General features: G+C 54.6%; 44 protein-coding genes (1 of these 44 only partly in view). 27 read left to right on the forward strand and 17 right to left on the reverse strand.

The features are described from left to right. Window positions 1–273, forward strand: partial view of a M24 family metallopeptidase gene (locus tag Poly59_RS28675; protein WP_146537474.1) — the 3' portion only. It extends 867 nt beyond the left edge of the window; only the last 273 of its 1,140 coding nucleotides appear in the window; the start codon falls outside the window, past its left edge; it ends in the stop codon at window positions 271–273. A gap of 80 nt (window positions 274–353) precedes the next feature. On the opposite strand, the gene Poly59_RS28680 is transcribed toward Poly59_RS28675, so the two are convergent. Beyond that, window positions 354–1,124, reverse strand: a complete 771-nt coding sequence (locus Poly59_RS28680) for a PIG-L deacetylase family protein (RefSeq protein ID WP_146537475.1) — start codon at window positions 1,122–1,124, stop codon at window positions 354–356. A 75-nt stretch (window positions 1,125–1,199) separates the two neighbouring features. On the opposite strand from Poly59_RS28680, the gene Poly59_RS28685 reads away from it, so the two are divergent. Next, the gene (locus Poly59_RS28685; protein WP_146537476.1) at window positions 1,200–1,544 is read left to right on the forward strand and encodes a hypothetical protein; all 345 of its coding nucleotides are present in this window, start codon (window positions 1,200–1,202) and stop codon (window positions 1,542–1,544) included. 80 nt (window positions 1,545–1,624) lie between these two features. Here the strand turns inward: Poly59_RS28685 and Poly59_RS28690 are convergent, their stop codons facing one another. From Poly59_RS28690 to Poly59_RS28700, 3 genes are all read right to left on the reverse strand, one after another. Continuing rightward, the gene (locus Poly59_RS28690; RefSeq protein ID WP_146537477.1) at window positions 1,625–2,593 is read right to left on the reverse strand and encodes a leucine-rich repeat domain-containing protein; all 969 of its coding nucleotides are present in this window, start codon (window positions 2,591–2,593) and stop codon (window positions 1,625–1,627) included. Between the two features lie 465 nt (window positions 2,594–3,058). Continuing rightward, window positions 3,059–3,787, reverse strand: a complete 729-nt coding sequence (locus tag Poly59_RS28695; protein ID WP_146537478.1) for a methyltransferase domain-containing protein — start codon at window positions 3,785–3,787, stop codon at window positions 3,059–3,061. A 9-nt stretch (window positions 3,788–3,796) separates the two neighbouring features. Next, a complete protein-coding gene (locus Poly59_RS28700; protein ID WP_246152011.1) occupies window positions 3,797–5,071 on the reverse strand; it encodes a prolipoprotein diacylglyceryl transferase in 1,275 nt (424 codons plus the stop codon). A gap of 274 nt (window positions 5,072–5,345) precedes the next feature. On the opposite strand from Poly59_RS28700, the gene Poly59_RS28705 reads away from it, so the two are divergent. The 3 genes from Poly59_RS28705 (at window position 5,346) to queA (ending at window position 9,443) form a co-directional block, all read left to right on the forward strand. Continuing rightward, the gene (locus Poly59_RS28705; protein ID WP_146537480.1) at window positions 5,346–6,107 is read left to right on the forward strand and encodes a hypothetical protein; all 762 of its coding nucleotides are present in this window, start codon (window positions 5,346–5,348) and stop codon (window positions 6,105–6,107) included. A gap of 191 nt (window positions 6,108–6,298) precedes the next feature. Next, window positions 6,299–8,257: an acetate--CoA ligase gene (gene acs, locus Poly59_RS28710; protein WP_146537481.1), complete on the forward strand. Its 1,959-nt coding sequence runs from the start codon at window positions 6,299–6,301 to the stop codon at window positions 8,255–8,257. Window positions 8,258–8,357: 100 nt separating this feature from the next. Then, window positions 8,358–9,443 carry a tRNA preQ1(34) S-adenosylmethionine ribosyltransferase-isomerase QueA gene (queA, locus tag Poly59_RS28715; protein WP_146537482.1) on the forward strand — a complete coding sequence of 362 codons (1,086 nt, stop codon included), beginning with the start codon at window positions 8,358–8,360 and terminating at the stop codon, window positions 9,441–9,443. Here the strand turns inward: queA and Poly59_RS30500 are convergent. Continuing rightward, on the reverse strand, window positions 9,416–9,550 hold the full coding sequence (locus Poly59_RS30500; protein WP_261343570.1) for a hypothetical protein: 135 nt from the start codon (window positions 9,548–9,550) through the stop codon (window positions 9,416–9,418). The genes queA and Poly59_RS30500 overlap by 28 nt on opposite strands. Window positions 9,551–9,857: 307 nt before the next feature. Between Poly59_RS30500 and Poly59_RS28720 the strand changes: the two genes are divergently transcribed. The 7 genes from Poly59_RS28720 (at window position 9,858) to Poly59_RS28750 (ending at window position 22,334) form a co-directional block, all read left to right on the forward strand. Further along, the gene (locus Poly59_RS28720) at window positions 9,858–11,648 is read left to right on the forward strand and encodes a flagellin N-terminal helical domain-containing protein (protein WP_146537483.1); all 1,791 of its coding nucleotides are present in this window, start codon (window positions 9,858–9,860) and stop codon (window positions 11,646–11,648) included. A 317-nt stretch (window positions 11,649–11,965) separates the two neighbouring features. Next, window positions 11,966–13,756 carry a flagellin N-terminal helical domain-containing protein gene (locus Poly59_RS28725; protein WP_146537484.1) on the forward strand — a complete coding sequence of 597 codons (1,791 nt, stop codon included), beginning with the start codon at window positions 11,966–11,968 and terminating at the stop codon, window positions 13,754–13,756. Window positions 13,757–14,017: 261 nt separating this feature from the next. Continuing rightward, window positions 14,018–16,780 carry a flagellar filament capping protein FliD gene (gene fliD, locus Poly59_RS28730; protein ID WP_146537485.1) on the forward strand — a complete coding sequence of 921 codons (2,763 nt, stop codon included), beginning with the start codon at window positions 14,018–14,020 and terminating at the stop codon, window positions 16,778–16,780. Window positions 16,781–16,868: 88 nt separating this feature from the next. Beyond that, window positions 16,869–17,372: a flagellar protein FliS gene (locus Poly59_RS28735; protein WP_146537486.1), complete on the forward strand. Its 504-nt coding sequence runs from the start codon at window positions 16,869–16,871 to the stop codon at window positions 17,370–17,372. A gap of 191 nt (window positions 17,373–17,563) precedes the next feature. Beyond that, on the forward strand, window positions 17,564–18,511 hold the full coding sequence (locus Poly59_RS28740; RefSeq protein ID WP_146537487.1) for a TraB/GumN family protein: 948 nt from the start codon (window positions 17,564–17,566) through the stop codon (window positions 18,509–18,511). A gap of 80 nt (window positions 18,512–18,591) precedes the next feature. Then, complete coding sequence (locus tag Poly59_RS28745) at window positions 18,592–19,863, forward strand: DUF1552 domain-containing protein (protein ID WP_246152012.1); 1,272 nt, start codon at window positions 18,592–18,594, stop codon at window positions 19,861–19,863. After that, window positions 19,860–22,334 (forward strand): DUF1592 domain-containing protein, encoded by a 2,475-nt coding sequence (locus Poly59_RS28750; RefSeq protein ID WP_146537488.1) that lies wholly within the window; start codon window positions 19,860–19,862, stop codon window positions 22,332–22,334. Before Poly59_RS28745 ends, Poly59_RS28750 begins: the two co-directional genes overlap by 4 nt. Before the next feature lie 59 nt (window positions 22,335–22,393). Here the strand turns inward: Poly59_RS28750 and Poly59_RS28755 are convergent, their stop codons facing one another. Together Poly59_RS28755 and dnaG are read right to left on the reverse strand one after the other, a co-directional pair. Beyond that, the gene (locus Poly59_RS28755) at window positions 22,394–24,157 is read right to left on the reverse strand and encodes a sigma-70 family RNA polymerase sigma factor (RefSeq protein WP_146537489.1); all 1,764 of its coding nucleotides are present in this window, start codon (window positions 24,155–24,157) and stop codon (window positions 22,394–22,396) included. A gap of 211 nt (window positions 24,158–24,368) precedes the next feature. Next, window positions 24,369–26,450 carry a DNA primase gene (gene dnaG / locus Poly59_RS28760; protein ID WP_246152013.1) on the reverse strand — a complete coding sequence of 694 codons (2,082 nt, stop codon included), beginning with the start codon at window positions 26,448–26,450 and terminating at the stop codon, window positions 24,369–24,371. A 606-nt stretch (window positions 26,451–27,056) separates the two neighbouring features. On the opposite strand from dnaG, the gene Poly59_RS30565 reads away from it, so the two are divergent. The 4 genes from Poly59_RS30565 (at window position 27,057) to Poly59_RS28780 (ending at window position 32,020) form a co-directional block, all read left to right on the forward strand. Then, complete coding sequence (locus Poly59_RS30565; RefSeq protein WP_146537490.1) at window positions 27,057–27,527, forward strand: carbon storage regulator; 471 nt, start codon at window positions 27,057–27,059, stop codon at window positions 27,525–27,527. 596 nt (window positions 27,528–28,123) lie between these two features. Next, window positions 28,124–28,546, forward strand: a complete 423-nt coding sequence (locus Poly59_RS28770; RefSeq protein ID WP_146537491.1) for a response regulator — start codon at window positions 28,124–28,126, stop codon at window positions 28,544–28,546. Window positions 28,547–28,571: 25 nt separating this feature from the next. Continuing rightward, window positions 28,572–29,459: a GGDEF domain-containing response regulator gene (locus Poly59_RS28775; RefSeq protein ID WP_146537492.1), complete on the forward strand. Its 888-nt coding sequence runs from the start codon at window positions 28,572–28,574 to the stop codon at window positions 29,457–29,459. Beyond that, a complete protein-coding gene (locus Poly59_RS28780; protein ID WP_146537493.1) occupies window positions 29,456–32,020 on the forward strand; it encodes a CHASE domain-containing protein in 2,565 nt (854 codons plus the stop codon). Before Poly59_RS28775 ends, Poly59_RS28780 begins: the two co-directional genes overlap by 4 nt. Before the next feature lie 45 nt (window positions 32,021–32,065). On the opposite strand, the gene Poly59_RS28785 is transcribed toward Poly59_RS28780, so the two are convergent. From Poly59_RS28785 to Poly59_RS28795, 3 genes are all read right to left on the reverse strand, one after another. Next, a complete protein-coding gene (locus tag Poly59_RS28785; RefSeq protein ID WP_246152025.1) occupies window positions 32,066–34,042 on the reverse strand; it encodes an esterase/lipase family protein in 1,977 nt (658 codons plus the stop codon). 345 nt (window positions 34,043–34,387) lie between these two features. Continuing rightward, a complete protein-coding gene (locus tag Poly59_RS28790; protein WP_146537494.1) occupies window positions 34,388–34,765 on the reverse strand; it encodes a hypothetical protein in 378 nt (125 codons plus the stop codon). A gap of 43 nt (window positions 34,766–34,808) precedes the next feature. Continuing rightward, window positions 34,809–35,900, reverse strand: a complete 1,092-nt coding sequence (locus Poly59_RS28795) for a M28 family peptidase (protein ID WP_146537495.1) — start codon at window positions 35,898–35,900, stop codon at window positions 34,809–34,811. Window positions 35,901–36,100: 200 nt separating this feature from the next. On the opposite strand from Poly59_RS28795, the gene Poly59_RS28800 reads away from it, so the two are divergent. After that, window positions 36,101–37,702, forward strand: a complete 1,602-nt coding sequence (locus Poly59_RS28800; protein ID WP_146537496.1) for a phytoene desaturase family protein — start codon at window positions 36,101–36,103, stop codon at window positions 37,700–37,702. Here Poly59_RS28800 and Poly59_RS28805 read toward each other — a convergent pair. Next, complete coding sequence (locus tag Poly59_RS28805) at window positions 37,665–38,324, reverse strand: RsmD family RNA methyltransferase (protein WP_146537497.1); 660 nt, start codon at window positions 38,322–38,324, stop codon at window positions 37,665–37,667. The two genes, Poly59_RS28800 and Poly59_RS28805, sit on opposite strands and share 38 nt — an antisense overlap. A 135-nt stretch (window positions 38,325–38,459) precedes the next feature. Between Poly59_RS28805 and Poly59_RS28810 the strand changes: the two genes are divergently transcribed. Further along, on the forward strand, window positions 38,460–39,818 hold the full coding sequence (locus Poly59_RS28810; RefSeq protein WP_146537498.1) for a peptidylprolyl isomerase: 1,359 nt from the start codon (window positions 38,460–38,462) through the stop codon (window positions 39,816–39,818). Between the two features lie 290 nt (window positions 39,819–40,108). Then, window positions 40,109–41,389, forward strand: coding sequence for a Gfo/Idh/MocA family protein (locus Poly59_RS28815; protein ID WP_390621540.1), 1,281 nt, complete (start codon window positions 40,109–40,111; stop codon window positions 41,387–41,389). 89 nt (window positions 41,390–41,478) lie between these two features. On the opposite strand, the gene Poly59_RS28820 is transcribed toward Poly59_RS28815, so the two are convergent. The 3 genes from Poly59_RS28820 to Poly59_RS28830 form a co-directional block, all read right to left on the reverse strand. Next, window positions 41,479–42,654, reverse strand: coding sequence for a hypothetical protein (locus tag Poly59_RS28820; protein WP_146537500.1), 1,176 nt, complete (start codon window positions 42,652–42,654; stop codon window positions 41,479–41,481). Between the two features lie 223 nt (window positions 42,655–42,877). After that, a complete protein-coding gene (locus Poly59_RS28825; protein ID WP_146537501.1) occupies window positions 42,878–44,392 on the reverse strand; it encodes a YhjD/YihY/BrkB family envelope integrity protein in 1,515 nt (504 codons plus the stop codon). Window positions 44,393–44,610: 218 nt separating this feature from the next. Then, window positions 44,611–44,967, reverse strand: a complete 357-nt coding sequence (locus tag Poly59_RS28830) for a hypothetical protein (RefSeq protein ID WP_146537502.1) — start codon at window positions 44,965–44,967, stop codon at window positions 44,611–44,613. 329 nt (window positions 44,968–45,296) lie between these two features. Between Poly59_RS28830 and hpt the strand changes: the two genes are divergently transcribed. The 3 genes from hpt to Poly59_RS28845 are packed head-to-tail and all read left to right on the forward strand — an operon-like array spanning window position 45,297 to window position 48,168. Next, on the forward strand, window positions 45,297–45,839 hold the full coding sequence (hpt, locus tag Poly59_RS28835) for a hypoxanthine phosphoribosyltransferase (RefSeq protein WP_146537503.1): 543 nt from the start codon (window positions 45,297–45,299) through the stop codon (window positions 45,837–45,839). Beyond that, complete coding sequence (locus tag Poly59_RS28840) at window positions 45,836–47,080, forward strand: glycosyltransferase (protein WP_146537504.1); 1,245 nt, start codon at window positions 45,836–45,838, stop codon at window positions 47,078–47,080. The genes hpt and Poly59_RS28840 overlap by 4 nt, the downstream gene beginning before the upstream one ends. Further along, window positions 47,077–48,168 carry a glycosyltransferase family 4 protein gene (locus Poly59_RS28845; protein WP_146537505.1) on the forward strand — a complete coding sequence of 364 codons (1,092 nt, stop codon included), beginning with the start codon at window positions 47,077–47,079 and terminating at the stop codon, window positions 48,166–48,168. The genes Poly59_RS28840 and Poly59_RS28845 overlap by 4 nt, the downstream gene beginning before the upstream one ends. Before the next feature lie 39 nt (window positions 48,169–48,207). Here Poly59_RS28845 and Poly59_RS28850 read toward each other — a convergent pair whose 3' ends face one another. After that, window positions 48,208–48,546 carry a DUF952 domain-containing protein gene (locus Poly59_RS28850; protein ID WP_146537506.1) on the reverse strand — a complete coding sequence of 113 codons (339 nt, stop codon included), beginning with the start codon at window positions 48,544–48,546 and terminating at the stop codon, window positions 48,208–48,210. 137 nt (window positions 48,547–48,683) lie between these two features. Here Poly59_RS28850 and Poly59_RS28855 point away from each other — a divergent pair, with 137 nt between their 5' ends. From Poly59_RS28855 to Poly59_RS30505, 5 genes are all read left to right on the forward strand, one after another. Further along, window positions 48,684–49,199, forward strand: coding sequence for an RNA polymerase sigma factor (locus tag Poly59_RS28855; protein ID WP_186776583.1), 516 nt, complete (start codon window positions 48,684–48,686; stop codon window positions 49,197–49,199). Then, window positions 49,192–49,743: a hypothetical protein gene (locus Poly59_RS28860; protein ID WP_146537508.1), complete on the forward strand. Its 552-nt coding sequence runs from the start codon at window positions 49,192–49,194 to the stop codon at window positions 49,741–49,743. Before Poly59_RS28855 ends, Poly59_RS28860 begins: the two co-directional genes overlap by 8 nt. Beyond that, complete coding sequence (locus tag Poly59_RS28865) at window positions 49,743–51,188, forward strand: hypothetical protein (RefSeq protein WP_146537509.1); 1,446 nt, start codon at window positions 49,743–49,745, stop codon at window positions 51,186–51,188. The genes Poly59_RS28860 and Poly59_RS28865 overlap by 1 nt, the downstream gene beginning before the upstream one ends. Continuing rightward, complete coding sequence (locus Poly59_RS28870; protein ID WP_146537510.1) at window positions 51,185–52,129, forward strand: hypothetical protein; 945 nt, start codon at window positions 51,185–51,187, stop codon at window positions 52,127–52,129. The genes Poly59_RS28865 and Poly59_RS28870 overlap by 4 nt, the downstream gene beginning before the upstream one ends. 610 nt (window positions 52,130–52,739) lie before the next feature. Further along, window positions 52,740–55,595, forward strand: a complete 2,856-nt coding sequence (locus Poly59_RS30505) for a beta strand repeat-containing protein (protein WP_146537511.1) — start codon at window positions 52,740–52,742, stop codon at window positions 55,593–55,595. A 208-nt stretch (window positions 55,596–55,803) separates the two neighbouring features. On the opposite strand, the gene Poly59_RS28880 is transcribed toward Poly59_RS30505, so the two are convergent. Together Poly59_RS28880 and Poly59_RS28885 are read right to left on the reverse strand one after the other, a co-directional pair. After that, entirely contained in the window at window positions 55,804–56,214 is a 411-nt protein-coding gene (locus Poly59_RS28880) for a DUF4259 domain-containing protein (RefSeq protein WP_146537512.1), read from the reverse strand. Between the two features lie 37 nt (window positions 56,215–56,251). Beyond that, a complete protein-coding gene (locus Poly59_RS28885) occupies window positions 56,252–57,607 on the reverse strand; it encodes a DUF1598 domain-containing protein (protein WP_186776584.1) in 1,356 nt (451 codons plus the stop codon). Window positions 57,608–57,671 lie beyond the last annotated feature (64 nt).

The following is a 57,671-nucleotide window of genomic DNA, read 5'->3' on the forward strand; positions in this document are numbered from 1 at the left end:
CTGATCAAACATGGTTACAAAGTCTCGCGTGGCAAGCTGACCGACGGCCCCAGCATCCAGCACGGAACCGGCCACGGCATCGGCTTGGATCTGCACGAACCCATTTTGCTGGATCACGGCGGCGGCGAAGTTTTGGAAAACGAAGTGTTCACAATCGAACCAGGTCTGTACGGACGCGAATGCGGCGGCGTCCGAATCGAAGACATGCTTGTCGTCACTCACGATGGTCCCAAGAATCTAAATTCGTTGCCCGATGCGCTGACTTGGGACTGATCTTGCGCGAACACGGTACACGACCGTAATAGCACAATGTTCAGACACCAGCCCCCAGCCCCCAGCCAAAAATGTTGCAACTACTTTCGCGTGTCGACGATGATGTCGGCAAGTGCATCGGCGAGTGGGTCGTCGGTTTCGCCACAAAATCCCCAATGTTCGCGGCGGCGCCATCCTTCGGCGTATTCGAAATCACCGCTCAAGGTTCCGACCTCGGCACTAACTTTTCGCGTGGTTTCCAGATAGCTGTCCTGACCTTGGCTTTTGTCGAGCCACAGCTTTTGGCTTTCGTGACAGGCAAGTGAATCCAGTTTTTGGTCAATTACATTCGTGATGTCGACGTACAGATGCGGCACCACAAGTTCGCCGGTGGGCAAACGATTGTGAATCGGTTGCCCGTGATAGACCGTTACCGGATCGTTATAAACGGGAATCGCAGGATCACTTTCCAGGTTTGGCATGGCGTGCGAGAACGCGGCACTGACTGCTAGGCGGCAAGCGATTTCGTGATCTTCCATATAATCGATGGGCGAGTGAGTTAGCACAATCGAAGGCTTCGCCATACGAACGATCGCCGCGACCTTTGCCAGGTTCGCGGTTGTGTAACAAGCTTCCATATCGTGATAGATTGGATGATGAAAGGTTGCCCCAAGGACTTTGCAGGCAGCCTGGGCTTCGGCCAAACGTTTCGCCGCACAGTCGACCATGTTCATGGTCGTCGAACCACGCGATCCGTCGCAAAGATTGACGTAGTGCAAATCCCAACCACGGGCGGCGAGTTGCAGCATGGTTCCGGCAAACAAAATCTCGATGTCGTCGGGATGAGCGGCGATGGCAAGCGCGGTTGGCATAGCGAAAACCTGAATGGGTAACGGGGTCGAAGGAATGGGCAAAGTTTAGACAGTTTCTACAGCTAAGGAACCACTATGATTCCACGCCATAAGGCTTTGTCGCTGTTGACCGAATGCACCGGCGACACGATTTGGCCAATCGATCACTGCCAAACGCGTGGACTGCCGCAATCTTGGATCGACGAATTGTCAGATGCGTTTGAATCGAGTTTTGACGACGACCGAAACACGATTTATCTCGATGAAATTGATTTCGTAAACCGACAAGGCACCAATCAATTCCACGGTATTCGAGACGTTGACTTGGCGATCCAGATCGGACGCAGTCTCAATGTCGATGTTGATCGGTTGCAAGCGACGACACTTGGGCGAAGTGCGTTAGTCGCCGCGATCAAGGAAGCCGTTATGGACGGCGAATGATCGCTAGAAGGCGATCACAAACACCGATGATCTGGCAACTGAATTCGCCGCGCCGATTCACGAAACCGGTTCGCTGCTGATCAATCACTGTGATGCTTATGCTTCTGCGGATCGCGATCATGGTGGTCTTGGTTGATATGAACATGCAGATTGCCGTGATGATCAAACAACCAGGCCCAACCTGCCTCGGTGATCGACGAGTCGTCGAGGTAAAGTGACTCGAGTTGCGGCATTTCGGCCAACAACTTCAGCCCTTCGTCGGTGATCGGAACTTTGATCAGATGAATCGTACGCAGCGTCTTGATCTTCGCGATTTCGCGTGCCGACTCGTTGGTCAAATGAGGCGAACCGACGCGCAAGCTTCGCAGTCTTGGCATCGACGCCAACGACTTGATGCCTTCGGATGTACACTCGCACTGCGGCAAGTTCAAAAACATCAACGTCGGCGACTTCGAAAGTTCGCGAAATCCCTCGTCAGTGATTGGCGAAAGCCGCAAACGCAATTGCTGCAGCTGGGGAAGAGCGGCAATTGTTGGCATCGCGGCGTCAGTGACCGCCCCCTTGTCGAAGATGACCGTTTTGACCAGTTCAAGTGGAGCGAGCTTTTCGACCATCGAATCGTCCACCTCAAACTCCGTGACGTGGACCTTCGATAATTCGGGATCTGCCAAGACTTTCTCGCAGAGGTCGTCGAACAAGATCGCCGGTGCAATAGCGAGCTTGGATTCGTCGTCCGAATCGCCTCGACCCATGCTCGTCCAGATCAAGATGCCCACCAAAGCGACTGCCAGCAGCGATGCCAACAAAATCATTTTGCGGCGGCGCGCGATCGCCTGTTTTTCAACAGTAATTAACAATGCGGGTTCGTCCGCCGAATCCTCGGCATTAGCAGCTTCAGGATCGGCTGGTTCGCTGACTTTGTTTGGCACCCCGGCTTGGCCTGGCGTCCCCGACGGTAAAGGCGCAACGTCACCCGTATCGATGTCGTCCGAGGCGGGACGATCAGCGTCTGGTTGGGCAGAATCGGCTGCGTTTTCGTTATTTGCCATGGCCGTCTATTTACAGACTCGAGAGAACGGGAAGAACCGACCACCTGGAAAAAACGTCGGGGTGCTGCCATGAAGCAAGCACCCCGACGCAGTTGAAATTTCGGTGTGAAGCAGTCTACCGAGACGATTGACCCAGAAACCGTCGCATGCAAACTTTGTCGCTCCGGCCTCACGTTGAGACCGGTGAACAAATCCCGCAAAGTGTTCACCAAACCGAAACTTCAAAGTGGAAGTTTCGACCGAAGCAACCGACGGATCGACTGCGAAAGCCTTGCCAGCCGCAACGGTGCCCAACTGATTAACAGCCGCAAGAGGGATGAGTCAACGCCGAATTGTGAAAAAGTAGATCTGATCGTATCTCCATCTAGCGGGCAGCAAGCGATTGGCAATCGCTACCTGGCCAGACGAACGAACGCATGCGCTAGTGCGCTGCTACTGAATCGCCCCAATGATCGGCTGGCTGCGTTACGCAAACGCGACCGAGGAATCCGGCACGGTTCTCGCTTCCAAAGTTGCCATGAAATGACAAGGCAGAGCACGCCGCACACGAACAGGTCGCCCCAGCGCTGATTCGGCGACTTGCTTGAACTCGTTGGCCGTAAACGCCGAACGCACACGCGTCTTTACATCTTGATGGACGACTGGCGAACGCGACAAGAAATAAGCCCCCGCTGAAACTAAGCACAGGTTCAGCCGCGACCGATCAAGGTCACACACCAAGATGCCGTCCTCGGACGTGGCCTGCATCGCTTGCAACAGCCGAACCGCTTGCATCTCCTCGAGTCGATGCATGAACATCGAGCACGTCACGAACTCGAACCCGCACGGCAAAGAACTGCTTAGGCAGTCCATTTGCAGGGATCTGATTGCCACGCCCGCGGCCGATGCACGTCGCTGCTGTTCTTCAATGGCGTCTGAACAAATGTCGAGCGCCGTGATCTGCATAGCCAACCCCTCGTATGCGGCACGCCGCGCCCAGGCGATTGGGACGTCGCCAGCCCCGCTGGCAAGATCAAGAACTCGCATCGGGCTGCTATTTCGTACCTGCGCGTTTTTGCGAAGATGGCGATACATCGCGGCGGCAACACCAGTGAACTGATTCAACTTTGCCAAACCGGTCAACGTTTGGAGGTACTCGCGATCCGAACGATCACTTTGGCCTGTCCAGTCGGGCTGCAGCTCGCGTTTGATCATTTAGCACACTCAATGATTCGGCGAAGCTTCCGAACGAAGAGCCGTGGCAGAAGACGATCGATAGATCCAGAGGAGTCCAGCAAGAGAGAATCCAAGTACAAAAACGCTGACCCACTGAGAGATCGAAAGATTGGTTCCAAATTGACCTGCTTCGTCAACGCGAATCCACTCCATCCCGAATCTCAGAACAGCATACGAACCGAAGCCAACCATCATGATTGTGCCATCGCGAAAATGGATCAGCGATAATCCACACAGCGCCAAGCATAGCAAAAGCGCTCCAACGCTGCTGATCGCTTGCGCAGGCTGGACCGGCAATGCTTGCATTGGCAATTGATCGGGTGCCCACCGGTGCCGCCGGCCGTCAACCGTCACGATCACGCCGCTGCGAACGTCCTCGGCTGGAATCGTCCGGGGCGCATCAGCCAGCGCAGATCGGTCGTTACTGATTTCATTAAGCCGACCGCCAACCTTGATACCCGCTTCGTCGGCTAGCGATCCGGGCCGCACGCTAGTGATTTCGCGCGTATCTGCGTCGTACGCAAATCCCAGCAACTGGCCATCGTAAAGCTGGTCCTGATAGACCTTCGCACCAGGCGGAAAATGCAACGTCATTGGCCCTTCCTCGCAGCGACCGCCATAGCAACACCCGTTCATGACGCATCCAATCCGGCCGAAGAACACGCCCAAAAACATGCATGGAACGATCACGTCGCCAAACTTTAACACCGGCAGTTTGTGCCGAATCAAAAAGTAAGTGACCGCCAGCGATCCGCCAATGAAGGATCCGTAGACGACCAAACCGCCTTCGGTGAACTTCAACATATTGCCAATCGTCTGCATCACCGTGTCGCCAATAAATTGTCGGCGATACTGAATCACAAAGAACGCTCTCGCGCCAAAAATTCCGCCAAAAAATGCCCAAGGCGCCATCGCGTAGATCAAATCGGGATCCATGCCTGCACGTTTGGCTCGGTACGCCGCCAGCGCCACCGCAGACCCCACGGCCAACAACAGCATCGCGCCGTAACCTCGAACCGCCATGCCGACCGGTTCGCCGTCAAGGTTTTTTAGCTCGACCATCGGCAAGATGACCACGATTGCGACGGCAGCCATCGCCCAGACGACGCCTTCGGTGGTAAGCACTTTGGCGATCGCTTGCCCCCAAGTCGAACGATCTCGCGACCGAGCGACGATCAAGCGCACCAACAATCCAATCATCAGCGCGATCAACATCCATCCGAAACCTAGTACGGTCAGGCCGCCGATTTCGTGGGGGATCATCAGCAAGGTTCGTCGCATAACATCCGTCGTCGCAAAGACGCGTTAAAAGTTTTTAGGTTGAGGTCGCGATCCGGCTCGCCCACCCATGTCGCAAAATGTTCTCGTCACACCAGCAATGAGCCGCATTGACCTGGACTGAGAGTATCTACCTTTTCTACGCTGCGATCACGTTAATCGTCCAGAGCGACCCTAGCTTCGTCCATTCCGCTCAGTTTGCGAAGTCTAGGTAATCTACTAAATCTCGCACTTCAATCATCCGGAGTCTGTCGAAACGATGTCACGACTGAATTCTCAGTACTCGCGACTAGTTCGAGTCATTGCTTTGGCCGCGACTTTTGCCACGTGCATTTCCGATGCATGCGCCCAGTCGACTCCTTTTTGCGTGACCGTCAAAACTTACTCCGGGGCCGACCTGGAACCTTCGGCTGAACATCGGATCGTGTTCGACAATGGGCTAATTTACGATTTACCTCAATTGGATCCTTCGACGGTCACACTCTACGATCCCGCCCAAGGACGTGTGACGTTGCTGGATCGCCCTCGTCAAGTGCAAACTACCATCAGCATTGACGACTTGATCAACGTGACGGCTCAGGCTCGCGCGGCAGCCGAAGCAGACGAGCAAAAGAAAGAACAACTCGGCCTGAACGCCCGCGTGCAAACGAGCGACCGAATGGTCGGTTACTCAATCCAATTCGGTGGTGCGACGTATCACACGTCGACTCAGAAGCCGTCTAATCCAGTGATGGCGGCCGAGTTTGGTCAATTATCGGATTTGGCCTCACGATTGAACTTGGTCCGGCGACATCCGCTGCCGCCGTTTGCACGAATGACGCTGAATGACCGAGTCACGTCCGCGGGCGAAATCCCGCTGGAAACCACACTGACACTCAAACGCGGCGACCAGACTGACGAGTATCGATCGACGATGGCGATTGGCGAAGTCACCGAAGCCGACAAGACGGCGATGAAAGAAATCCAGGGCATGGCGGGGCTCTACAAGAGTGTTCTGCTCGCCGAATTTCCGAGCGAGTAGTCTGGCTGGGTCAGTTGCATACCGTCCTCTGGGAGTCCGGCAAATTACGTTGCTTCTTAATCTTGCCACAAAATCGTAACTGGCAATCCTGAACTGTTGCCCCAGTGCGCAACACCGGACGTGCGTTTGCATTAAACTGCTGCTCTTCCATTCATTCGTAAACACCTCGACTGAACCAGAGCAACGCAGAAATGACCGACCCATCCGGCCAGATTGACCATATCCTGATCGAAGACCGTAAATTTCCACCTCCCGCGGAATTTACCAAACGGGCCGTCGTTTCGACCCAAGCCCAGTACGACGAAATGTACGCCAAAGCTCGCGATGATCGCGACGGATTTTGGAAAGCCGAAGCGAATGAGCATCTGCATTGGTTCGAACCATTCGGCGATGTGTGCCAGTGGAACGCACCGCACGCCAAGTGGTTCCTCGGCGGCAAAACCAACGCCAGCTACAACTGCTTGGACCGAAACATCGACGCAGGTCGCGGTGACAAATTGGCAATCGTTTGGGAAGGCGAACCAGGCGACACCCGAACACTGACCTACACCGAATTGCGATCCGAAGTTGCCAAGTGCGCTGCGGCGCTGACCCAAATTGGCATCTCCGCCGGCGATGTCGTCAGCATCTACATGCCAATGACCCCCGAATTGCCGATCGCGATGTTGGCGTGTGCTCGCATCGGTGCAATCCACTCAGTCATCTTTGCCGGTTTCAGCGCCGAATCAATTGCTGATCGAAACAACGACGCTAGCGCCAAGATGGTGATCACCGCGGACGGTTTGTATCGCCGCGGAAAAGTACTACCGCTCAAAGAAACCGTCGACGAGGCTCTCGCAAAATCGCCGACGGTCGAGCACTGCTTGGTGCTGCAACGAACGGGCACCGAAAATGTTCCAATGACCGAGGGACGTGACGTATGGTGGCATGACGTCGTTGATTCACAATCCGATGACTTCCCCGCTGTTCCGCTCGACAGCGAAACGCCGCTGTTCATTCTTTATACATCTGGCAGTACTGGCAAACCCAAGGGCATTCTGCACACGACTGCAGGCTACAACCTGTGGGCAAAGCGAACGTTCGATTGGGTGTTCGATCACCGGGAAGACGACATCTATTGGTGCACGGCAGACTGTGGTTGGATCACCGGACACAGCTACATTGTGTATGGCCCGCTGTCCGCCGGCGCGACTTGCTTGATGTACGAAGGCGCACCAAACCATCCGGCCGAAGATCGTTTCTGGGACTTGGTCGAAAAGTACAAAGTCACGATTCTGTATACCGCACCCACGGCCGTTCGGGCCTTCATCAAGTGGGGTGACGAGCACGTCGAAAAGCACGATCTGTCGAGCTTACGATTGCTTGGCAGCGTCGGTGAAGGCATCAATCCCGAAGCCTGGATTTGGTACCACAAAATGATTGGCGGCGAGCGCTGCCCGATCGTGGATACATGGTGGCAAACCGAAACGGGCGGCATCATGATGAGCCCGCTGCCGGGGATCACAGCGACCATTCCTGGTTCATGCACCACACCGCTGCCCGGTATCGTTCCCGCAATTGTCGACGAGGCGGGCAACGTCGTCGACGCACAGCACGGTGGAATGCTTTGCATCGCCGAGCCTTGGCCAGGAATGCTGCGTGGCATCTATGGCGACGAACAGCGTTTCGTTGAACAGTACTGGTCGATGGTGCCGGGCAAGTATTTGACAGGCGACAACGCTCGCAAAGACGAACACGGTTTCTACTGGATCATGGGGCGGATCGATGATGTGATCAACGTCTCGGGTCACCGCTTAAGCACAATCGAGGTCGAGAGCGCTTTGGTAAGCCACGACGCTGTTTGCGAAGCCGCTGTGGTCGGTCGCCATGACGACTTAAAAGGCCAAGCGATTGCCGCTTTCGTCACCATCCACAACCGCGAACCCAACGAAGAACTTCGCAAAGAATTGAAGCTGCACGTTCGAAAGCAAATCGGCGCGCTCGCGCAGCCCGACGACATTCGGTTCGCTGCAACGCTTCCCAAAACGCGAAGTGGAAAAATCATGCGACGCCTGCTGAGGGACGTCGCATCGGGGCGCGAAGTGGTCGGTGACACTTCGACGCTGGAAGATTTGTCGGTGCTGGCGAAATTGGGCGACGACGAAGCCTAGGCGACGATTCTGGATTGGCTGTCGAATTTGCCGCGACTTTGCTGCGACGCTCACTTGGTTGAGACGTCGCGAAAAATCGACGGATCGCTACAATGCAGCCATGAATGAAATTGACCAGTACGACTATGATTTACCCAAGGAACTGATCGCCCAAGAACCGCTCGCGACTCGCAGCGATTCGCGGCTGATGTTGGTCGATCGAGCCACAGGTTCCATTGCCCATCACTACGTTCGTGATCTGCCGGAATTACTGTCAGCCGGCGACACTTTGGTAATGAACAACAGTCGCGTGGTACCAGCTCGATTGGTGGGCCAACGGGCAAACACGGGCGGTCGCTGGCAAGGATTGTTCTTACAAGCGGATCGCGAAACTGGAATCTGGGAAGTTCTAACTAAGACGCGAGGAACGCTGCGTGAAGGCGAAGCGATCACCATCAAAGATCGCGACGCCCGCGACGGAATGGAATTGATTGTCGTGGCGCGTACCGGCGACGGCAAACTGCTGGTCAAGCCACGGTTAACCGCCGACATGGCGGTCGTGATGGGCGACAAATTGAAAGAGCCCGCTGATTGGCTCGACCGTTTTGGTCGCATTCCTCTGCCCCCTTACATTCGCGACGGCCAAATGGTTGACGCGGACTTGCAAAACTACCAGACGGTATTTGCCAAGGACCGTGGCAGCGTTGCCGCGCCAACGGCAGGACTGCACTTCACCAAAACGCTGTTAGAAAAAGTGCGGGCTGCGGGTGTAGATACGGCCGAGGTGACTTTGCACGTGGGGATTGGGACGTTCCGTCCGATCCAAACCGAACAACTTGACGATCACGTCATGCACACCGAATGGGGCAGCATCGATGCGTCGACCGTCGATAACATACGCAGCCGCCGGGCTCGCGGGCGATGCATCGCCGTTGGCACAACCAGCGTACGGGTGCTAGAAAGTTCGGCGGCAAAGAACGGCGGCAAGCTGACCCCGTGGACCGGCGAAACCGATTTGTTCATTCGGCCGCCGTACCAATTCAACGTCATCGACGGCATGATGACCAATTTCCACTTGCCCAAGAGTTCGTTGCTGGTGCTGGTCAGCGCCTTTGCAGGTCGCGAGTTGGCGATGAAGGCTTATCGAACTGCGATTGAGAACGAGTATCGCTTTTACAGTTACGGCGACGCGATGTTGATCTTGTAGCCGTTCTCGGGCGAGATCTGCCAGCATGCCCCGCTAAGCCGAATCGCGACTTCGGTCGGTCTTGGAACATACGGCCACTCAATTCCGCCAATTTCTTTGGCACACATTGGTTTTCGTGCTTGTTGTGTTGCTTAGTGAAGCTGGACAGCCACTGCAGCACCCAAATTCTTGCGGTTTGTATCGAGTGCAACGATTACGCTCCCCAAGGTGAACGAATCGGCACTGTTTTACCACCTTCTTTAACCGTGCGCACTAGAAAAGTGACCCATGTTTCATCCGGACGCAGAGCTTGCAGGCATGTTGCGATCGATTGTCGATCGCTGCCACGCGGGGCACGCGTTGTAACCGGTCGATATGCGGCCGGATCCATTTTCCTCGAATCTGCGATTCGCCGCACCTTAGGGATACTTAAACATGACCAGAATTAACACCAACGTTTCATCACTCGTCGCCCAGAACCGTTTGCAATCAAGCAACAAAGATTTGAACTCGGCTTTGACTCGACTGAGCACCGGCCTTCGCATCAACAGCGGTGCCGACGACCCGGCCGGTTTGATCGCCAGTGAATCATTGCGATCGGAGATCAACGGACTGGGCAAAGCAATCAGCAACACTGAACGCGCCAGCCAAATCATCTCGACTGCTGATAGCGCCTTGGGCCAAGTCAGTAACTTGCTTAACGACGTTCGTGGCTTGGTTGTCGAAGCCGCCAACAGCGGTGCACTCAGCAAAGAAGAAATCGCTGCAAACCAATTGCAACTCGACAGCTCGCTTGAAGCCATCAACCGAATCGCTCAAACCACGACCTTCCAAGGTCGCAAGTTGCTCGACGGATCACTGGACTTCGTATCGAAAGCTGGCACCGGCGCAGAAAACCTACAAAGCCTAAGCATCGACCAAGCAAGCTTGGGCACCACCGGCAAAGTCAGCGTTGACATCAACGTTTCCGCTGCCGCAACCAAAGCAGCCGTTGCAGTATCTGGCATCACCGCTGTGGTTCCGGGCACGGATGCCGTCGATCCAGTCGCTGGTGTTGCATCATCGGCAGACTTCACCGTCGGCACTGAAACCGTCACGATCACGGCGGACGCAACTGGCGTTGCCGGAGACGGCCCAACCATTACGTTTGATGACAGCACCGACACCGGCGCGGCACCAAGCGCATCAGTCGATGGATCGGGCAACATTACGATCACCGTCGATGATGATACCGCCTACACCGCTGCAGAATTGGTCACGGCTCTCGACGGAATAGCCGGATACAGCGCCGCAACTGACGGTGCGGGTACCGAAACCGTGACTGGTGCATTGGCCACCGGAACTCTGGCCGGCGGTGTTGATGAAGTTGTCGCTGCTGCGGCAACCGACGCCACGGGTGGATTGGCCGAAGACGTCGTCTTCGAACTGCAAGGTTCCAACGGCTCGGAAGTGTTCAACATCAAAGCTGGATCGTCGATCCAACAAATTCGCGACCAAATCAACTTGGTCAAGGATGCGACAGGCGTTGAAGCGGAAATCAACGCTGACGGAACCACCCTGGACCTGAGTTCGGCTGGCTACGGCAAAGAAGCATTGATCGACGTACGGGTACTCGAGCAAGAAGCCGGCGGAAACTTCACTTCAACGCGTACGGAAGGTACCGACATTGTCGCCACCGTCAACGGCCGTTCGGCCAACGGCGACGGCAATAAATTGTCGGTCAACACTTCGACTCTTGACTTGTCGACATCCGTCAAAGCAGGCTTCACAGGCACAGCGTCGTTCGAAATCAACGGCGGTGGTGCTAAATTCCAGTTGGGCCCTGACGCAGTCGGCAACCAACAAGCCCGAGTCGGCATCAGCAGCGTTTCGACTGCTCGACTAGGTGGAACGTCTGGCAAACTGTACCAACTGGGCAGTGGTGAATCGGCTGACTTGTCGACGGACCCCGCCAAAGCAGCAGAAATTGTTAGCGAAGCGATCGACCAAGTAACCAGCCTACGTGGTCGTTTGGGTGCATTCCAATCGACGACCCTGGACAGCAACTTGGTCAGCTTGAAGGAAACCAAGGCTAACTTGCAAGAAGCGGAAAGCTCGATCCGTGACGCCGACTTTGCTCAAGAATCAGCCAACCTGACACGAGCACAAATTCTGGTTCAGTCAGGCACCAATGTGCTATCGCTAGCCAACCAGAACCCGCAAAACGTTCTGTCGCTGCTTCGTTAAGAAGTCAGTTTCACTCTGAACGATAACTTTTGATATAGCCAGCCGGCCGAGGGGGAACCTTCGTCCGGCTGGTTTCGTTGATCACCAGCCGAAACGTTCAACTATGACGTTTGCACGGCTTCTCTTGGGGACAAGTGATCAATTCCTCGCATCTTACCCAGTATTTTTCGGAAAGCGCGACCCACGGACCCGATCTCGCTTAGGAAGGCCTCCCCGTACAGATCGTTGTTCGATCGTCTCGGCAGCGGTCCGTCCCGGCCCATCGCGGCCGGATTCCTCCACAATCTGCCCCGCGATTAATCTAAAAGGGTCCTCACATGACAAGAATCAATACTAACGTTCCTTCGCTCGTTGCACAAAACCGACTGCAAACGAGCAACAAAGACCTGCAAACCGCACTTACCCGTTTGAGCACAGGTCTTCGGATCAACAGCGGTGCCGACGATCCGGCGGGCTTGATCGCCAGCGAAGCCTTGCGCTCAGAAATTACCAGCTTGGGTAAAGCGATCTCGAATACGCGTCGTGCCAGCCAAATCATTTCGACGGCCGACAGCGCCCTCGGCCAAGTCAGCAACCTGCTAAACGACATTCGTGGATTGGTCGTCGAAGCCGCCAATACGGGAGCTCTGAGCCCCGACGAAATCGACGCAAACCAGTTGCAGGTCGACAGCTCTCTTGAAGCCATCAACCGGATCGCACAAACCACAACGTTCCAAGGCCGCAAGCTGCTCGACGGATCGCTGGACTTCGTGACGACAAACGGCACCGGCGCTGAAAACATCGAAGACCTCAGCATCGACCAGGCCAGCCTTGGCAGCACAGGCTCCATCAGCGTTGATATCAACGTTTCACAAGCAGCCACGCAAGCGGCCGTATCGATCCCGGGCATCACCGCTGTTGTCCCTGGCACTGCCGCCGTCGATCCAGTTACCGCTGTTGCGTCATCCGCCGATTTCACCGTCGGCACTGAAACCGTCACGATCACGGCGGACGTTGCTGGCGTTGCCGGAGACGGCCCAACCATTACGTTTGATGACAGCACCGACACCGGCGCGGCACCAAGCGCATCAGTCGATGGATCGGGCAACATTACGATCACCGTCGATGATGATACCGCCTACACCGCCGCAGAATTGGTCACGGCTCTGGACGGAATAGCCGGATACAGCGCCGCAACTGACGGTGCGGGTACCGAAACCGTGACTGGTGCATTGGCCACCGGAACTCTGGCCGGCGGTGTTGATGAAGTTGTCGCTGCTGCGGCAACCGACGCCACGGGTGGATTGGCCGAAGACGTCGTCTTCGAACTGCAAGGTTCGAACGGCTCGGAAGTGTTCAACATCAAGGCTGGTTCGTCGATCCAACAAGTTCGCGACCAAATCAACTTGGTTAAGGATGCGACAGGCGTCGAAGCGAGCGTCAACGCAGACGGAACAACTCTTGATCTGAACAGCAAGGCGTACGGTTCAAGCTCGCTGATCGATATCCGCGTTCTGGAACAAGAACCCGGCGGAAACTTCACTTCGACTCGTCAAGAAGGCGTGGATATTGTCGCCACCGTCAACGGTCGTTCGGCCAGCGGCGACGGGAACAAGTTGAGCATCAATACTTCGACGCTCGACTTGTCGGCAAGCATCAAAGCAGGCTTCACAGGTGCGGCAAACATCAGCATCACCGACGGTGGTGCCAAGTTCCAACTTGGACCTGACGTTGTGGGTAACCAGCAAGCCCGCGTCGGTATCCGCAGTGTCTCATCGGCTCGATTGGGTGGCGTATCTGGAAAGCTCTATCAACTCGGTAGCGGCGAATCGGCGGCATTGGGAACCGATGCTGACGCTGCCGCCAGGATCGTGACCGAAGCGATCGACCAGGTGACTAGCCTTCGTGGACGACTGGGTGCATTCCAAGCCACGACACTAGACGGAAACTTGGTCAGCTTGAACGAGACGGTTGCCAACTTGCAAGAGGCAGAAAGCTCGATCCGTGATGCCGACTTCGCTCAAGAATCAGCGAACTTGACGCGAGCTCAGATTCTAACTCAGTCAGGTACCAACGTACTGTCCCTGGCCAACCAGAACCCACAGAACGTGTTGTCATTGCTCGGCTAAACGGGTTGAACGAGCAAACAAAAATTTGACCAACCTGCGGCTCGCGATGAATTTCATCGCGAGCCGCTTTGCGTTTCATTCGTAACAACCGTCAAGTTTCACGTCACCGTTTCAGATAATACAGGGAAATAGAGCCTGCAAAGCCAGTTTTCATCGAACCGCTCCACCCATGACGTAGCGTTTTCCTGGACACAAGTGCGCCTTGTTGCCGATTTAGTTCGATAAACGACCTTCCCGAACCTAACCACTGTCTGCTTCCCAATGGGCCGCCTCCAATCCTCCGTCGGTTTGATTACCGGCACGAACATCACCGGCACGGTTGATCAGCTAATGAAAATTAGCGGCCAGTCGCGTGACCGTCTGATTTCTCGTACTGAAACACTTCAGCGGCAGCAACAATCAATCGCGGAACTAACAGCCTCGGTTATCGGAGTTCAACTCGCCGGCAATCGCTTGTCGAATGCATCAGCGTTTCAATCGAAAAGCGCAGTGTCCTCCAATGCTGATTTCCTATCTGCTGAAGCCGGAAAAGACGCGAAAGAAGCGACTCATGTCGTCCGAACGCTACAGACCGCCGCGACTCACGCGGTAAGTTCCCGGCAGCGGTTCTCGGCGACCGACACCGCGCTTGGCTTCAGCGGCCAAATTCGCGTTAGCCCCAAGGGGGGATCGATCGATTCTTCGGCCGACCTTTCAAAACTCAATGGTGGTCGTGGCGTCGAAGCCGGCAAGATCCGCATCACTGATCGATCCGGGAAATCAGCCGAGATTGACTTTTCAGATGCGCGCACGATCGACGATGTCCTGCAAACGATCAACGATGCCGAAATCGACGTGCAAGCCACGACGGAAAACGGCGCGATCAAACTTGTTGATAGGTCGGGCAGCACGCTTTCGAACCTAAAAGTCGAACAACTCGGTAGCGCTGAAACCGCAGCCGATCTTGGCTTGTGGGGAATCGACGAAGCGTCCGACAGCGCAAGTGGCTTGCCCTTTGAATTGCCCGCGGGCATCAGTTCGCTTCGTGGCGCCGCACTGTCCGAACTGGGTGGCGGCAGCGGCTTAGGGCCGCTTGGCAATTTGGACATCGAACTGTCCGACGGAACGAGCGCGTCGATCGACTTGTCCTCGGCAACGACAACCAGCGAAATCATTGACAAGATCGAAGCGTCTGGCCTATCGCTGATCGTCAAGTACAACGATGCACGAAATGGCTTGCAGATTCGCGACGTTTCGGGCGGAGCCGGTAATCTGAAGATTTCCTCGGCCGATACAACTGCCGACGATCTCGGGTTAGCGTTCGATTCTGCAGATGACATTGCCGTCGGCAAGAACCTTAGCCGGCAAACGGTCACAACGGAGACAAAGCTAGCTGATTTAAACCAAGGCGCCGGAATCACGGGCAGCTTCAAGCTGACCGATTCTTCGGGTGCAATTGGCGCTATTAATCTGACCAGCTCCGGAATCACCACCGTCGGCGGATTGGTCAACGCGATCAATGATCTTGGCATCGGTGTAACCGCATCGATCAACGAAGCGGGCGACGGCATATCGGTGGTTGACACCGCTGGCGGATCCGAAACCCTGACCATCGAAGACTCCGGAACTGGAACGGCCGCCGCAGACTTGGGCATCGCCGGAACGGCCACATCGCAAACGATCGGTGGGTCATCCGTATCAGCATTAGTCGGATCGCAATCCGGTGTCATTGAAATCGAAGCCACCGATACTCTGGCGACCCTCGTCGACAAAATAAACGAGGACGGCCGATACGGCGAAGCCTCGATACAGTCCAACGATGACGGCAGTTTTTCACTTCGCGTTCGCAGCAACAAAGGCGGCGAAGACGGACAACTCGCTATCAACACGACTGGCTTCAGCCTGGATCTGCAGACTGAAAGTCGCGGGCGTGATGCCCTGATTGCTGTTTCCACCGATGAAGGACTCGAACGGTTCATCAAATCAAGCGACGGCGTATTCAGCCTTGATGCCGCCGCGGCTGGCGATTTGGTAACCGAATCCAGCTTGCTGAGCGATCAAGCCGCCGGTGCCGCCGGTGGCAGTTTCACCATCACGGATAGTGCCGGTAAAACGAGCGCGATCAACATCACCTCGCAAGGCATCAAAACGGTCGGTGAACTGGTTGCCGCGATCAATGAATTAAACGTGGGCGTTTCAGCTTCGATCAACGAAGACGGCACCGGAATATCGATCGTCGACACTGCCGGTGGCAATGAAACATTGACGATTACAGATGTTGGTAACGGCACTGCGGCTGCGAGTCTAGGCATCGCCGGCGAAGCCGAGGAAACAACCGTCGACTCGGTAACCACCCAGTCGTTGACCGGTCCCAGCAGCGACAGCTCATCGGATGAAACGACCGGCGTATCGTTCACTCTAAAAGAATTGTCCGCATCGCCGATCACAGTCACGATCGCTGAAGACACGAGCAATATTGAAGTCGCCGCAAAGACTTTTGTCGATCAGTACAACAAGCTGATGGACAAGGTCGATTCGCTCACGTTCTTCAACGCTGATTCGAACGAAGTCGGTCTGTTGTTCGGGTCCAGTGAAACGCAACGGATTACCAGTAGTTTTTCGCGGCTGCTTTCCGGCTCGATCAACGGCGCTGGCCCACTAAAGTCAATCGGCCAAGTCGGCATCAGCTTCGCGGATGACGGTCGGCTTGAACTTGACAAGACAAAACTCAATGAGGCGCTCAGCGAGCGACGAGCCGACGTCGAAGCATTCTTTTCGACCGAAGACAACGGGCTAGCAAACCGACTTGACGCGATCGCCGACCGAATTGCTGGCGTCGACGGCGGATTGCTTCTGAACAAGTCTGAATCAATAGCCACTCAAATCGAACGAAACTCGAACCAAGTGGATTCGATGAACAGTCGCTTGGATAAAGAACGCGAACGTTTGCTTGCACAATTCTATGCAACCGAAACAGCCATTTCGAAGTTGCAAAGCAACGGCACAGCCATCGACCAAATTCAGCGAATCGAGATCCCCTCGTAATCGTCAAAATTATCGTCTAACAGGCGATCGCCGCCAAACAAGACGATGACTTTCTTGAGCACTCGTAATTCACTAAACAAAGACAACGATGTCGACTAATCCAGAGAACTTTCGTCCACGACTTGGTTCTGGCAGCCAGCAATACCTTGAATCCGCGATTCGGATGGCGACACCAGCCCGACTGCGTTTGATGGTGACTGAGCGTGCCGTCGAAGTCGCCGCGACTCTTGCTCGTGTTTGGAAAAATGGCGAGCAACCTGGTCCCAACGAGCATTCGCTGAGCCTGCTGGAACTGATCGGCGAATTGCTGAGCGGAATTTCCGGCAGTGAAGCGCCAGACGAAAACCAGCTGTGCAATCAAATCAGCGACCTCTACGTATTTCTAGCTAAGCACCTGGTTTCGGCCGAAGATCGTAGCGATTTCGGTGCTGTGGAAGAGATTCGTTTGGTGCTGGAACTCGAAGCCGAAACGTGGCGAGCTGTTTGTGCCCAGGAACTGATGAGCAAACAAGCCGCATCAGCTTCCGGTGTTTCAGCACGGATGGGCGCTAGCGCGGAACCGTCGATGGGCGGCTTGAACTTCAGCGCATAGGGGAATCTCAGTTAGTCCCCCGACAATCGCGTGGATGCAAGAACGGAATGGATGCGGACCCGACTGAGGCGTTCGAACGCCCATGAACTCTACGCAAGTTGCCGTTTGGATGCCGAAGCGCTATCCTACGGGCAGTGAGCGGCCGTAACTTTCGGTCGCCTGAACGTTAATCGCTTCTAGAGGCGGAACCTATGCGCTGGATTGTTGTAACGGTTGGTTTGTTTTTCGCTTTCGCGTCGTTACGCGCAAATGCCCAAACTGCCGTCGCCGAACCGCCCGCCAAACCCGCTGCGAAAGTCGCAGCCGAAACGCCGGACACGGAAGCGTCACCCGACGAAGAATCCTCAGTCGATGAACTTTACATTCGCTACGCAAAGTCGGACGACGGAAAGCCCAAAGCGCTGCAAACGGCGATCGTCCGCTACGAAGGTAAACCCGGCACACAGTACGCCGGAAAGATCGTTGACTTGGTCGGCGTCGTTCACATCGGACAACGAGAATACTACAAAGATCTGAACGATCGCCTCTCTCGCTATGACAGCGTCCTGTATGAACTGGTTGCACCCGACGGAACTCGCATCCGCCCAGAAGACTTGAAGGACCGTCGCTCGGTTCTCGCTTCAATGCAGACAGGCATGAAGGACATGCTTAATCTCGAGTATCAGCTCGAGTTGATTGACTACATGGCTACCAACTTTCGCCATGCTGACATGAGCCCAGAAGAGTTTGTCGAGGACCTGCAGAAGCGAGGCGACAGCGTTTGGAAGATGGTCGCTCGAATGATGGGCGCGGGACTCGCGTCCCAAGCCTCAGGCGGCGGCGACGCAGGAATGCTGTTTGCAATGTTTAGCAATGACCGCTCCAAGAAAATGAAGCAAGCGATGGCTCGACAATTAGTCGATATTGAATTGGTCACCGCAGGAATGGATGACGCCAACGGCCACAACACTTTGATCAAAGGACGCAACATCAAAGCGTTCCAAGTGATGAAGGACGAACTTGCCCAGGGCAAATCGAAAGTCGCTGTCTTCTACGGCGCGGGCCACTTGCCTGATATGGCGGAACGTTTGGAAAACGAGTTCAAAATGGTCGTCGGCGAAACCACCTGGCTAGATGCTTGGGACCTAACCCGGAATTAACCGGGCTCGGCCGCCTCTACTTCGAATCGCAAAGTTGACTACAATTGGGTTCCCACCTCTCGATCAATGAGAACCCTTCCATGCCGATTTCACGCTCGCCCCGGCGCAATTTTCTAAAAGCTGCCGGCATCTCAATCGCTCTTCCTGCCTTTGAGTCGCGCCGCGTCGCCGCGGCATCGAAAAATGACGCAGGTCCCCCTAAGCGAATGGTTTGTGTCGGCAATGAGTTTGGAATGTACCCTGGATCGTTTTGGCCAGAGGACGAACAATCGCTTTCGCCGCTGCTAGAGCCGCTCGCAAATCATCGAAAGAACTTCACTCTCTTTTCGCATCTGGACCACGACCTCAATGGCGGCCACTTCGCGGTCCACACTTTCTTAACAGGTGTAAAGGCGGTGGAGGCGAAGTCGCTCCCCGATGGTGGAATCAGTCTCGATCAACGTGCGGCCGAACACGTTGGTTCACAAACTCGGTTTCCGTCCCTAACCGTCGGCAGCGAAAGCGGATTGCACGGTGGTTGTCGGATGAGTTGGACGCGAACAGGAACTCGCGTTCCACCAATCGAAGGGCCGCGTGAACTGTTTCGCATGCTATTCATCGACAACGATTCGAAAGCCAAGGCTGCGGCCACCAACCGAATTTCACTGCAAGAATCCATCTTGGATGCGGTCCTTGGCGACGCCAACTCGTTAGCCAGACGTTTGAATCCAAGCGACAAAAACAAGTTAGACGAGTACCTTTCGTCGGTCCGCGCAGTTGAACTGAAGCTGGAACTCGATCGGCGGTGGCAGAAGGTTCCAAAACCAAAACCTTCGATCGACGAACCGACCGACCAGGGACTGACTCGCGACTTGCCAAAGATCTACGACCTGATCGCACTCGCACTTCAAACCGATTCAACCCGAGTGGCAACCGTCGAAGTGGGCGGAAGCTTTGCGGCGTCCGATTTAGGCATCAAGAAAGGCTACCACGGACTTTCGCACCACGGACAAGTGCAAGAGAACATCGATCTGTTGGTTCAAATTGAACGTTACCAAGTGGAACAGTTCGCTCGATTCCTAGATCGCCTTGATTCGATGCGTGACGCATCCACCGATCAAACTCTCCTGGAATCAACGTCTGCACTGTTCGGCAGTGGTATGGGTAACGCGAATTCGCACACCAACCATGATCTGCCGATCGTTCTGGCTGGCGGAGGATTCAAGCACCAAGCAATGATCGATTCGCCCAGCGCAGCGAACCGACGTGTGCCGCTGAGCAATCTGTTCGTTTCCATGCTGCAACAATTCGGCGTCGAGACGGATTCGTTCGCCAAGAGCACTGGAACTTTGACTGGCCTGAGGACGGCATGATGTGGCGACTCAAATGCGTCATGGCAGGACTGACGCTTGGGCTAGTCGGTACCAATGCTTCGGCAGACAGCACGCCCAACTCGATTTCATCGATCGTCGATCCGTTTATCCAGAACTATTGCATCGAATGCCACAGCGATGACGAACCCAAAGGCGATCGTAGCTTCGAAGAATTGGCGAACGACATTTCGAACGACAACACTCTGGTTGACTTCCAAGACATCTTGGATCAATTGAACCTGTCCGAAATGCCACCGCCCGAATCCGATCAACCGTCGGATCAAGATCGCATGCAGGTGATCGAAACGCTGACGACAGCAATTTCAAAATATCACGCATCGCACCAGGAGCATCGTGCCCATTCGATTTTGCGACGTCTGAACGCTCGCGAGTATCGCAATTCGGTGCGTGACTTGCTCGCGATCGACGTGACGATGTTCGATCCCACCGAAAGGTTCCCCCGCGACCAAACCGTCGATCATCTCGACAATATTGGCGACACGCTTGTAACGTCTTCACATTTGCTGAGCCGATATCTTGATGCGGCTGATGCCGTGATCAATCGTGCGATCTACCCCATTGAGAAACCGGCAAAGAAGACTTGGTCATTTCGCGAAAACTTTCGTCAGCAACCTGAAATCGACAACGTTCACCGTCGGTTCAATGGCTTCAAGCACATGACGTTGTACGATGTCGTGGGCGCGGATAAACCCGAAGGCGCCTATGGCCCGATATTGGCACTGGCCGATGGGGTTCCGTTCGATGGTGTTTATGAAATTCGTTTTCAAGCCGAAGCCCTCAATCGCGATCATCCGTATGACGACGATTTAATCGGTACCGACCGCGGGCAACCATTCCGGCTTGGCATTGTGCCCGGTAATCGCGATGACGGTGAACTGCACATGCCGCAACCGAACGAGCCCCTGCTGGCCGAAATCGAATTAGCTGATCAACCAAGTTGGTACTCCGTCCGCGTTCCGCTAGACCGCGGCTACACCCCACGATTTACATTCCAAAACGGATTGATGGATGCTCGGAATCTATGGACGAAGCTCGTCAAAACCTATCCCGATCAGTTCGAAAAAGGGATTAGTGGAATCGTCGAGTACCGCAACCAAGCGATCACGCGTGGCAAGTTACCTCAGATTCGGATTTACGAAATTGAAATCACCGGTCCCTTGATCGATCAGTGGCCAACGAAAAGTCAGCATGCGGTGCTCGGTGACGATTTTGAAACACTGGCCCGCGGAGAATCGATTAGCAAAGACCAAATCCGAAGTCGCGTCGAATCATTCGCCTCGCGTGCTTATCGGCGGCCAGCCACCGACGACGAAATCAACCAAATCGTTGATGTGATCGATTCGCGCATCGCAGCCGGCGAATCCGCGATCGATGCCATCGCCGACGGGTGCAAAATGGTACTTTGTTCGCCGAACTTCTTGTACTTGGAAAATCGCACAATCGACGATGCCCAGCATTTGTCACAGCATGCGCTGGCGAATCGACTTTCGTACTTCCTGTGGTCATCGACACCTGACCAAACGCTACGGAATCTTGCCGACACGGGTCGCTTGGACAATGACCAAGTTCTCCGCCGCCAAGTGAACCGAATGCTTGCCGATCCTAAATCCGAAGCGATGTTGCACGGGTTCCTGGATGCTTGGCTGGCACTGAGCGACCTTGGATCTGCGCCACCGGACCGTGGTGATTTCCGAGACTTTTATCGCCACGACCTTGGTACGGCGATGCGAACCGAGACTGAATTGTTCTTTCGTAATCAATTGGACAAGAATCTTCCGATCGACAACTTTATCGACTCGGACTTCACGTTCGTCAACACTGCGCTGGCCAATCTGTATGGCGTTGACGCACCGCTCGAACCGGGTTTTCATCGTGTCCAGCTAAGCGACCGACGCCGCGGCGGCTTGCTTGGCCAAGCTAGCGTATTGACGGTTTCAGCAAACGGAATTGATACATCACCGGTCGTGCGTGGCGTGTGGATGCTTGAAAACTTTCTAGGAACTCCGCCCTCACCGCCGCCGCCGGATGTACAGCCACTCGATCCGGACACGCGAGGTGCGACGTCCATTCGTGATCAACTGTCAAAGCACCGAGACATTGCCACTTGTTTTGACTGTCATCGCAAAATTGATCCACTTGGGTTTGCTCTTGAAAACTATGACCCAATCGGACGCTGGCGAGACAGCTACAGCAAGCGAACGAAAATTGATGCGTCGGGTGAATTGCCGGATGGCAAGTCGTTTCGCGACGTGCGTGAATTGAAAACGATCCTGATATCGCGTAAAGCACAGTTCAGCCGTGCGTTGACAACCAAGATGCTGGCATATGCAACCGGGCGACTGGAAGTGCTGAGCGATCGACCCGCCATTGAAAAAATCGCGAGCTCCGCAAACGGAACCCGCGATTTAGTGATTGAAGTGGTGCTAAGCGAACCATTTCGCACCAAATAATTATCGCTACCGATCACTCTCTCGCAAACGGCGAGAGAGCGATCGTTCCATTCAAATTTCTAAGCGGCCGTTTTCAGGAACGAACTCAATCGATCCGAACGTGACGGGCTTTGCAGTTTCGCGACTGCTTTCGCTTCGATCTGGCGAACACGTTCGCGAGTCACCTTAAAGATCCGGCCACACTCTTCAAGCGTGTAGCTGTAACCATCGACCAAGCCGTAACGCAGCCGAATGATTTCGCGTTCGCGGAACGTCAACGTCTTCAGCAACTCGTCGATCTTCCCACGCAGAATGCTGCTAGCCGCGTTCTTGACTGGGTTGTGGCTGTCGCTGTCTTGAATGAACTCACCGAAGCTGCTGTCTTCGCCTTCGCCGACGGGACGATCCAAGCTGACAGGGTGACGTCCAATGTCCATCACGCGGCGCACCTCTTCGATCGGGACTTCCGTTTCCAACGCAATCTCTTCGTACGTAGGTTCGCGACGAAGGTCTTGGGTCAGACGCTTTTGTGCCTGACGCAATTTGCTGAGTACATCGATCATGTGAACAGGAATTCGAATCGTACGTGCTTGATCAGCGATTGCACGCGTGATTGCTTGACGAATCCACCAAGTTGCGTAAGTGCTAAACTTGAATCCGCGGCGATACTCGTACTTGTCAACCGCACGCATCAAGCCAGTGTTGCCCTCTTGGATCAAGTCCAAAAATGACAGACCACGATTGCGATACTTCTTGGCGATCGAGACCACCAAACGAAGGTTGCCACTGCTGAGTTCACGTTTGGTGGCTTCGTATTCATTAAAATACTTGCGAGCACGCACCATACGATTGTGCAAACTGACCGGGCTCTCTTGAGTCACCAACATCAGCTCGCGAAGTTCTTGCTTGAGGTCAGCCGCTTCATCACGACTGGTCGCATCGTTACCAAGGTCGGCCAATTGTTGACGGATGAAGTTCATGCGTCGCGAAATGTCTTCCAATTGCTTCAGCAACGGCGTTACGCGGCGGCTTCGCAGGCTCAATTCTTCAACCAACTGCAAGCACTTGCGACGATTGGCGATAAACCGCCGTCGAACTTCTGCCTTCAATCGCGGCGAAGTACTGCGGCGAACCATTAGTTCAAAATCTTGCTTGTTTTGAGCGATCAAGTGATTCAGACTTCGCAAGTTGTGCGGCATCCGAGCACTAATTTGTTCCTTCGTCAATCGTTCAGTCAGCGATACTTTGATCGTTCGGTCGAACGGCAATTCGCCGGCGTGAACGCGTGAAAGCACACCAACGGTCGCTCGCATCGCGTAGTCGGATTCCAATAACGTGCGGCGGAAACGACGACGATTGATTTCGATCTTCTTTGCCAACCCAATTTCTTCTTCGCGGCTCAGCAAGGGGATCTCGGCCATTTGGCTCAAGTACATCCGAATCGGATCGTCGCTTGCCTTAGGCATATCGCTGGGGGCAACGACAGCCAATGGCTCGTCTTCTTCATCCTCTTCCGCAGCTTCTTCGGCGGATGCGACGGCTTCCAATCCATCTTCGCCGATGCTTTCAGCGGCATCAAAGGCGGCCGCTCTCGCAGCAGCGAGCTTCTTTTCCATCGCTGCGGCGGTGGCCGCACGGGTGACAACAACGGCGGGGCGTTCCTTCTTGGATTTACCCTCGACCAGGTCGATTCCGTGGTGTTCGATCGCCAACAGCAGGCTATCGAGCTTTTCTGGGTTGACGTCTTCGTCAGGAAGATAAGCGTTCACTTCGTCGTAAGTCAGAAATCCATCCTGGATTCCGCGGGTGATCAACGACGAAAGGTGTTGGTCCATCAATTGCATCTTGCAAACCTTAGATTGTGCGCATCTTCGTGATGCACTGGGTCGAGTGAAATTCCATTTCCGATCGCGAAACGATTGTGTTCTTTAGCGGGTAGAGCAAAACCTCTTCGAAGTTGGACGTGGTACGGGACGAAGATTGTGTCCCGGATTAAAAATCTTGCCTAGTTGAGTTTCCCTTCTTTTTGGTTGGTGTTCGCATTTTTTTGAAAATTCATTCTGTCTTGATCCCGCGTCGTTGACGATCCTCTTCGATCAAGCGATTTAGAAGCGCCATTTCTTCGTCTTCATCCATCGACGCGGACGCGAGCTTTTCGATTTGAGTCTTTTGTTCGATTGAAAATCCTCGCTCGCGATAACGAGTCATGATCATCGTGTATCGCTCCTCCGGTGTTTCAGGCAATTTGCCCTCGCGATCACGAACACGCTCCTGCATCGTCACGATTTGATTCTTTAACTGTTCGTTTTCAACCAGCAACAACAGCGAATCTGCATCGAGGTCACGCCCCGCCAGTTCTAAATCCTGATAGGCCGTCATTAACATCACCGCCGTACGTGACTCGAACCAATCTGGATCGATCGCTTCCACAGCCATCGCTGCTAAATCAGGCGACTCGATCAACGTCTCGAACAATTGGCGATCGAGGCCCGACAGCGACGACATCGACGTTTGTCCGGACGGATTGCCGCGACCTTGCTGACCTCGGCCCTGGTTACCGCGCCCCTGATTAAACGAGGGTGAACCGTAGGAACTGATGTGCGACTCGCCGACGTAATAATCGTCGCCAAAATCTGCGGACTCAGCAAACGCAGCGTTCGGATCAAAGCCCGGATCGAAACTGGCACTGGCCGGCTTGCTGGGCGCCGGATGCTGAACGCCTTCAAACGTCGGCTTTGCATTCGAATTGAATCCGCCCTTAGGACGTTTGACGACACTGTCGCGTTTCTTTGCTTCGTCGCGCAGCACATCAAGTCGCTGTTCTAACCGTTCAGTTTTCAACTCAAAACTGCGCGACAACCGAACCAGCAACTGATCAACTCGTAAGCTCGGCGGCGCCTTCGCGACGATCTTCAGCATCGTATCAACCGCGGTGGTGACCGCGTGAGTGTCACGCGTAAAGTCGATGCCGTTGGTCAATCGCGAAAGCTTGTGATCAAGCGCGTCGGGCGACTCGACCACCAAGCGATCAAACGATTCGCGACCTTGCGATTGAAGGTAATCGGCTGGGTCGTTGCCTTCCGGCAAAGTCAAGACTCGCAAATCGACGTCCGCGCCAACAAATAACTCAAGCACTTGGTCGGCTCGCGTTTGCCCTGCGTTGTCGCCGTCGAGTACCAGCACAACTCGCTGCGCAAATCGCTTTAGGATCTTAACGTGGTTTTCGCCCAGCGCGGTCCCCAAAACAGCGACCGCCGTTTCAACTCCCGACTGGCGCGCCGCCACCACGTCGGTGTATCCCTCCATCACCAAAACCTGCCCCTCGCGGCGGATCGCTTCGCGAGCAAGTTGCAAGCCGTATAACTGGTGCGATTTTCGGAACAACAGCGTTTCGCGACCGTTGTAATATTTCGCTCCCGCGTTTTCGCCGTGCTTCGCCGCGATGGCGGGGATCAGACGACCGCCCATCGCGATCGGACGATTTTGCAGATCATGAATCGGGAACATCAACCGACCACGAAACATGTCGACTTCGCCGGTCCCCGATCGTTTCGCCGATGCGATTCCAGCAGCCTGCGCAACCGCGCCGCTGAAATTGTTTTCCTTCAGCAAGTCCACCGCATACGACCACTCGTCAGGAGCAAATCCAATTTGGAATCGCTTTCGGTTTTCGTCATCAATGCCTCGCGACGCCAAATACTCGCGAGCGATCTTGGCGTCGTCGCTTTGGCCGGACTCCAAAATGTTGAAGTAGTCTTCGCAAACCAGCTTCATCGCTGCAAAAAGTGTTTCTCGGTCGTCGGGATCACCAGGGTTAGTCCTCTTTTGCCCCCGCGTGTATTGATCAAGCGGAATGCCGGCCAATTCGGCCAGACTTCGGATCGCGGTGGGAAAGTCAACACCGTCACGTCGCATCACGAAACTGAAGACATCGCCGCCGATGTCACAGGGCCAGCATTTCCACGTTTGACGTTCTTGGTTGACGGTCATCGAGGGACGACGATCGTTGTGCCACGGACATCGAGTCACAAAATTGCGACCCTGAGGCTGCAATTCCAGCGTCGCGCCTACCACATCGACAATGTCGACGGCGCTACGTACTCGTTCTTTCAGATCAAGGTCCGTCGGGAGGGACAAACGAGGAGCTCCATAATGCGACCACTTGCCGAGACCAGACAAACGGGGCAGGGCAGGGTGCGCATCAAGGCACCCGCCCACAAGAATCGCTTGCGCGGATCCTTCCTCGTTCGTCTCACCTATTCAAGTTGGCGAAACTTGTTCAATCGGTCCAGCCGGCTTCCATTTGAAGCCGGGTAAATTTCGATTCGTGCAATCCTTTGCGAACCAGCACATGAACAAGGCTAGGATCAAACTACGTTGATCAGCCAAGGACATCCGCTGCAAGCTGGCCGGATTCTGAGATTGCGGGCGATTGAGGTCAAGGTCAATTTGCTGATTCTACCGACAACCCCAGTATTTGGCTCATGCCGGTGCCCGAGGAGTCCCCAGAATTGCAAACGATTGTAGAAATGACGCAACAACCTCTTCAAACACAAAGTGGCGAAACCCAACCATTACTTGTAAGTAGTTTCTGGATAAAGACTTAGCGACACGCCGAGCATTTCTCATTTAGTTTTGGCACGCCTTGTGCTTTAAAAGCTTCTCATCAGCCAGGCGGCTGACCTAACCAAGACACGACAAGACAACGCTATTCACAGCAATCTCAACGCAAAGGACTCTGCCATGTTGGTTCTAACACGTAAAGTTAACGAAGAAATCCTGATCGGCGACGATATCAAAATCACGCTGATTCGCGTTCGCGGCAACAGCGTCCGCATCGGTGTCGAAGCACCTCGAAGCGTTCGTGTCGTCCGCGGCGAACTTCCCCGGATTGAGACGACCAAGCAAGAAATCGAGATCGAAATGGCTGGCGACGTCGAAATCGACGATTTGGCTGAAATCTTCGCTCACCCCGAACCCCAACGTTTTGCTCGCCCCAACAGCGATAACCTAGCCAGCAATGGTTCGGTCAAGAAAAGGACGGCCAAAGCCGGCAAACATCAAGAGTCTTCGCCAGAATCGCCCGCAAACCGCATTGCCAAATTTGCAACAGCGGATTCGGACGCGAAGGTGTTCGTTGGTACCGTCAAACGATCGGGCGACGACGTAACTATGAAACGAGCACCGCTGGCGAACTTCGTGTCGGCAAGCTGACGCAAATTCACACGGCAACGAATTGACGGCAACGAATTTAGCGTCGAGCGGTGAGAAACGATCAGGATGGAAGGTCAGTGAAGCGTTTCCATTTGAGCATTGCGTCAATGGTTGCACGCCGGCCAACGCAATCAAGTTCTTTGATCGAAACCAATAGGATTCATTCTTAGGGATGTGAATCCTGCGAGACAAGCGGCAGAAATGAAGAAAGAGGGTCGACTGCAGCGAGCCAGGTACGCGCAGTCGCGTCAGTTATGATGGGATGACTGCCAGCCCCGCAGGATGTCATTGGCTGGGCAATCGCTGCCGCCGCCGCGAGTGCGACCGCAAGCACATCCGGCTAATACTGCACAATCCGAACATGCCATCGGCTGAACCTGAGCATCGCGAGCCCAAATTCGAATTATATGCCCGCTTGGACTAAGTCCAGTGCAACCCTTTCGTTGCCGTAGCTAATTACCTATGCACGCTGTGTGGGCACAAATCACAAGGGCATTCGGCCTGGCGTCTTAGTGTCTGTCGATCTGCAAGTGAGAAATCGCTGGCTGAAAACAGGATTTGATTGAACTGGGCAGGGCTCCCCACAAGAGTGTTCTATGAAACCGAATGTTGGAAATCAGAAAAAGACAATCCGTCGCCTCGTGCTAATCGATGATGACAGTACCGACAACTTCCTACATAGCCGATTGCTTCAGCGTTCGGGCTTAGTTGACGATCTGATCATATTCGAAGAGGCAGAAGAAGCGTTAAAGTACATCTGCTCTTCCATGGAACCAGTCGATGTGATTTGCCTCGATATCAACATGCCACGCATGAACGGATTCGAATTTCTAGATGCGTTCGAATCATCATGGGACCCGCAACTCGAAAAACCACTTATTGTGATCCTTTCAACGACTGTGGGACCGGCTGAAATCGAGTATGCCAAACGAATCCCAAGAATTGTTGGTGCTGAAACGAAACCACTTAGGCCCGAACTGATCGAATTTCTCGCGGAAAGGTTCTTTGTTGCAGAGTAACTCTGACAGTGAAGAGGGGCACACTATGAAAAAACAAATTAGCGTCCTACTGGTTGAAGACCAGCAGGCAGAGGCGATTGTCGTAACACGACTATTATCGCATTCTGCATATGGAAACTTTTCAGTCACCGTTGCGGTAGCGTTAGCAGATGCAATCGAGCAATTAGGTAAAAACAGCTTTGACGCTTGCTTGTTGGATCTTGGCTTGCCGGACGGTCATGGCATCGAATCGCTTCGCCAGGTTCGCAGTGTTGACGGATGCATTCCGATTGTCGTGTTGACCGGTAACGATGACGAAAACAATGGCTTGACCGCGATCGAGACTGGCGCACAAGACTATCTTGCAAAAGACTTTGTCAATAGTCGTACCGTTTCGCGTGCACTCCTGTTTGCCATCGCACGCCAAAACACAATGCTCGGACATGCTGCCGATGCGCAAACTGATATGCTGACGGGGCTTCCCAATCGACGCTTGCTCAGCCGCGACTTCGACCGAATGTCCAACCAGTTTGACCTTCTTTCCGTTGCACTGCTTGATATCGATAATTTCAAAACCATCAACGACTTGCATGGGCATTTAATTGGTGACCGGGTTCTGCAACACGTCGCTAGCCTCGTCCGCGACAATGCAGGCAACAACATTCAAGCGGCGAGATTTGGTGGCGAAGAGTTTACGCTGTTGATTCCTGACTCAGGTATCGATGCAACGGTTGACTATGCGTCGGATCTGTTATCGAAAATCGAGAATGCGACGCTGGAAATTGATGGCAAGTCGATCTCGGTAACTGCGAGCATTGGGCTGACGTCTGTCCGCAACGAAGAGGGTCTCGATGAGTCCCTCCGCCGAGCTGACCAAGCGTTATACAGCGCGAAGCACACCGGCCGAAATCGTGTGTGCGTGAATGACGCATGATTCATCATTACGATAGAACGACCAATGGACTTCGCCAAAAACTCGAGCGAACCGGTTCGTTTCAATGGTTTCACTGGCTCGTCATCGGGCTTTCGCTGGGATTAACCCTTTTTGCCTGGCACTACGCTCGAGTCCAACAAAACGCAAAAATCGAGCTTCAATTTGATCGTGAAGCTGACCAAGCGGTATCGCTAGTCGTCGATCGCATGGCGACCTACGAAGAAGCACTTTGGTCGGGGGTGGCGTTTGTGACAACCATCAACGGCGAAGTCGACTACCAAACATGGGACGACTACGCCGCATGTCTAAAGCTTGACAACCGGTACCCCGGCATCAACGGGATTGGACTGATCGCGTCCCTGGGCGCGACCGACCTAGATCCATTTCTGAAGAATCAACGCGTCAGCCGCCCGGCCTTCACTGTCCATCCCAAAGTTGATGGAAACGAGCACTGGCCGATCTTTGCCATTTCGCCAATCGCGGGCAATGAGCAAGCGGTGGGCCTTGATATGATGCACGAAATCAACCGTATCACTGCAGCGAGGAAAGCGCGTGACACAAAGACGACTCAGATCACTGGGCCGATCACTTTGGTCCAAGATGCAACGAGAACGCCTGGATTCCTTTTCTTTGCGCCTTACTATCGGACGCCCACATCCGCGCAACACCCCAATGCGTCCGAGACATTCGAAGGACTCGTTTACGCCCCCTTTGTCGTGCGCGAGCTGATATACGGAACGCTAGAAAAGAGCCGACGACGTATCGGCATTCGTATCAGTGATATGTCGGAAGTCTTGTTCGACGAGCACGTGAAGTCCGATCCCGATTTCGATCCCCGTCCGTTGGTTCGAAAAGAAATTTCGCTCGACCTGTACGGCCGAACGTGGCTGTTTGATGTCCGAAGCACCCGTTCTTTTCGTCAATCCATCGACAGCAGCCAATCAACGTCAATCTTAGTCGCAGGGCTATTGATCAACGCCATGCTACTTGGGCTTTTTTACTTGATCTCCAAAAGTGCTCGCCGCTCGCTCGGCCTAGCCGACCAAATGACGGAAGAACTCGCCTGCTTTAGCCTAGCGGCAAGCGTCAATCAAATCGGCATCTTTGATATCGACATTGAATCGAAAAAATTCAAATGGAACGATGCGATGTACAAACTCTTTCAACAGAACCGGGATTCATTCACCCCGACCTACGAGTCTGTGCTCGGCTGCATCCACCCAGACGATCGCCCGGCGCTCGAAGCCGCTTTTCGCGGCCAGATTGATGACGGCGAGACGCTTGATTCAGAATATCGCATCCAACTGGAAGACGGCGAAAACCGGCACCTTCATTCACGTGCCGTGATCTTTCGCGATACGGATGGCCGTGCAATTCGATTGCTCGGGTCAGACACTGACATCACCGAAACCAGAGAAGCAACTCAAGAACTTGATTTGACCCGTCGCGTACAATCGGCAATCCAAGACGCCGCTGGCGTTTCGATGATTACCACGAACGAGTCAGGCCTCATCCTATCGGTAAACAAGACAGTTGAATCGATGCTTGGATATTCGCGTGAGGAGTTGGAGTGCAAGAAAACGCCGGCCCCGCTGCATGATGCTGACGAGATCATCCAACGAGCAGCCGAGCTGACCGAACAACTGGGCCGCGAGATCAAACCGGGTTTCGAAGTGTTCACCGCGATGACCGCCGACGGTGCGATGGAACAACGTGAGTGGACCTACATACGCAAAGACGGGACTCGATTCCCGGTGCTTCTTACCGTCACGGCAATCCGCGACAACTCTGGAACAGTTACTGGATACCTGGGCGTTGCAGCTGACATCTCAGATCGAAAAGAAGCCGATCTGGCGATTGCGAAGTCCAACGAACAACTTGCTCGCAGCAACGAAGAACTTGCCCAGTTCGCGTATGTCGCGTCTCATGACTTGCAGGAGCCACTGCGGAAGGTGACATCGTTCTGCGAACTTCTTCAGGAAGACTGCAGCGACCAACTCAACGAAGACGGGACGATGTACATGGGCTATATCATGGACGGGGCCCGCAGGATGCGAAAGCTAATCCAAGACTTGCTGGCGTACTCGCGAATCGAAGAAGGCGATGTCCGAATTGAAACAGTGATCATGAACGACGCTCTTAGCGTCGCGATCAATGACCTTTCCACGGCAGTCCAAGAATCAGACGCAACCGTCACCTTTGACGAACTGCCGCAGATCTCGGCCCCCCCTTCCCAGATGGTCCAGCTGTTTCAAAACTTGATTGGAAACGCGATTAAGTATCGCGGCGACGAGAGCCCAAGAGTCCATATCAGTTGTGAATCCGACAACGGAAACCATGTTTTCTCGGTTGACGATAACGGAATCGGAATCGCACCCGAGTATCGTGATCAAGTGTTCGGCATTTTCAAACGCCTGCATGGTCAAAGCCAGTATAAGGGGACCGGAATTGGGCTCGCGATTTGTAAACGCATCCTTGAACGAGTCAACGGCAAGATCTGGATCGAAGACTCGCCCCTGGGCGGATCACGCTTCAGATTTTCAATCAACTCAGCAACCTGAAACCCTGCCAATGTTGTGCAGAACAGGAAAACTCTAACTGCACTCTTAGCGTTCAATAACAACCGGTTGCATCGGACCACCCGCAGATTCGGCTTCAACCGACTCGAGCTGGGCTACTCGATCATTCGAATCAAGTTCGCTTAGGTGTTCAAGCAAGATCCTTCGCACTTCAAAAACTGCCTTCGAGGTCATGTGAACCGAAGTGTGAGGCGCATCGATAATCAACTCACTATCCGTGTCATCCATGTGCGCACTGTCGTACTCAACGACTCCGTCGCCCTTGACGGTTCGCCCGGTTATCAGCGATGGATTTTCCAGAACACCGATGATGTTGTGATATTTAACACCCGGCGCGCGTTTGGCACGCATCATGACGGGGAAGATCGGCGACTCAGGCGCCAACGAATCGATTGCGTTGGCTACGGTCAACAGTTCGGTGTCCTTGAAGACAGTCGGGTTCTGCTCGGCAAGCCGATTGCCGGTTCGAATCGCCATCGTTGGCAATTTGATAAACTTTCTGGCAAGCCAGCGGGTGTAGTCGTTCGCGAACTCGCTGCCACGGTGCGGTGTTCCGATCGTAATGACACGCTTGACAGAGGTGTTCGGGCGGAAGAACAGAGTACTTACTAGCTTGTATCGATCGTCATCATCACCGCGTAGCTTCGCGATTGCCTCATCGGCACTGCTTGCAGGCTGATTGCTGACGATTTTCCAGAACTCGTCACCGCTATCGATCGTTTGCATCCGACTAACGAGACCGCCCATGCTATGACCAACAAGAACCATATCGTCCATCGGTGCATCTTGGCGACTTTCGTCGAACACTTTACGCATAGCGGTCAGGTCCGTCCGCAGCTGTGTCGCCGACAACCAAAATGGTTGGCCGGACGGATATAGGTAGAACCAAAACTGGTAACGTTCACGGATCTCGGGAAAACTGCGCAAGTCATTGAACATGTCCATCCACGTCATCGGACTGGACCATAGCCCATGCACCATCAAGACCGGTATTCGCTTTGGATCATACGGTTCCAGCATGTACAGTCCACGATGGCTTGCCGATTCGTTTGGGTTGAGCAGCCCTTCGGTCGCCTCGTCCCGCTTGCGATACTCGGGACTATCCAAAAAGTACGCCAACGGAGTCGTCAGATCGGTTTCGAGCGGCACCCACTGATTAGACAGTTGAATTTGGTTTGCTTTTAAAGGGTCAAAGAACTCTAAAACGCAAACCTTGGATTCGCCGGCACGAGCCCCTTCGTGCGGTTCAACACAGCGCATCATCGCGCTGACGGAGTAGCTAAGTCCCTTGGGATAGTACTTCTCGCGGCTGTCGCCATTTTCAGGTGTTTTTCGCACAGCGATCAGCGGCACGCCCAATCCATAGGTCGTATGCTGGTTGCGCAAAGTTTGGATTTCATAATCGCTCACAAATTCGTAATGGTCGAACTCGTCTGTTTTCCATTGCCCACGCATTTCCGTTCGCACGACAAACTCACGATCAGGAGTCTTGATTGTGTAGGTCTGCCCTGGCTGGATCTGATTTTTCTTGCATAACAATCGCAATGTGTCTTCAAGCGACTCGTTGTATAGATCGCATGCGCCACGAAACTGCGGATCATAGAAGTTACGTGAGGTTCCAAGATCATCGCTAAACAGATAGTCGTAGCTGTTGGTCAGCGCGATACCGTATTGGTTTAATGCATCGCTGGACCGGCCCGCTTTCTCGGCCTTCTTGCCTTCGACATACGCCAACTCACTAAGTGCGTAGATCAGTTCGGCTTCGGGGGTTTCTCGGACGCGACTGCGAATTTGAGCAAAACAGATTTTATGGTCGTTCTGGTAAACGTCTTCCAAGTCAAATCGCCGCAGCGTGTGCCAGGTTCGCTCGCTGACCTCGGGGCCCTTGCGACCGACCAAATGCAGGGTCTGGGTCAAAGCATTATCGCGAAATTTGCGATTTGTCAGGTAGGTCGGCGCCGCACATCCGGATTGCAGCAGAACAAGCACGACCAGCGCGACCATGCCCCCCAGTGGCCTGCGACGTCCGGCAAATGCGCCAAAACCAGCAGGACGCAGCGACATACGAATACTCGGCACGGCCAGCGGCCGACCGTTTCCGTTAGATCGTTTTGGTCCAAACTGAGACTGCATCATGCGTCTAGGTCCTCCGGATGAGAGATTTCCAGCCGAAAACGGACTGGAAACGCATCTGGAGGACGGTTCAAGCTTCCTTGCAAGACATCCGTCGTGGGAACCGACAACAAATTGCCGACTTTTCCAAAATCTAGAGACGATGGCGGGTTGATGTCAATGCAGATCCAGCCAACCGCCGTGAAACTGAGCGACGCTACACGGGATCAGTGTCTGTCACCGGTCACGCTGGTTCATGAGCTTCTGCATCTTCGCATTTTGATACCGATGAGTACGCAGGACATCGAGCGCCGCTAACCCAATCACCGTCACCATGCATAGCAGGACGCAAAGCCAAGCCGCGATCCAAACGGGTCCAGGCCCGACGAAGGCAGCGATGAGGATCAGCAGACCGCAGATTCCGACCATCAGGTTCGTACGGCGCCGGGACCGGCTTCGGCGCTTGTGATATTGCTTGTCCAAATCGGTTTTGCAGTCGTCTTCGTCACCCCACCCACGCTGCTCATTGAATTGCAGCCACGCCGCAAACACCATCAGAGTCACGGCCAAGATCAGCGAACCGGCGAACATCGGGAAACCTTTCTTGATGAACAAGGTGATTCGAAAGCGCGCGCAGTACCTGCAACTTGACAGGGAATCACTGGCGATTCAGCCACGAGTGCACGACCCATACGACCGCAGCCATCGACGTACCGCTGCAGTTTGCGGGAACGTCTTGCTCGGTATGCCAATACGAAGGAGCACCAATCCCCGGCCGCGGATAGTCGAAGTCGATAATGTCGGTCGTTGGGATGCCCGCGATTCGGTTCAGCGGTAGATGATCGTCTTGTATCTCATGGCGAGTTCGCGCCACAAAAGCGTCAACGCCCAGATCGGCCGCCACGGCCCAAACGCTCTTCGTGACGTCCCTCGCCATCCTCAGACTGTTGGTTTCGTAGAAGACTTTCAATTCGCGGTCGCCGATCATGTCCAGCAAGATCCCGGCTTGATAAGGAATCGCTGGCGGTGACGACTTGTATTTCTCGGCAAAAAACGTCGACCCTAAAAAGTAATCGTCGCGGCCCTGTCTGAACACAAACTCCTCGCCATCGAACAAAACAATATCGACACCCACATCGCTTGGCAAACCGCTGACGAATTGGTGCGAGATTTCCATTAGCGCCGCCGTTCCGCTGGCACCGTCGTTCGCACCAACAAAAACCCCGCGACGATTGTTACGATCCTGATCCGGGAAAGGGCGAGTGTCATAGTGGGCGCAAAGCAAAAAACGTTTCGGACGATCCAGCCCCCATGACGCGATCACATTTGACATTGAAACGTTTGAGCCGTCTTCGGGGTGCCGAATGTCGAAAGTTTGCATCGAAACAACCGCACCTTGGTCGGTAAAGAACTTCCGCAGGTACTGCTGTTGCTGTGCCATCGCGGCTGATCCGGACGGACGAGATCCGAATTCGCAAAGCTGATTCAAATAACCCATCGCCCGGTCAGGTTGATACGCCGACGGAATTGCGCCCGATGCAGGCGACAAATCGACGGGCGCGTCGCTTTCCGAATCCAGAAAGAACCACGCTAACACGGCGACAATCGCGATGACAAAACCGATCGCGATCCAGCGCGCGGACGAACTTGGACGGGGCGGAGTGGGTTCCGACGATATTGTCGACTGATGAGACCACGCTCGCGTGTTTTGCCGCGCCGATTCGGCGTCCGCTTCACTCAACTTCAACATCGCCTGGGCCACCGCTGTGAAAAGTCCATTCGGTCATCTGTAAGTCGTCCATTGTCATCGTTTTGGGCAGCATCGCCACCCCGGACTCAATCCGTCACCTGTTCTTTGCTGCAATCGCCCGGCGCTCTACAGTGCCAGTACCCGGCCCAATACAGTGCCTGAAACTGACTTTGCAACTCGACCAGAGAGAGAGGACAACGATGCCCGCTGCTGATCCCGAATCGCTTCGCATTGTTATCATTGGCGGCGGGTTGGCCGGACTGTCGTCTGCCTGCGTGCTGGCTGCCCGAGGCTACCGCGTCACCTTGTTGGACAAGAACGAATGGGTTGGCGGCAAGGCGGCGGTCCATACCGCCGACGGGTACCGGTTCGACATGGGGCCAACCATCCTAACGCTGCCAAGCGTGCTGAAACGAGTGTTCAGCGAAGCCGGAAAGGAACTTTCCGATTACATCGACATGGTCCCGCTGGATCCTCAATGGAGGTGTTTTTTTGAAGGCAGCGCGTCGGCATCCGGCGCAACGTCCGAAAATACCTTGCTAGACTTGGTCGCCAACACCGAATCAATGAAGAAGAATATTGCCGAGCTGACCGGAACACCGACCAGCGGCGATGGATACGAACGGTTCATGCGGATGAGCGAGCAGTTGCACGGAGTCTCGGATCGCTTCTTCTTTTGGCGCAGCGTCGGAGGACTAGCTGACACGATGGATGTCGGAGGCGCGTTTTCTGCGGCAGTGTTGAAAGACGTTTTGTCGTTGCGAATGGGCCGCAGTGTCGCTTCGGTGGTTCGTTCTTACGTTCCTGATGCACGCGTTGCGCAAATGATGGACCACTTCACGCAGTACGTTGGTTCGTCGCCCTACAACTCGCCCGCCGTGCTTTGCAGCATCGCTCACATGCAAACCGACGAGGGAATTTGGTACCCGATCGGAGGAACTCGTGCGATCCCCGAAGCTTTATGCAAATTGGCTCAAGAACTTGGCGTTGAAGTTCGCACCGGCACCGACGTGATGCGGATCACGACATTGGATCAACGAGTCACCGGTGTTGCTACGACTAGTGGCGAGGAAATTGCCTGCGATGCAGTGGTCAGCAACTGTGATGCGGTTCGAACCTACGGCGAACTGCTAAAAGACACGTCACAGTCGAAACGGTTCCAACGAACAAACAACTATGAACCCGCGTGCAGCGGCGTGGTGCTGTACTTGGGCCTTGATCGGCGTTACGAGCAACTGTTGCATCATAACTTTGTGTTTTCAAAAGATCCCGAAGGAGAGTTCGACTATATCTACAAGCGAGGCGAACCGGCTCCGGACCCAAGTGCTTACGTTTGCGCGCCGTCGATTAGCGACCCAGACGTTGCACCGGATGGCGGCGAAGCGTTGTACATCCTTGTCCACACGCCGTATTTGCGGCCTGGGCATGACTGGAAAAAAATGCTGCCTGAGTACCGCGAAGTAATCTTTGACAAGCTGGAACGAACCGCTGGGATGACAGGCATTCGCGATGCAATTGTCCACGAATCATCGCTAACGCCCGAAGGGATCCACAACCGATACCGAGTACTCAACGGCGCGATCTACGGACTGGCAAGCCACGGCAAGTACGTCGGTGCGTTCAAGCCTGCGAACCGACGCAAAGATTTGACGGGACTGTACTTAGCGGGCGGTGCGGCGCACCCTGGCCCCGGAATGCCAATGGTGATGATGAGCGGCTGGATCGCAGCGGACTCTTTGGACCAAGATGCCCAAGCCGGCAAGATCAAAGGTTCATCCCGCAGACCTGGGCCGGCTCGATAAACCCAAGTGTCGTGCCGCCATACGTCCGCCGATCCCAATCACCGGGCGGCAACAGATCCTGATCGAACGTCTTTTCAGTTTCGACCATCAGAACGCTGCCGGGCGGCGCGTTAAGCTGAACTGTGCGAATGATCGCGTTGAGGTCTTCGAGTCGTTCGTGCCACAAAATGTAGGGGGGGCAAAGAAACACGATCCAGGGCGTATCGTCAGCCGGTGGCCCCAGCAACTGGCCGGCGACGCGGAACGTGTCGGCACTGACCACAACGATTTTGTCGGTCACATCAAGAGAATCGGCAGTTTCGCGAATGTAACGAACCGCTCGCCGATTGAGTTCGACCGCGACAGCCCGCGAAGCACCCCGACTGAGGGACTCGAACGTCATCGCCCCCGTGCCCGCGAACAGGTCAAAGCAAATCGCCCCTTTAGCTGCCTTTAGCAGGATATTGAACGCGTTTTCGCGAATATTGTCCTTCATCGGGCGAGTGAAGTCTTCGCCGTGATAGATTACCGTCCTGCCTCGCATCGTCCCGCCGATGATCCGCAATTTCGTCGGTTTGGATTTCGATGGGTCGGTTTGGGATCGAGATGATCGGCTTTTCGATTCTTTTGCTGGTCGTTTCATCGGGCTAAGTATAGCGAACCGCAGCACTTGGGCGAGTCGGCCGTCGAAAGTCGCCAGGGTGCAAAACCTAAACCGGTCGAGCAGCGTAAAGGCAGCAATGGATCTAGTTTTTTTGCAGCCACTTCGAGAGCCTGTATGAGTTTTTCAGTCGCGAGATTCCGAGTCTTCTTCACGGCCCTGATCGTCATGACGGCTGTCGTGCTAGTTTCCGCTGGCATGGCCAGCGCCGCGGCTCAAGAAAACAAGTCCGAATCGGAGGTCACCAACGAATCCGATGAATCCGGCGACGAAACAGGCGTCGCTGTTGACGGTGACAGTGCCCCAGCATCCGAAACGTCCGTGGAATCTGCGGAACCATCCGACCAGCTACCTGGGTTTACTACCGCCGACGACCCCGCTTATATCGCCGAAGTGGAACGTCGCACCGAAGTGTTCCAACAAGCTAAAGCGGATCTTCGCGATGCCATCCTTGAACAGCGGACGCTGTATATGCGATACGTCAATCACGAAGACCGAACGCCATCGAGTCGTGAAGCCTACACGGCCAAGCGGATTGAAGTGATTAAAAAAATGGACGACACCTACATGGCGGCGCTCGATCTAACTCGCATTACGGGCGACCAAGAAGCCGCGACCTACCTAGTGACGATGATCGATCACCGATTCAAACGCGACATTTACGACCTCGCCACACTTGAAGGCGCGACCCGAATGATCGACGGCGGATCGCAACTTGCCGTGATGTTTCAAGCGGCGGCACGTTCCGCGATGGTGGTGGGTGAATTCGACATGGCAAAGAAGCTGTACGAAGTTCTTGCCAGTCAGGAAGAGGGAGTCGACCCGATGGAGACCGTCGACAAGAGCTTGGCATCCTATCTAGAAAAACATCGCGAACGATTTGCAGCCGAAGCAATGATCCAAGCCGCCGAAGCAAAGGAAGACCGTCTTCCTCGCGTTAAACTTGAAACAACCCAGGGCGACGTCATCATTGAACTATTCATAGACCAAGCTCCTTCGACCGTCGCCAATTTTATCAAACTAGTCGAGAGTCACTTTTACGACGGACTAGATTTCTATCAAGTTGTCGATCACTTGTTTGCGCTGACAGGCGACGCAACAGGTTTGGGTAGTGGCAACAGTGGCAAGTTTGTGATCGACGAATGCGACCGTCCTGACGCGCGACGCCCGTTTCGCGGATCACTGTTGATGGCCAAAATTCCGATCGGTGAAAACGGCGAGTTTATTCCCAATTCTGCTAGCACTCAGTTTGCAATTTCGTTTCTTCCGCTGGCGGTTTCAGCAGACAATCAAACCGTCTTTGGACGTGTCATCGAAGGAATGGATGCGATTTCGCGAATGCGGCGAATTGACCCGTCGAAAGAGAAAGACAAAAACGCCATCCTGCTTCCTCCCGACCGGATCATCGAGGCGACCGTCATCCGGCGCCCCGAAGTCCTTCCTGAAATCGAGTACTTTACGCCGCCAGGACGATGATCTCAGCGATCACAGGGCGGCCCAACCGCCATGGTTTGGTCGCCATGTTTGCTGGCCGACCATTGCTCGGCTAAAATAGCGGCTTCGACACCCCGCCTAACCCTGCCTAATTTAACTGATCGCGATCATCGCCGATGAAGAAGACTGCCCGGTCTCAAGCCAACAAGTTAGCCAAACAAGCCAAAGCGGATGCGTTAGCAACTGCCGAAGCAAACGGAAACGCTGTCGTCGACCCTAGCATCGACGAAACAACAGTCCCATCGCGCCGCAATTTCATCAAAGGCAGCGGCATGATGTTGGCGGGCGGAGCGATCGTTGGCGGCAACCTTGCGGTGGCGCGCGCGGCCCACGCTTATGGCAGCGATACTATCAAAATCGGATTGGTCGGATGTGGCGCACGTGGGACTGGCGCGGCGATCCAAGCACTCAATACTGCGGGCGGCGGAACAAGACTCGTTGCAATGGCGGATGTCTTTGAAAGCAGCATCCAAACCGCCTATCGCACGATCAACAGCAAACACCCGGACAAGGTCGATGTCGACGCGACCCGCTTTGTGGGATTTGACGCGTACCAGCAACTGCTAAAAACCGATTGTGATTTCGTCATCCTGGCGACACCACCCGGATTCCGACCGCTGCACTTCGAAGCCGCCGTCGATGCTGGAAAGCATGTCTTTATGGAGAAACCAGTCGCCACCGATGCACCGGGTGTTCGCCGTATCCTAGCGGCAAACGAAAAAGCCAAACAAAAAGGTCTAGGCGTTCAAGTCGGCCTGCAACGACATCACGAATTTCGGTATCGCGAGTGCATCGGAAAGTTGCAAGACGGTGCAATCGGCGACCTGATGTTCGGCCGCGCGTACTGGAATGGCGGCGGCGTTTGGGTGCGTCCGCGAACGCCCGAGCAAACGGAACTCGAGTATCAAGTCCGCAACTGGTATTACTTCAATTGGATTTGCGGAGACCACATCAACGAACAGCACGTTCACAATCTAGACGTAATCAACTGGCTGCTCGGTGAATATCCTATCGAAGCTCAAGGGCAGGGTGGACGCGAAGTTCGCAAGGGTACCGACCACGGGCAAATCTTTGATCACCACATGGTTGAATTTACCTACCCAAGCGGTTTCAAACTGTTGAGCCAATGCCGGCACATCCAGGGCTGCTGGAATAACGTCAGCGAGCATGTACACGGCAGTCGCGGAACATGCGATATCAGTGACGCTTTGATTCGCGACCGGCAAGGGAACAAGATTTGGCAAAGCGACGCTAAGGAAACCAAGGGCGGCAAAGGGTGGCAGCAAGAACACCATGACTTTTTCGCGAGCCTGCGACGTGGCGAAACGCCGAACGAGGCCGATTACGGTGCGCTAAGCACAATGACGGCAATCATGGGCCGGATGGCTACCTACAGCGGCAAAGTGGTGAAGTGGGACGAGGCAATCAACTGCAAACAATCGCTGGCAAACGTTGACGCAATGTACAGCTTCGACGACACCGCTCCGGTGCAACTTGACGCCAACGGCCAATATCCGGTGGCGGTGCCTGGCAGCAAAGATAAGACTGTTTAGGTGGACCGCACAGAACTAGCGGCGGCAATTCAGTCTTCACCGAACTGCCGCCGGGATACAAAGCTACTCAGACTGGCAGCCTGTGAAACTTAGGCTGCGGCTTTCTGGGCTGGTTTACCAGTCGAATTGAGCCACTTGGTGACCTTCTTGAGATCCTTTTTCCAGTCGGCGTCTACTCGGCGATCACAGAACGTGTGAAACAAGCCGTCGACGGTTTCGCTAAGAGTGCGGATGGCGTCGATGCGATCGTCGTCATCGAATTCCTCGTCGTCGTCCAGGTGAATTTTAGCGCCGCTGATGCCGAACGTTTCGGCTTGCAGAACAAGGTCGAACGTTCGTCCATCGCGAACCATGGTCATGCCCGTTTTGCGAGGCAATTTGCCTGACCGGATTGCCTGCATCGCTTCGGGCAACTTGACAGGCGATTCCGCCGTGATTGTTTCTTTCCCCGACTCGCCAAGCGGGCATTCCAACGACAAAGTCTTCGCCAACATCAGCGTGACTTCGGATTCATCGGGCAACACGATCGTGTCGGATTCGTTTTCAAGCGTCCACCACAACCACATCAAGAACTCGTTACCTAAAAAGTCGGGTGCTTGTGAGTGTTCGTTTGCCCATCCATGTCCAGTAGCCGTTTCACCGGTCACAAAACTGACTGGCTGTAGATCGTCCAAGTCGGCAAAGCAATCAGCTTCGACGGACCAATCCTGAGCGATGATTCCTGCGCCGAGACGACGCAGTTCAACTTCGAAGGTTCTCTCCAATAGATCGGTGCAGTAGGCACTGGCGGTGCCCACCGATCCACCGAAATATAGCAATCCGTTGGAGTGATCCCAGAGCAGTGGGAACTGTTGCATGCGCCGATACTTGCCCGATGCGGCTTCGACTTCACATCGCTGCTCGACTGCTTCTTTAGCTTCTTTGCGCTGTGATTTCGTCGCCACGCCCGACGGGCTGTCCTTGGCGTATCCAGCCAATTCCATTTGCAACCACGCAGCACGAATGGCTGCGGGAATCTGGTTCGTGTCAACGCGAACGCACAAATGTACGGCGTTGTTGATCAAATTTTTATCGAGGTCAAAATCTTGATCAAAGAGATGATCGCCGCCCAAGAAGCCGACGTGAACATTTTCAGTGGAAGCACTCTCGTGCCGCCCGGCTGCGTTGTTGGCCAGAATTTCGATGTGTTCTTCACCGAACGTGTCCGCATCGAACCCAGCGACGCTGAACCTTTCGAAACCAAGACTTCCGCGTAGGAATGGCATTAACGATCCCGTTATCGTAGAGAAATTTGTGGGGAAACCGAACAAGGTGTCGTGTCGTTATCGACGCGAAAGGACCGATAGTTTGCCATGGCAAAACCAGCGATCACCACATGCCCACGCCGCACGACCGTTATCAATGCCCAGATTGCCACGGAATCGATCCAAATTGCCTGGACATTGGCTGCCGCGACGTCATTTCGCTGAAACGGCAAGAGCAACCTTATTAGCCAAGATCGGCCAGCGTCGTTCCGCGAGCAGCCTCGCGTTCGGCTGTCTTTAATCTCGCCAGCGACTGCCAGGCCGGATGATCGCTGGTCGGGCGAATATGATGCGCAAGTTCAAGAATTTCAGTGACTTCGATTTTCGACGCGGGTCGCGAAAGCGTCAAAGAATCCGACTGGCCCGGTCCGCCGGCGACAAGTCGCAACAGCCCGGCTTCGACTAGTTGGTCGGTCATTTGATGAACGATCCGACCGCTCAATCCAATTCGGTCAGCAAGTTCCTGGTTGTCGAGCGTCGCGCCGGCCTCGAACGACGTTCCAATCTCACTCATGATCGGCAACATCCAATCTGGATCTCCAGGCGGCAACTCTATGTCGTCCCAAGATGTTCGATTCTCGGTTGGCGCTCCCATGGTTTGCAACGTGTAGGTCAGGATCAAGCCAAACAAGACAATCAGCCAGGTGATGTAGATCCAAAACAGAAACAACGGAATCAGTCCAATCGAACCATAGATCCCGGTATAGGGAACGGCTTTGGCCACATAGATTTGAAATCCAAACTTTGCAAACTCCCACAATAATGATCCGACAAGCGATCCGATCACCGCCGCCCTAACGCTGACACTAGTATTTGGCATCAACGCGTACAGCAGGAATAGCAACACCCAGCTTGCCATCATCGACAGCAGATGGATCAGTACCAATCGAAAGTCCGATCCAGCGCCGATTTGTGAAAACCATTCCACCACCTGCCCCGACATGTACAGACTCATCGCCAACAGCCCACTGCCGAGTGTGATGATCGACCAGTGAATGGCCAAACGAATATGGATTGGCCGTTTTGACGGTGCGTCGTAGATCTGGTTGAACAAGTGCTCGGTCGCGTTGGCGAGCGCGACCGCTGCATAGACGAATAACAGCAGACCGAATACGCCAATGGATTTGAAGTCGATCGACGCAACTTTCGCGGTCAATTCAGTCAACGTTCGGCGAATACTTGCTCGCGCTTGGCGAACCGATTCCTCGCGGACTTCTTCCTTGTTCTGAGCTTCACGTTCAGCCAACGAAATCGCTTCGTCGATATCGATATTGATTCCGAGAATTGGATCTATTTCATTGCCGACATCGCCAATGATCTGCTTGCCGATCATTGGTTCTAGCGCCTCCTCGAGTTCCTCGGTGGGCTTGTGTCGTAGCACCAACACATCGTTGTCACCCGACCCGGGAATTTTGGGAACGCCAAAAAACGAATAGAGCTGGTTTTCGACTTGCCCTTGGACCTCATCCAGACCACCGACAATGCGAAACATGACCAACCCCAGTACGACGACCGGGATCAGCGAAAAGATTGTTCGGTAGGTCAATTCCGCGGCCATACCTTCGGCCCGGTGTCGTTGCAATTGACGCCAGCAATGGGACGTCAAATCCCAGCCGCGCCGAATCCGGTGCTGTCGCGGCGACAGTTCGTCCGGTGAACCGCAACACACGTCAACGATGGAGTCTATCAATCGAGTCATCGAACACGCGAACCTTCGGCAACGGTTTACCGCACCACCAACGGGCTGGCGCTAACAACACTCCGAAGCTTACCCGACTTTGACAGATCGAGCATAGGCTGACTCGGCCCAGGAGGCTCAATGTCGTCGCTTAGTTTCCGAGCATCCCAATGGCCGGGCAACTCGCAGACTGGGCAGAGCCCCACAGGTCGTAGCCGGCCGCCGGCCCGCTAGAATCACTAGGCCGCGCGGCGGATCGAATCGCCAAACTCGTCGCTTGACTCTTCTGCTGGTTTTGCAGTGGGCCGTGTCGGGATAGCCAGAATGGTGGGCGCACTGTGGTCGGTTTGGTCTTCCGAAGCCACGAAAGAATCGATTTCGTCGCCTCTCATCACGCAAGCGAGCTGATTGTCTTGGTCGAAGATTTTTAGCGTGTCTTCTTCGATAAACCAAACCGCATGATGGTTCGACGATCGAAAACGGCGTCCACAAAAGAATTCGTTGCGAATGAGTATCGATTCGGACTCAATCTCGCCACCCTCTGTCCAGCAAAGGAAGCACTCGCGGACGGTCGCCAATCGCTGAGAATTCGTCATTCATTCAGATCAAAAGGTGGTACGTTTGCGACGGGATCTAGAGGTCCGTGACGTCGTTGCGAGCGCCGAAACCGAACGCCCACCCTCGAGTCATCGACCGTTTCACGCTCGCACCATCACTCCATCTGGCATTGTCGGCATGTGGGGCCCAAACTACGCAAATTGAACCCACTTTGTGCATTTTGCCTTCACCTGAAGCCATTGCCCGGCTCTCACTGATCGAGATTACGTTTAGAATTGGTATTCGAGAGCTCTCCACCCTCGGCGGTGCGATTGGGAACCACCTCACAGCCTTGCTAGCTATTAGTCAAAATCGAAAGTTGATCCGAATGCGTATCCTGTTAGACGAAGCTCAATTAACAGAGGGGGTCGAACGACTGGCGACGGAAATCGACCACCACTTCGGCGACCGTCCGTTGACTGTGATCGCCATCATGACTGGATCATTGGTGTTGTTCGCGGATTTGATTCGTCGGCTGTCGATGCCTCAACGAGTCGGCGTGGTTCAAGCGTCGAGCTACCGCGGTGGATTGAAGTCTGGCGATTTAACGGTGGACGCGAAGATGCTGATTGATGTAGCCGGCCGAGACGTTTTGCTAGTCGATGACATCTTCGACACCGGAAAGACGCTGGATCGGCTCAGTGGAATGATGAGCGAGTTTGGCGCCGCGTCGGTAAAGACGGCGGTGCTGCTGCACAAACGAACGGATCACATCGTTGAGCTACGACCTGATTTCAAGGCGTTCGAGATTCCGGACGAGTTTGTAGTTGGCTACGGGCTGGACTTCATGGATATGTATCGCAACCTGCCGTATCTAGCGATCCTTGAACCTCACGAGATCGAGCAAACGGCGGCGGAAGCAAAATCGTGAGCCGTCGGCGGGTGCTGTTGATCGGCCGCCATTTCTGGCCACATGGATCCATCGATTCGGCTGCGTTCCTGTTTCAGCTTGCCTGTGGACTTCACCGCCGAGATATCTCAGTCGAGGTCTGCACGCCTCGCTACGCGACCTCGTGGCCAGAAAAATACTGGCTGCGAGAAATCCCGGTCCACCGGCCTGCTCCGCCGCCCCGAAGCGACTGGTCGATCGGACGTTACACCCGCCATCTGACTCAGTGGATTCGGTCGCAAGGTGATGCCTACGACCTGGTATTGGTCGACGCGATCCGAGAAGAAGCGATTGCGGCAATCGAAGCTTCGCGATTGACGGGTACCGCAACGATGCTGCGTTATTCGGGGTGGGGAAAACAATCCGACAGCGAATACTGGAAAACCACTCGCGGCGCACGCCGGTGCGGAACGATCGGAAAGATGGCGGACACGGTGATCGCGAAAAGCGCGGCCTGCAATCGCGCGCTGCTGACCGATCGATACTCGGCAGAACGAATCGTCCGCATTCAACCCGGTTTTTCGGCTGGACCAATCACGTCCGAATCGAACCGTGAAAGTGCGCGTCGATCTTTGGCCACCGCCAACTCAGATTTGCGGACCAATCCGGACACTATCGTCGCTCTCTGTAACGCTCCGATGACTCGCGATGGCGGCATCCAGGACTTGGTCCACGCGACCTATCGCATGATCGACAGGCATCCAAACTTAGCAGTCTGGTTCATTGGCGATGGTCCACGCCGCGATTGGATCTACGAACATTTGAAAGCGGATGGCGTTCGCGCATCAATCGCGATGCCAGGCTCTTTCGTCGACACTGACGAAATTTATGCGGCGGCCGACATTTACTTTCAAACCGACGAATCAGGCCTAGATCACTTTTTGCCAACGGCTGTTTCCGCCGAATTGCCGATCATTGCCGTTGAATCCGAATCGGTTCGATCGATTTTGGTAGGATCAGTTGTCGACACATCCGAACAAGATGGGCCATCGAATTGGGTCCAGTGGATCAAGGATCCCTCGCCCACGAACTATGTTGAATCGGTGTCGCAAGTTTTGAACCATCTACCAGATTATCGTAACCGCTCGGCAAAGATGCGTCGTCACTGGTTGCGAAGCCGGCCGATCTCGGCGACCATCGACGCCTATATCGACACGATCGAGCGTACGATTTCGCGAAAGAAAGGATCCAACCGTGGGGCGACGGACGAGGCAGCATCATGACCCAGCGCATCGTGCAAATCATCCCGACGATGGATCGCGGCGGCGCTGAAAAACAGCTCTGCCTGCTCGCCGAACACCTGCCGCGTGATCAGTTCGACGTGCACGTCGTGCTGCTGACCCACGACGGGCCTCGCAGCCAGAGCCTTCGTGATGCTGACATTCCTGTCACCGTGATCGGCAAACGATTCAAAGCCGATCCGTCAGCCTTGTTTCGATTGCGTCGCGAGTTGATGCGACTGAAACCCGATGCAGTCCACACTTGGCTCTTTGCCGCCAACAGTTTTGGCCGCGCCGCGGCTCGATGGGCCGGCGTTCGAAAAATCTTCGCCAGTGAACGATGCGTTGACCCGTGGAAGACGTCGGCTCACTTGATGATTGATCGAACGCTGGCAAAGCGAACGAATGCGATCACGACCAACAGTACAGGCGTCCGCGATTTCTACGTGGGACACGGAATCGATCGCGATCTGTTTCGAATCATCCCCAACGGCATCCCGCCGCGAAAGACTTCTTCGATCGATCGCGACGAAGCGTTTTCTCGGTTAAAAGTTGAGTCCGATCGAAAGCTAATCCTAGCGGTGGGACGACTGTGGCCGCAAAAACGTTATCGAGATTTGATTTGGGCGGCCGAATTGACGGGAACCGTACGAGAAGACACGACGTTAGTGATCATCGGCGATGGGCCTCAGTCGGGTGAGCTGCTGCGACATCGCGACGCCGTCACGACGCCCCAACGAGTTCGGTTTGCCGGTCAACGAGATGACGTTTCGGATCTGTTGCCGCATGCCGATGCGTTTTGGATTGGAAGCGAATATGAAGGGCAAAGCAATTCGGTGATCGAAGCGATGCAGGCGGGCGTACCGGTCATCGCAAGCGATATCCCAGGTAACCGCGATCTCGTCGTCAGCGGCCAAACCGGGATGCTGGTCAAGCTCGGGGACACCGCAGACTTTGCCCGCCAAACGATCGAACTGTTCAACGAGAAAGCGACTGCCGATCAACTGGGTGACGCAGCGAAACAGAGAATCGCGACCGAGTTCACAGTGGAAAAAATGGTTCAATCTCATGCTGATTTGTACGAGAATTAGACTTCCGGAATCTCTGGCCAACGCATCTCTACGCACGTGCTAGCTCGGAAGCACATGCAGACCGTCGGGGCCGATCATCAGCGGCTCGGCGGCGATCACTGCGTCCATGGGAATTGAACCATAGACGTGCGGAAACAGATCTCCCCCTCGCGACGGTTCAAATCGCAGCATTTCGTCCAACTGTTCCCCGTCGACTGTGACCAACATCAGTTCAGTCTGACCGACAAAGTGACGAGCGAGAGTTTCGGCGACCTGTTCTGGCAAGGACAAGTGGATGAAGCCGTCGACGAGATCGATTCCATGTCCGGCAAAAAAGCCTGCTTCGGTTGCCGATTCCCAAACCGGCTTCGGTACAACCTTAAAAAGAATCGATGCCATTGGATGTTTGCCTAATTGAGGTGAAAGATTCGCGTGTTTTTGAGAATGTTTGAGATCGTCCACCCTCGGTGGCATCCTTGCAGTAGATCGGTCCGACACACACTGGCCTAATTCAGCGGAATCGAAACGAGACCGACTTGATCGACGCAGCCACTCTAACGCAGATTTGGAACCAGCATGCCAGCCGCTTGTTGTTGGTCGCTCGATCAATTGCTGGCCCTGGTCGCACTCCTTTGGCCGAAGACGCCGTTCAAGAAGCTTACGTCATACTCGCTGTTCAAGACAAATTACCAAACGATCCGTTAGCATGGCTAGTTTGTGTCGTTCGGAATCAAATTCTGCAATCGATTCGCTCAGGTGTCAGGCGTGACCTTCGCGAATCGATTTTAACAAACAAGCCTTGGTTCGAACCAGACTTGCATGAAAAACTGGACGCTGAAGACGTCACCACTGCGATGATGAAACTGTCTTCACCGGGGCGTGAGATCATCGTCATGCATTTGTGGGGTGAAATGTCGTTCGATTCGATTGGCGAGGTCTTAGAAATCTCGCGAGCAACAGCCCATCGTCGCTACACCGCTGGGATGCAGATCTTAAGACAACAATTTTCAGGTGATCGTGATCCCCAATCCATGCGTGCGTGCAATGAATGATGAACAAGACTCGTTTGAAAACGAACTGAAGCGTCTTGTGCCAACCGAGCATCGCATCGATGTTGCGGGAGTTTTCTATCGCGCCGGATACAGTGCCGCGATTGCGTCGCAGCCGTCAAGCCCGCGGAATCGTTGTCACCGAGGTTTGACACTGGCCGCGTGCTTGGCCGCGTCGGCAATCGGCCCAATTGGATTCTTCGCAGGACGAACATCGGATGTTGAATCTTTCACGAATCAGCCAAAAGACAAAACAACGCAGCCCGTTGTTGCGACGCAACCACCGGCGATCGTCTCGATCGTCACATCTGAAGTTGCATCGGAACCCGTACTGAAACGTCCGGTCAATCGCTGGTCGCGGTCGCTCGATTCCATGCAGCCCCAGCCCGATCCGCTAGCGACACTTACCGCGTTTAACCGTTCCCCGGTCTTCCGCGACGAAATTTCCGTCGCGACAACCAACTCACGATCGCGATCGGCGGATCCAAAAACACTATCGGTTCGTGACCTCGATCTCTCTGCCAGCACAATCAACAGGAATCACTGATGCGATTCGCTCGATCCCTTTGTCTCGCGGTCTTCGTGTTGACGGCTGTCCACGCAGGTTCGTCTCGTGGCGACGAGGCAAACGATACCGTGGTGACGTTGCACCCGATGGCGGCGCCCGATCCGATGATGAAATATCGGCTTTGGCCTGGACCGCACGACCGCACTGAACTCAATCCAATGCATCCGATCAATCGCGCGCTGATCATGCTGTACCAACAGACGCCACCAGATGACGAAGCGTGGGAAAAAGTTGAATCCTGGGCCGATACATCGCCGGACGAGTTACCGATCGAAGAAGTGCAAAAGACGCTTGCCTACTTTGGGCAGTCGCTCGATGAATTAGCGTCGATCGAAAACGCGATGCGAATCGAATACAGCCTCGACACCGATAACTTGACCGCAGCGGAAACCGCGTCGCTGGTTGTGCCAGAACTGCAGGACATGCGTTTGTTAGCTCGCTTAATCGAACTGCGTGCGAAACTGGAAATTGGGCAGTCACGATACGACGACGCGATCGCGACACTGCGATTGGGTTTCCGTTTGTCCGACGCGGCCGGAAACAGCACCCATTTCTTGGTCGGCAAGTTGATCGGCGTTGCGATCGCGCAACGGATGTTTGCGGTGATCGAAACGGCAATCATTCGTGAAGATTTCCCAAATCTTTACTGGGCGCTAGCAGCCATGCCAAGCGACCGACTATTTCGCATGAACGAGTCGCTCGAGCACGAGTCGGTGCTGCTGAACAAGTTGATCCAGCAAACAGGCGAATTCACAAACGAACCGATTGGCCGGAATGCTGCGATCGCACGATTGGAACCTCTCGCGATAACCATCGACGATTTCATTCGCGCGAACAACGGCGGTGAATCCGAGCCCGAACTGGCCCGACTGATGAGCGGCGTCTATGTCGCCGCGATGGCGGAACCCTCGCGTGAGTTGTTGGCGGCGACAGCGATTGGGGAAAAACGAGCAAGCGAGTTGTCGGCTGCCGAAGCAGTGCTACGATCGATTCGTTTGCGGTGGGAACGGCATCGAGACCGGTACTTGGCGTGGACGATGTTGCCGCCTGAATTGTGGACGAATTATGAAACAGAGCGTGACGCTGCCTTTGGCAACGAACCCGAAATCTTAGACCCCATCGACAAAGTCGCGTGGACGGTGACTGCACGGCTAAGCTTGCCCATCTCGGCGAGCTATCGAGCCGAACTGACACGAAACCGATTGATGTTGCTCGAAGCGATTCGGATGCACGCCAATGACACGGGACAATTGCCCGAAACCCTTTCCGGTCTGCGTCCAGTTCCAGCCTGGTTGAATCCGCTGACCGCGTTGCCCTTCGGCTACCAGCTTTCTCACGCCGATCATGCCGTGGTTTCCTACGACACCGGTGTTCCCGCCGAGCCCAAATCGACCATTCATGTTGCCCTGAAAGTTGTAAAATGAAAATCCGAAACCTAATCTCCCTCATCATCTGTGTGAGCCTGGCAAACGCTCTGGCTGCTCAAAACTTGCCAGAAACGCTCGAACGAAACGTTCTGTTCAATGATGTCGAACAACGTGCGGTAAACCATCATCCGGTGATCGCGTACCTAGAACCATCGACGTCGCTGTTGTTTCGTTCTAGTCTAAAAAATGTAAACACCGAAGCGATTGCGGCGTGGGCTGGGTTGCCCCAAAATAGAAATGCGAAGACCAATCGCGATAGGATCCAGCGCAAGATCGATCTCGCGATTCACGTCTGTGGTGAGTCGGATGTTTACGTGATCGCGTCGCCAAGGTCCTTGGTCGAAGCCGCGCCGACAATTGTCTTCCCATGCAAAAACCCATCCAATGCGACTGATCTGGCTCGGTTGATCAAGGATGACTTACCGAAATTGAGCGCAAAACTAGAATTACGAACGGATCAACGATTCGTGCTGATTGGTGTTCCGCAGGCGATACAACGTGTCTTAGTTCCCGAGGTGGCCGGGCGATCCAAACTGATCGAAGCTCTTGCGTCTACCGACGAGTATCCAAATTCGATGGCGATCGCACTACCCGATCGAGTTCGTGACGACTTGGTGTCGCTGTGGCCGGAGCAGTTGCCGCCATCTTGGCCGATCGAAATTTCGCCACGCGCGATGGCGCGAGACATCGACCGAGTAACGGCATCTTGGCGATTTCCGCCAAGCGCCGAACTATTGGTCACGTTTGAAAACACAGACCTCGCAGCCGCTCACCGCACTCGACAGTCCATCAGTAAGATCCTTAGCCACCGACCGGGGCTCGCGGATCGTTTGGCGATTTCAATCGATAACTCGACCATCCAAGTCAAAGCAGATGACGCGACGTTTGCAGAAGTCGTGCTGGTTTTGGCGGGACTTTGGACTGGGTTGATGGAGTAAACAAGGCCGACAGCCGTGAGCTGGCCGGGGCTTTAATTGGGTGCAAGACGGTTGGCGGAGCGAGGCCAAAAGAAAAAAGTTCGAAGCGAATTTTTAAGACGCTCCCAGACACACTTGTCACCATTGCCGACCACAAGTGTCCGAGAAGTACCGAAGAGATGCCCCGAACCCACTTGAAGCTGCCCTCACAAAATTTTGAATCCAGACGTAGGTGGTTTCCCACGCGGCATAAAGGTTCAAAGCACATCGAAGATACGTAAATTCCAAGCAGATCGCGATCGGACAATTGGTCTAGCTGGTGCCTGAGGGTCGTTTGAACGTCCCATTTTGATCGCGGTTCTCAGTGCTCACTCCTGACAACCTATTCTAAATCGCATCGCAGAAACGAAGCTGGGTTCAGCTCTACATGAGGGCGACATTCGAAATTTGAAGTCCCCCGGTATTAGCTCGCGTTTGATACCGGGGTCAGATAAAATGTGCGCATTCATGACTCTCATCTTATAGGTGATCTGTGCATCATTTAGTTATCAAACCGATTTTAAATGGTCGCTTGTCCGGCAAGATCTGCAGCAGGCAAAACGCAAACGTCCAAATAGCGAACAGCTGCCTTTTGACTTTACTCGTACTTATCGCGACAAGCATTGGGTTCAGCGCCCAATCCGATGCGGCAGTCGTAACTACCATTGGATTGGCAGGAATGGATGGTGCCGACGGCGCTGACCAAGATCCTGGCCAAGCCGGAGCTAACGGTAGTTCTGGAGAAGCTATTAGTACTTCGGTTGCGACCATCGACGTCGAGAACCGATTGGCGATTAGTGGCGGCACGGGAGGGAAAGGAGGTGCAGGCGGCAATGCAGTCTCGAGCAGTTTCCCCGGAGGAAATGGGGGACGCGGAGGAGATGGTGGAAACACTGAAGGTTCAGTTGCCTCGAGTGGGTCGGGCATTGTGACTTCTTTCTTGAACGCCTTTGGTGGCGATGGGGCCGTCGGCGGAGTCCCTGGAATTGGCGGCTCATCATCGTTCGACGGTATTGCGGGAAGAGGTGGTGACGGCGGAGCAGCAGCTGTGCTTGCCCCCGGGGTGGTCGCAAATTCTATCGACGACGAAGCTAACGCCGACGCGCTGCTTACGGGTGGACGAGGAGGTGGGGCAATCGTAGATGGAGGATCGGGCGGCAACGGCGGAAGTGTCTCTGCAATTGTCGCAAACACTCTTGCAACAGGTAACGCCGAGGCCAATGCATCAGTCGAAGCCAACGGTGGCGACGGCGGTAATGCATTAGGGAACGGGGCCTCAGGAAATGGTGGTTCCGCCACCGTCATTGACGCCATTCGTGCAACCGCTGACGTCACAGGCATCGCATCCCTTTACCAAGGCGCCTACGGCGGGATCTCTGGTTCGGCAGAATCTGGATCGATCGGTACTGCCGGCAACGCAACGAACCAGTTGACGGCCAGCAACGATACTTCATTCGTTCGCGCGATTCTGCAGACCGAGGCCGGCGGAGGTGGGAATAGGAATAGCACAGCTGGCGCTGCCGGCTCCGGTGGAGACACGACATCAATCGGCAGCTTCTCGAACTCGGGCGAGATTGTTGCTGACAATGAATTTCGCGGTGGAGATGGCGGGTTTGGATTTGGTGGCGCGTCGTCAGGCGATGGTGGCAGTGCAATCGGCGCGTTGAACCTGATGTCATCAACTGATGAAGTGGACGCCTTCGTTTCCGCACGAGGCGGCGACGGAGGCTTCAAAAATTCTGGTACTGGAAACGGAGGTGCGGGTGGAAATATTACTTCGAATCTGACGGCGATAGGCACGACAGGCGCGTTTGCATTCTCAAGTATTCAGGGCGGTGGGGGTGGAGACGTTTTTGGAACAGCTGAAGGCTCCGGAGGCGACGGTGGCACTGCGGAAGGCGTCGTCGCCGCAACGACGACCAGCGGTATCGCTAGTGTCGAAGCGTTTTATCTCGCCGGCTCAGGGGGCTCGGCACGAGGTTCTGGCATCGGCGGACACGGGGCTTCGATTTCACTCGACAACTCGACTACGGCGATCAGCAATCTAAGTTCGGGGGAAAGCTCGGTACTTCAAGTCGTTGAAGCCGGGGCGGGGGGCAATTCGGAACGCGGTGCCGCCGGCATTGGTGGTTCGGCGCAGTCTCAACTGAACGCCAGCAACACAAATTTCAATTCCGCATTGACGAGTGAAGTCTACGGCGGTGAGGGAGGCGATCGAAACGATTTGAGCGGATTCAGTGGCGCCGCCGGTGAAGCGACTGCGGACGTAACGCTCCAGAATATCGGTGATGCAACAGTCGAAGTGTTTTCTTTCGGGGGACAGGGCGGTAACGGCACTAGCGGTGCATCAGGTGCGGACGGTGGTAAATCGCGAGCTAGCGGTTCAAGTATTTCACAAACCATGAGTGCGATATCTTCGATCGAATCCTACGGCGGCGACGGTGGATCAACCGGCGGACAACCAACATTGGGCGGTTTAGGTGGCGACACGAGCGCAATTTCCTTTGCACAAGCCAATGGAGTCAATCAAGTCGCAACCTCCAATGCGCAATCCATCGCAGGTTATGCTGTTTCAGATGCCGGCAACGTCCTCTCGATCCGCTCAGGTGCTGCAGAAGCATTTGCTACGAGCGTTTCCGCTAGCGGCACAGCGACTTCGACGGCAGTCGCCGAGGGCAGAGTGTCGCGCGCGGTTTCGATTGCTGACGGCATGAATGGCAATTCAACCGCAATCACAGCGTCGGCCGGAGTCACCCTCGGCAGCGGAACCTTAGATTCCATCCGCTTTACCAATTCGGTAACCGCAAATGTCGGTAGCCAAAGTCGTGTCGAAAGCTATTCAGCGGTCGATGGAACAATGTGGTCAGCCTCTGACGTGACAAATGCAAATGCGTACTCGCTTCTGACAATGTCACCGACACTTTCTGACGTCCAGATAGAGCTTGCGTCTCAATCCAACATCCAGAATGCAATCGATGGCGACGTGGTTCTTGGGATTGGACATTTTGGTGGTGGCTATCCGTCCGACGGATCTGGACAGCACACGTTCACAACTTTTCTTGAGTTCGAGTTACCGGACCTAACTTTTGCGGGGCAAGATGCAACGATCGGATTTTACGATTTCTCTTCGACCGGAAATGGCTTCGAAACCCTGATACTTTCTATAAGCAGTACCGGGTTTAACGACGCATGGACGTTCAACGATATCACCTCCGCTCAGTCGTTTTTCACTGACAATCCGGTGTCCCTCGGCCCGTTGTCAGGCAACAGTGAAATTCTGCGAATGCAAATGGACTGGTCATCCAGTCGAGTGTCTGACGGATTCTCAGCAAGCTTCGCCGTCACCGCAGTGCCCGAGCCAAGTCAATTTATGGGGCTAACTGCAATGCTTTCGTTGCTGTACTTTCAGATGCGTCGCAACGGCAAACGCCACCCTGGCAAACGGTAAGCGATGCATAACATCGCGTTTCCTGAACGGAAACGCCGCAATAGTTGTTGTTAGCAGTTGGACAGGCAATGCTCCCGCCTTGCGACAAGGCAATACGCGATGACAAACACAGTGCCGCCGAGCCAGCGAAGCCGTCTGGCAAGATGCCCGAACGCGAATCGCAGAAGCGGGCGATGATTGAATAGTCGCTAGGCGGTAAAACCAGCTGTTAAACGCACATGCGAAGCTCGTACTTCAGCGATTCGATCTGCCTGCGCCAGGCGTCCAATTCGGGGCCAGCGTCTTCCCACTGTTGGTACATCTCGGAATCATCGTTGAGGACACGGTCTAGCCCATCAACGGTGCTGGGAACCAGGCTCTGAACCAGAACGTCCAACGAGTTGTTTCGTTCCAGCCAACGATGCGCCGCTTCGGGCAACCCTTCTCGCGGCCCGCAGAGCAAGCCACGAATCATCTCAGCCGTGCAGACAATTCCAACACATGCCAACATGCCGAGCGCCCCCGGCTCGGACAAATCGAGGCAGTGATCAAAGAATGCGATCGGGTCAGAATCCAATAGGTCTTCTAACCAATCGCACGCAATGTCGTCCTCGAACGTTCGTGGTCCCCATGATCCCATCGAATTGATTCCGTCGAAATACGTTTGACTTCGACGACTATTTGTTCCACCACCAACGATCGCCGGCCGACGCCAAAGCGGCTTGGCGAGTCTCGCTGATCGATGCGTCAACCTTTTGCTTTTCAACAATTTCGAACGCGTTGACGTCAACGCCACCCGATGCGGTAACGACCCATCCGTTGCGGCCGTGAATGAAACTGCACTGAGGATCGACACTGCGAGGAACCGAGTATTGCGCAAGTTCGATCGAGTTTTCCGTCTGCGAAAGCGTCGACAAGTCGATGCCAGCTTTGGCCGCCAAGTTTTCTTGAACGATCAGGGTCGCCACAACGGTCAAGTCCATCACGTTTTCGAGGTCAGCGAAGACGGGGATCGCCTTGGACAGCTCCGAAAACGACTCGGTCATCTTGTCAGCCCAAAGCTGAGCCATCTTCTCTTTCCGGCCTGACGCCTTTGCGGTGCCATCGGATGCTACCAGGTCTTGCTCGGTCATCGTTTTGACACGGCGACCGGCCAACTTCCAGGCCAAGCCATCATCGGTTTTGGACATCGCGTCGTAATCACAGGCCATCCACCAACGTGGGTTGGCACTGATCGCTTGGCGATCGTTCTTGGCCATTTCTAAGAAGCTTGGCAGCCCGGCGACTGGCGACGGAGCCAATCCCATGGCGACTCGTTTCATTTCAAAGTCAGCCGCGACCATCGTGCGTGCATAACGACTGTCGCCGGGGATACCGGTCAACAGAATCATTTGCGGTCCGAACGCTTCCTTCATCGAAGCTTCCATCGCGACAGGGTTTTGCCCAGGACGCAGCTTCACGCGGCTCAGCATTTGTTGCAATCGGCGACGGCCTTCCGGCGTTGGCTCAATCGAGCAACTGATACCAGCCTGACGCGCGGTTTCGACGCTTCGCATGGCGACCACCAAGTCAGCCAATCGCATGGTCGAGTCACCTGAAACGGTGCCCACGACGGATCCGTCGTCCAGCATTTTCCAAGGTTCGGCAGGACCAGCAATCACGATGTCATGCTTGTCTTGGTCGACGAACACGTAATCGATCTGTTGCAGTCCAGCGAGAAACTCGATGTCTTCCGGAATCGGTTGGCCGTCCATATCTCGCTGCAAAATCGCCTTCTGCAATCCAGCCAGCGAAATCATTCGCAATTCGGTCGTATCATTCAGCATGCCCTCGGCGGGCACAATGTTTTGGCGCAGTGCATTGGCGAGTTCTTGTTTCTCGTCAAGCGTTGCCGTTCGCACGACCCCGGCAGCGTCGATCATCACGCCCCCGACGGATCGTTGGGATCCAATGCCGGTGATCCCCCCATGAACGGAAACGGCTGCACCAAGCATGCCCACGCCGACGATTGCGGCTGAACAGACTGGGACCATGAAGAGTTGTTTGATTGAACGCAAAGTTCGGGGGGCCAAATCCATCGCGGTGGATCTCCGGGTA

Source organism: Rubripirellula reticaptiva, from assembly GCF_007860175.1.
GTDB lineage: Bacteria > Planctomycetota > Planctomycetia > Pirellulales > Pirellulaceae > Rubripirellula > Rubripirellula reticaptiva.

Coding starts and splice junctions, on each gene's coding strand:
- Poly59_RS28680 (WP_146537475.1), bottom strand. CDS start 1,124: ATGCCAACCGCGCTTGCCATCGCCGCTCATCCCGACGACATCGAGATT.
- Poly59_RS28685 (WP_146537476.1), top strand. CDS start 1,200: ATGATTCCACGCCATAAGGCTTTGTCGCTGTTGACCGAATGCACCGGC.
- Poly59_RS28690 (WP_146537477.1), bottom strand. CDS start 2,593: ATGGCAAATAACGAAAACGCAGCCGATTCTGCCCAACCAGACGCTGAT.
- Poly59_RS28695 (WP_146537478.1), bottom strand. CDS start 3,787: ATGATCAAACGCGAGCTGCAGCCCGACTGGACAGGCCAAAGTGATCGT.
- Poly59_RS28700 (WP_246152011.1), bottom strand. CDS start 5,071: ATGATCCCCCACGAAATCGGCGGCCTGACCGTACTAGGTTTCGGATGG.
- Poly59_RS28705 (WP_146537480.1), top strand. CDS start 5,346: ATGTCACGACTGAATTCTCAGTACTCGCGACTAGTTCGAGTCATTGCT.
- acs (WP_146537481.1), top strand. CDS start 6,299: ATGACCGACCCATCCGGCCAGATTGACCATATCCTGATCGAAGACCGT.
- queA (WP_146537482.1), top strand. CDS start 8,358: ATGAATGAAATTGACCAGTACGACTATGATTTACCCAAGGAACTGATC.
- Poly59_RS30500 (WP_261343570.1), bottom strand. CDS start 9,550: ATGTGTGCCAAAGAAATTGGCGGAATTGAGTGGCCGTATGTTCCAAGA.
- Poly59_RS28720 (WP_146537483.1), top strand. CDS start 9,858: ATGACCAGAATTAACACCAACGTTTCATCACTCGTCGCCCAGAACCGT.
- Poly59_RS28725 (WP_146537484.1), top strand. CDS start 11,966: ATGACAAGAATCAATACTAACGTTCCTTCGCTCGTTGCACAAAACCGA.
- fliD (WP_146537485.1), top strand. CDS start 14,018: ATGGGCCGCCTCCAATCCTCCGTCGGTTTGATTACCGGCACGAACATC.
- Poly59_RS28735 (WP_146537486.1), top strand. CDS start 16,869: ATGTCGACTAATCCAGAGAACTTTCGTCCACGACTTGGTTCTGGCAGC.
- Poly59_RS28740 (WP_146537487.1), top strand. CDS start 17,564: ATGCGCTGGATTGTTGTAACGGTTGGTTTGTTTTTCGCTTTCGCGTCG.
- Poly59_RS28745 (WP_246152012.1), top strand. CDS start 18,592: ATGCCGATTTCACGCTCGCCCCGGCGCAATTTTCTAAAAGCTGCCGGC.
- Poly59_RS28750 (WP_146537488.1), top strand. CDS start 19,860: ATGATGTGGCGACTCAAATGCGTCATGGCAGGACTGACGCTTGGGCTA.
- Poly59_RS28755 (WP_146537489.1), bottom strand. CDS start 24,157: ATGCAATTGATGGACCAACACCTTTCGTCGTTGATCACCCGCGGAATC.
- Poly59_RS30565 (WP_146537490.1), top strand. CDS start 27,057: ATGTTGGTTCTAACACGTAAAGTTAACGAAGAAATCCTGATCGGCGAC.
- Poly59_RS28770 (WP_146537491.1), top strand. CDS start 28,124: ATGAAACCGAATGTTGGAAATCAGAAAAAGACAATCCGTCGCCTCGTG.
- Poly59_RS28775 (WP_146537492.1), top strand. CDS start 28,572: ATGAAAAAACAAATTAGCGTCCTACTGGTTGAAGACCAGCAGGCAGAG.
- Poly59_RS28780 (WP_146537493.1), top strand. CDS start 29,456: ATGATTCATCATTACGATAGAACGACCAATGGACTTCGCCAAAAACTC.
- Poly59_RS28785 (WP_246152025.1), bottom strand. CDS start 34,042: ATGGTCGCGCTGGTCGTGCTTGTTCTGCTGCAATCCGGATGTGCGGCG.
- Poly59_RS28795 (WP_146537495.1), bottom strand. CDS start 35,900: ATGTTGAAGTTGAGTGAAGCGGACGCCGAATCGGCGCGGCAAAACACG.
- Poly59_RS28800 (WP_146537496.1), top strand. CDS start 36,101: ATGCCCGCTGCTGATCCCGAATCGCTTCGCATTGTTATCATTGGCGGC.
- Poly59_RS28805 (WP_146537497.1), bottom strand. CDS start 38,324: ATGAAACGACCAGCAAAAGAATCGAAAAGCCGATCATCTCGATCCCAA.
- Poly59_RS28810 (WP_146537498.1), top strand. CDS start 38,460: ATGAGTTTTTCAGTCGCGAGATTCCGAGTCTTCTTCACGGCCCTGATC.
- Poly59_RS28815 (WP_390621540.1), top strand. CDS start 40,109: ATGATGTTGGCGGGCGGAGCGATCGTTGGCGGCAACCTTGCGGTGGCG.
- Poly59_RS28820 (WP_146537500.1), bottom strand. CDS start 42,654: ATGCCATTCCTACGCGGAAGTCTTGGTTTCGAAAGGTTCAGCGTCGCT.
- Poly59_RS28825 (WP_146537501.1), bottom strand. CDS start 44,392: ATGACTCGATTGATAGACTCCATCGTTGACGTGTGTTGCGGTTCACCG.
- Poly59_RS28830 (WP_146537502.1), bottom strand. CDS start 44,967: ATGACGAATTCTCAGCGATTGGCGACCGTCCGCGAGTGCTTCCTTTGC.
- hpt (WP_146537503.1), top strand. CDS start 45,297: ATGCGTATCCTGTTAGACGAAGCTCAATTAACAGAGGGGGTCGAACGA.
- Poly59_RS28845 (WP_146537505.1), top strand. CDS start 47,077: ATGACCCAGCGCATCGTGCAAATCATCCCGACGATGGATCGCGGCGGC.
- Poly59_RS28850 (WP_146537506.1), bottom strand. CDS start 48,546: ATGGCATCGATTCTTTTTAAGGTTGTACCGAAGCCGGTTTGGGAATCG.
- Poly59_RS28860 (WP_146537508.1), top strand. CDS start 49,192: ATGAATGATGAACAAGACTCGTTTGAAAACGAACTGAAGCGTCTTGTG.
- Poly59_RS28865 (WP_146537509.1), top strand. CDS start 49,743: ATGCGATTCGCTCGATCCCTTTGTCTCGCGGTCTTCGTGTTGACGGCT.
- Poly59_RS28870 (WP_146537510.1), top strand. CDS start 51,185: ATGAAAATCCGAAACCTAATCTCCCTCATCATCTGTGTGAGCCTGGCA.
- Poly59_RS28880 (WP_146537512.1), bottom strand. CDS start 56,214: ATGGGATCATGGGGACCACGAACGTTCGAGGACGACATTGCGTGCGAT.
- Poly59_RS28885 (WP_186776584.1), bottom strand. CDS start 57,607: ATGGTCCCAGTCTGTTCAGCCGCAATCGTCGGCGTGGGCATGCTTGGT.